47 protein-coding genes, 3 tRNA genes and 1 pseudogene (2 of these 51 running past the window's edge) are annotated in these 57,671 nt (G+C 65.1%); 32 read left to right on the top strand and 19 right to left on the bottom strand.

Annotated elements, in window-relative coordinates; genetic code table 11:
- The 4 genes from QFZ41_RS04345 to cgtA all read left to right on the top strand — a co-directional run.
- On the top strand, positions 1-235 hold the end of the coding sequence (locus QFZ41_RS04345; protein WP_371022065.1) for a DUF2059 domain-containing protein. Its footprint begins 290 nt before the window's first position; 235 of the gene's 525 nt are visible here — the last part of the coding sequence; its start codon lies beyond the left edge, outside the window; it ends in the stop codon at positions 233-235.
- Positions 236-477: 242 nt separating this feature from the next.
- A complete protein-coding gene (gene rplU, locus QFZ41_RS04340) occupies positions 478-792 on the top strand; it encodes a 50S ribosomal protein L21 (RefSeq protein ID WP_371022064.1) in 315 nt (104 codons plus the stop codon).
- Positions 793-812: 20 nt separating this feature from the next.
- A complete protein-coding gene (gene rpmA, locus QFZ41_RS04335; RefSeq protein ID WP_144911162.1) occupies positions 813-1,070 on the top strand; it encodes a 50S ribosomal protein L27 in 258 nt (85 codons plus the stop codon).
- A gap of 88 nt (positions 1,071-1,158) precedes the next feature.
- On the top strand, positions 1,159-2,229 hold the full coding sequence (gene cgtA / locus QFZ41_RS04330; RefSeq protein ID WP_429197617.1) for an Obg family GTPase CgtA: 1,071 nt from the start codon (positions 1,159-1,161) through the stop codon (positions 2,227-2,229).
- Positions 2,230-2,429: 200 nt separating this feature from the next.
- Here the strand turns inward: cgtA and rpsT are convergent, their stop codons facing one another.
- Positions 2,430-2,693 (bottom strand): 30S ribosomal protein S20, encoded by a 264-nt coding sequence (gene rpsT, locus QFZ41_RS04325; protein WP_072321609.1) that lies wholly within the window; start codon positions 2,691-2,693, stop codon positions 2,430-2,432.
- A gap of 202 nt (positions 2,694-2,895) precedes the next feature.
- On the opposite strand from rpsT, the gene murJ reads away from it, so the two are divergent.
- The 6 genes and pseudogenes from murJ (at position 2,896) to QFZ41_RS04295 (ending at position 10,313) form a co-directional block, all read left to right on the top strand.
- Positions 2,896-4,503 carry a murein biosynthesis integral membrane protein MurJ gene (murJ, locus tag QFZ41_RS04320; RefSeq protein WP_429197616.1) on the top strand — a complete coding sequence of 536 codons (1,608 nt, stop codon included), beginning with the start codon at positions 2,896-2,898 and terminating at the stop codon, positions 4,501-4,503.
- An 88-nt stretch (positions 4,504-4,591) separates the two neighbouring features.
- Positions 4,592-5,572: a bifunctional riboflavin kinase/FAD synthetase gene (locus QFZ41_RS04315; RefSeq protein ID WP_429197615.1), complete on the top strand. Its 981-nt coding sequence runs from the start codon at positions 4,592-4,594 to the stop codon at positions 5,570-5,572.
- Positions 5,569-8,427 (top strand): isoleucine--tRNA ligase, encoded by a 2,859-nt coding sequence (gene ileS, locus QFZ41_RS04310; RefSeq protein ID WP_429197614.1) that lies wholly within the window; start codon positions 5,569-5,571, stop codon positions 8,425-8,427. The genes QFZ41_RS04315 and ileS overlap by 4 nt, the downstream gene beginning before the upstream one ends.
- 46 nt (positions 8,428-8,473) lie before the next feature.
- Entirely contained in the window at positions 8,474-8,980 is a 507-nt protein-coding gene (lspA, locus tag QFZ41_RS04305) for a signal peptidase II (protein ID WP_429197613.1), read from the top strand.
- 272 nt (positions 8,981-9,252) lie between these two features.
- Positions 9,253-10,195: pseudogene (ispH, locus tag QFZ41_RS04300) on the top strand (4-hydroxy-3-methylbut-2-enyl diphosphate reductase).
- Positions 10,196-10,237: 42 nt separating this feature from the next.
- Positions 10,238-10,313, top strand: a tRNA-Thr gene (locus tag QFZ41_RS04295).
- A 208-nt stretch (positions 10,314-10,521) separates the two neighbouring features.
- On the opposite strand, the gene QFZ41_RS04290 is transcribed toward QFZ41_RS04295, so the two are convergent.
- On the bottom strand, positions 10,522-11,286 hold the full coding sequence (locus tag QFZ41_RS04290; RefSeq protein ID WP_429197612.1) for an SDR family oxidoreductase: 765 nt from the start codon (positions 11,284-11,286) through the stop codon (positions 10,522-10,524).
- A 110-nt stretch (positions 11,287-11,396) separates the two neighbouring features.
- Between QFZ41_RS04290 and QFZ41_RS04285 the strand changes: the two genes are divergently transcribed.
- The 3 genes from QFZ41_RS04285 to QFZ41_RS04275 are packed head-to-tail and all read left to right on the top strand — an operon-like array spanning position 11,397 to position 12,643.
- Positions 11,397-11,819, top strand: coding sequence for a winged helix-turn-helix transcriptional regulator (locus QFZ41_RS04285; RefSeq protein ID WP_429197611.1), 423 nt, complete (start codon positions 11,397-11,399; stop codon positions 11,817-11,819).
- Between the two features lie 34 nt (positions 11,820-11,853).
- A complete protein-coding gene (locus QFZ41_RS04280) occupies positions 11,854-12,414 on the top strand; it encodes a GNAT family N-acetyltransferase (protein ID WP_429197610.1) in 561 nt (186 codons plus the stop codon).
- A 16-nt stretch (positions 12,415-12,430) separates the two neighbouring features.
- Positions 12,431-12,643, top strand: a complete 213-nt coding sequence (locus QFZ41_RS04275; RefSeq protein ID WP_429197609.1) for a hypothetical protein — start codon at positions 12,431-12,433, stop codon at positions 12,641-12,643.
- Positions 12,644-12,645: 2 nt separating this feature from the next.
- On the opposite strand, the gene QFZ41_RS04270 is transcribed toward QFZ41_RS04275, so the two are convergent.
- A complete protein-coding gene (locus QFZ41_RS04270) occupies positions 12,646-12,906 on the bottom strand; it encodes a hypothetical protein (protein WP_429197608.1) in 261 nt (86 codons plus the stop codon).
- Between the two features lie 112 nt (positions 12,907-13,018).
- Positions 13,019-13,201 (bottom strand): hypothetical protein, encoded by a 183-nt coding sequence (locus tag QFZ41_RS04265; RefSeq protein WP_429197607.1) that lies wholly within the window; start codon positions 13,199-13,201, stop codon positions 13,019-13,021.
- Between the two features lie 175 nt (positions 13,202-13,376).
- On the opposite strand from QFZ41_RS04265, the gene pilV reads away from it, so the two are divergent.
- The 8 genes from pilV to QFZ41_RS04225 all read left to right on the top strand — a co-directional run bounded on the left by pilV (position 13,377) and on the right by QFZ41_RS04225 (position 21,160).
- Complete coding sequence (pilV, locus tag QFZ41_RS04260) at positions 13,377-13,916, top strand: type IV pilus modification protein PilV (protein WP_429197606.1); 540 nt, start codon at positions 13,377-13,379, stop codon at positions 13,914-13,916.
- Positions 13,913-15,232, top strand: coding sequence for a PilW family protein (locus tag QFZ41_RS04255; RefSeq protein WP_429197605.1), 1,320 nt, complete (start codon positions 13,913-13,915; stop codon positions 15,230-15,232). Before pilV ends, QFZ41_RS04255 begins: the two co-directional genes overlap by 4 nt.
- Positions 15,233-15,250: 18 nt before the next feature.
- Positions 15,251-15,880 carry a pilus assembly PilX family protein gene (locus QFZ41_RS04250; RefSeq protein WP_429197604.1) on the top strand — a complete coding sequence of 210 codons (630 nt, stop codon included), beginning with the start codon at positions 15,251-15,253 and terminating at the stop codon, positions 15,878-15,880.
- A 4-nt stretch (positions 15,881-15,884) separates the two neighbouring features.
- Positions 15,885-19,556, top strand: a complete 3,672-nt coding sequence (locus QFZ41_RS04245; protein ID WP_429197603.1) for a pilus assembly protein — start codon at positions 15,885-15,887, stop codon at positions 19,554-19,556.
- Positions 19,546-20,001 (top strand): type IV pilin protein, encoded by a 456-nt coding sequence (locus QFZ41_RS04240; protein WP_429197602.1) that lies wholly within the window; start codon positions 19,546-19,548, stop codon positions 19,999-20,001. Before QFZ41_RS04245 ends, QFZ41_RS04240 begins: the two co-directional genes overlap by 11 nt.
- A gap of 7 nt (positions 20,002-20,008) precedes the next feature.
- Positions 20,009-20,605, top strand: a complete 597-nt coding sequence (locus QFZ41_RS04235; RefSeq protein ID WP_429197601.1) for a GspH/FimT family pseudopilin — start codon at positions 20,009-20,011, stop codon at positions 20,603-20,605.
- A 50-nt stretch (positions 20,606-20,655) separates the two neighbouring features.
- Positions 20,656-20,730 (top strand) — tRNA-Val (locus QFZ41_RS04230).
- 97 nt (positions 20,731-20,827) lie between these two features.
- Positions 20,828-21,160, top strand: a complete 333-nt coding sequence (locus tag QFZ41_RS04225) for a lipid-A-disaccharide synthase N-terminal domain-containing protein (RefSeq protein ID WP_371022045.1) — start codon at positions 20,828-20,830, stop codon at positions 21,158-21,160.
- 118 nt (positions 21,161-21,278) lie between these two features.
- On the opposite strand, the gene metH is transcribed toward QFZ41_RS04225, so the two are convergent.
- Genes metH through QFZ41_RS04210 form a run of 3 tightly spaced genes read right to left on the bottom strand, consistent with a single transcriptional unit; the run spans position 21,279 to position 25,999 of the window.
- Entirely contained in the window at positions 21,279-23,978 is a 2,700-nt protein-coding gene (gene metH, locus QFZ41_RS04220) for a methionine synthase (protein WP_429197600.1), read from the bottom strand.
- The gene (locus QFZ41_RS04215; protein WP_429197599.1) at positions 23,975-25,057 is read right to left on the bottom strand and encodes a homocysteine S-methyltransferase family protein; all 1,083 of its coding nucleotides are present in this window, start codon (positions 25,055-25,057) and stop codon (positions 23,975-23,977) included. The genes metH and QFZ41_RS04215 overlap by 4 nt, the downstream gene beginning before the upstream one ends.
- A 15-nt stretch (positions 25,058-25,072) precedes the next feature.
- Entirely contained in the window at positions 25,073-25,999 is a 927-nt protein-coding gene (locus QFZ41_RS04210) for an ArsR/SmtB family transcription factor (RefSeq protein WP_429197598.1), read from the bottom strand.
- A 167-nt stretch (positions 26,000-26,166) separates the two neighbouring features.
- Here QFZ41_RS04210 and QFZ41_RS04205 point away from each other — a divergent pair, with 167 nt between their 5' ends.
- Complete coding sequence (locus QFZ41_RS04205) at positions 26,167-27,327, top strand: acyl-CoA dehydrogenase family protein (protein ID WP_371022041.1); 1,161 nt, start codon at positions 26,167-26,169, stop codon at positions 27,325-27,327.
- A gap of 30 nt (positions 27,328-27,357) precedes the next feature.
- On the opposite strand, the gene QFZ41_RS04200 is transcribed toward QFZ41_RS04205, so the two are convergent.
- From QFZ41_RS04200 to QFZ41_RS04185, 4 genes are all read right to left on the bottom strand, one after another.
- Entirely contained in the window at positions 27,358-27,741 is a 384-nt protein-coding gene (locus tag QFZ41_RS04200) for a VOC family protein (RefSeq protein WP_429197597.1), read from the bottom strand.
- 265 nt (positions 27,742-28,006) lie between these two features.
- Positions 28,007-31,309: a multidrug efflux RND transporter permease subunit gene (locus QFZ41_RS04195; RefSeq protein WP_429197596.1), complete on the bottom strand. Its 3,303-nt coding sequence runs from the start codon at positions 31,307-31,309 to the stop codon at positions 28,007-28,009.
- A 12-nt stretch (positions 31,310-31,321) separates the two neighbouring features.
- Entirely contained in the window at positions 31,322-32,545 is a 1,224-nt protein-coding gene (locus tag QFZ41_RS04190; protein ID WP_429197595.1) for an efflux RND transporter periplasmic adaptor subunit, read from the bottom strand.
- Entirely contained in the window at positions 32,542-33,198 is a 657-nt protein-coding gene (locus tag QFZ41_RS04185) for a TetR/AcrR family transcriptional regulator (protein ID WP_429197594.1), read from the bottom strand. Before QFZ41_RS04185 ends, QFZ41_RS04190 begins: the two co-directional genes overlap by 4 nt.
- Positions 33,199-33,465: 267 nt before the next feature.
- Here QFZ41_RS04185 and QFZ41_RS04180 point away from each other — a divergent pair, with 267 nt between their 5' ends.
- From QFZ41_RS04180 to QFZ41_RS04170, 3 genes are all read left to right on the top strand, one after another.
- Positions 33,466-38,385 carry an NAD-glutamate dehydrogenase gene (locus QFZ41_RS04180; protein WP_429197593.1) on the top strand — a complete coding sequence of 1,640 codons (4,920 nt, stop codon included), beginning with the start codon at positions 33,466-33,468 and terminating at the stop codon, positions 38,383-38,385.
- A gap of 217 nt (positions 38,386-38,602) precedes the next feature.
- The gene (locus QFZ41_RS04175) at positions 38,603-39,361 is read left to right on the top strand and encodes an NAD kinase (RefSeq protein WP_426287170.1); all 759 of its coding nucleotides are present in this window, start codon (positions 38,603-38,605) and stop codon (positions 39,359-39,361) included.
- Positions 39,362-39,416: 55 nt separating this feature from the next.
- Positions 39,417-40,352 (top strand): 5'-nucleotidase, encoded by a 936-nt coding sequence (locus tag QFZ41_RS04170; protein ID WP_371022261.1) that lies wholly within the window; start codon positions 39,417-39,419, stop codon positions 40,350-40,352.
- Positions 40,353-40,534: 182 nt separating this feature from the next.
- On the opposite strand, the gene QFZ41_RS04165 is transcribed toward QFZ41_RS04170, so the two are convergent.
- The gene (locus tag QFZ41_RS04165; protein ID WP_429197592.1) at positions 40,535-41,410 is read right to left on the bottom strand and encodes a DMT family transporter; all 876 of its coding nucleotides are present in this window, start codon (positions 41,408-41,410) and stop codon (positions 40,535-40,537) included.
- A 157-nt stretch (positions 41,411-41,567) separates the two neighbouring features.
- On the opposite strand from QFZ41_RS04165, the gene QFZ41_RS04160 reads away from it, so the two are divergent.
- The 4 genes from QFZ41_RS04160 to QFZ41_RS04145 are packed head-to-tail and all read left to right on the top strand — an operon-like array spanning position 41,568 to position 46,221.
- The gene (locus tag QFZ41_RS04160; protein WP_429197591.1) at positions 41,568-42,737 is read left to right on the top strand and encodes an acyl-CoA dehydrogenase family protein; all 1,170 of its coding nucleotides are present in this window, start codon (positions 41,568-41,570) and stop codon (positions 42,735-42,737) included.
- 7 nt (positions 42,738-42,744) lie between these two features.
- The gene (locus QFZ41_RS04155; protein ID WP_429197590.1) at positions 42,745-43,281 is read left to right on the top strand and encodes a GNAT family N-acetyltransferase; all 537 of its coding nucleotides are present in this window, start codon (positions 42,745-42,747) and stop codon (positions 43,279-43,281) included.
- A gap of 26 nt (positions 43,282-43,307) precedes the next feature.
- Positions 43,308-43,931 carry a glutathione S-transferase family protein gene (locus tag QFZ41_RS04150; RefSeq protein WP_429197589.1) on the top strand — a complete coding sequence of 208 codons (624 nt, stop codon included), beginning with the start codon at positions 43,308-43,310 and terminating at the stop codon, positions 43,929-43,931.
- A 25-nt stretch (positions 43,932-43,956) separates the two neighbouring features.
- Positions 43,957-46,221, top strand: coding sequence for a thiamine pyrophosphate-dependent enzyme (locus QFZ41_RS04145; RefSeq protein ID WP_429197588.1), 2,265 nt, complete (start codon positions 43,957-43,959; stop codon positions 46,219-46,221).
- Between the two features lie 246 nt (positions 46,222-46,467).
- Here the strand turns inward: QFZ41_RS04145 and QFZ41_RS04140 are convergent, their stop codons facing one another.
- From QFZ41_RS04140 to amaB, 6 genes are all read right to left on the bottom strand, one after another.
- The gene (locus QFZ41_RS04140) at positions 46,468-48,195 is read right to left on the bottom strand and encodes a sensor domain-containing diguanylate cyclase (RefSeq protein WP_429197587.1); all 1,728 of its coding nucleotides are present in this window, start codon (positions 48,193-48,195) and stop codon (positions 46,468-46,470) included.
- Between the two features lie 274 nt (positions 48,196-48,469).
- Positions 48,470-50,629: a polyphosphate kinase 1 gene (ppk1, locus tag QFZ41_RS04135; protein ID WP_429197586.1), complete on the bottom strand. Its 2,160-nt coding sequence runs from the start codon at positions 50,627-50,629 to the stop codon at positions 48,470-48,472.
- Between the two features lie 100 nt (positions 50,630-50,729).
- Positions 50,730-51,749, bottom strand: coding sequence for a UDP-N-acetylmuramate dehydrogenase (gene murB, locus QFZ41_RS04130; protein WP_429200179.1), 1,020 nt, complete (start codon positions 51,747-51,749; stop codon positions 50,730-50,732).
- A 17-nt stretch (positions 51,750-51,766) separates the two neighbouring features.
- Positions 51,767-52,795, bottom strand: coding sequence for a quinone-dependent dihydroorotate dehydrogenase (locus tag QFZ41_RS04125; RefSeq protein ID WP_429197585.1), 1,029 nt, complete (start codon positions 52,793-52,795; stop codon positions 51,767-51,769).
- Positions 52,795-53,562 (bottom strand): class I SAM-dependent methyltransferase, encoded by a 768-nt coding sequence (locus QFZ41_RS04120; RefSeq protein ID WP_429197584.1) that lies wholly within the window; start codon positions 53,560-53,562, stop codon positions 52,795-52,797. Before QFZ41_RS04120 ends, QFZ41_RS04125 begins: the two co-directional genes overlap by 1 nt.
- 16 nt (positions 53,563-53,578) lie before the next feature.
- A complete protein-coding gene (gene amaB / locus QFZ41_RS04115) occupies positions 53,579-55,114 on the bottom strand; it encodes an L-piperidine-6-carboxylate dehydrogenase (RefSeq protein WP_429197583.1) in 1,536 nt (511 codons plus the stop codon).
- Positions 55,115-55,295: 181 nt separating this feature from the next.
- Here amaB and QFZ41_RS04110 point away from each other — a divergent pair, with 181 nt between their 5' ends.
- On the top strand, positions 55,296-55,556 hold the full coding sequence (locus QFZ41_RS04110; protein ID WP_429197582.1) for a hypothetical protein: 261 nt from the start codon (positions 55,296-55,298) through the stop codon (positions 55,554-55,556).
- A gap of 23 nt (positions 55,557-55,579) precedes the next feature.
- Here the strand turns inward: QFZ41_RS04110 and QFZ41_RS04105 are convergent, their stop codons facing one another.
- Positions 55,580-56,728 carry an RHS repeat-associated core domain-containing protein gene (locus tag QFZ41_RS04105; RefSeq protein WP_429197581.1) on the bottom strand — a complete coding sequence of 383 codons (1,149 nt, stop codon included), beginning with the start codon at positions 56,726-56,728 and terminating at the stop codon, positions 55,580-55,582.
- A 183-nt stretch (positions 56,729-56,911) separates the two neighbouring features.
- Between QFZ41_RS04105 and QFZ41_RS04100 the strand changes: the two genes are divergently transcribed.
- Together QFZ41_RS04100 and QFZ41_RS04095 are read left to right on the top strand one after the other, a co-directional pair.
- Positions 56,912-56,988 (top strand) — tRNA-Arg (locus QFZ41_RS04100).
- A gap of 19 nt (positions 56,989-57,007) precedes the next feature.
- Positions 57,008-57,671, top strand: the beginning of a protein-coding gene (locus tag QFZ41_RS04095) for an FAD-containing oxidoreductase (protein WP_429197580.1). It continues 713 nt past the right edge of the window; only the first 664 of its 1,377 coding nucleotides appear in the window; its start codon is at positions 57,008-57,010; its stop codon lies beyond the right edge, outside the window.

Here is a 57,671-nt window from a genome sequence, read left to right as displayed (position 1 = left end):
CCTGCTCAAGTTCTACCGCTCGCCCCTGGGCCAGAAGGTGATCACGCAGATGCCGGCGACCATGGCCGAGGGCATGCAGATCGGCAAGCAATGGGGCCAGGAACGCGGCCAGCAGATGATCGCCCAGCTGCAGAGCCAGGGCACGCTGAACCAGCAGGGCCAGTGCCCGGCGGCCGGCGCGGCGGCCAAACCGGCCCCGGCACCCGCCCCGGCGGCGCCTGCGAAGAAGAAGTAGATCCGGCGGTCGGCTCCCGTGCCCGGTGGGAGCCGACCCTGTCGGCGATGCCAGTTCGCCAGATGTCAGCTAAGGCCATGTTTTCAAACCAATGTCTTCCCAGGGAGCCCGCGAGGACCCCTCCCGGCATTCCGCCCTTAACCAACTGATTGACCTTGCCTTTTAGGCCCCGCTATAATTCGCGATTCGCAACACCCGCAAGACCCTAAAAAGAACTACATAATCAGCAACAGGAAACAACCATGAGCTACGCAGTCATCAAGACCGGTGGCAAGCAGTATCGTGTGATGGCAGGCGAAATCCTGCGCGTCGAGCTGCTCCCCGCCGAAGTCGATTCCACCGTCCAGTTCGACCAGGTCCTCCTGGTGGGTGAAGGTGAGTCGATCACCGTTGGCGCCCCGCTGGTCGCCGGTGCCACCGTCAGCGCGAAGGTTCGCGCCCACGGCCGCGCCGATAAGATCCGCATCGTCAAGTTCCGTCGTCGCAAGCACTACAAGCGCACGCAGGGACACCGTCAGCATTACACCGAAATCGAGATCACGGGCATCAACGCCTGAGTCGCCGGAGGATATAAGTCATGGCACATAAAAAAGGCGTAGGTTCCAGCCGTAACGGCCGCGATTCGAACCCGAAGTACCTCGGCGTGAAGATCTACGGTGGCCAGGCTGTCGAAGCCGGTAACATCATCGTTCGCCAGCGTGGCACCAAGTTCCACGCCGGCGTGGGCGTCGGCCTCGGCCGCGACCACACCTTGTTCGCGCTGGTCGACGGCACCGTGTCGTTCAAGACCCGCGGCGAAAAGGGCCGCAAGTTCGTCGACGTCGTACAGGCGTAAGCCCCGTCCGACGCGATAGCGAAGGCCCCGCCATAGGCGGGGCTTTTCGTTTGTACGGCGGCATCATCTTCTATCCAGGTCATCTCCCATGAAATTCGTCGACGAAGCGCAAATCAGAGTCTCGGCCGGTGACGGCGGCAACGGCTGCGTTAGCTTCCGTCGTGAAAAGTTCATCCCCTTCGGCGGTCCCGATGGCGGCGACGGCGGCAGTGGCGGCTCGGTGTGGCTTGTCGCCGACGAGGGCCTCAACACCCTCGTCGATTTCCGCCACATGCGCTCGTTCAAGGCGCCGCGCGGGCAGGGTGGCATGGGCAGCCAGATGTACGGCAAGGGCGGCGACGACATCGAAGTCCGCGTCCCGGTCGGTACCGTGGTCACCAACGTCGACACCGATGAGGTCATTGGCGACCTCACCATGCACGGCCAGCGCCTCAAGGTGGCGCAGGGCGGACGCGGTGGTCTGGGTAATATCCACTTCAAGAGTTCGGTGAACCGGGCGCCGCGCAAATCCACGCCGGGCACGCCGGGCGAGGTGCGCGACCTGAAGCTCGAGCTTCGCCTGCTCGCCGACGTGGGCCTGCTGGGCTTCCCCAACGCCGGCAAGAGCACCTTCATCCGTGCGGTGTCGGCGGCGACGCCTCGCGTGGCGGACTACCCGTTCACCACCCTGCACCCGAACCTGGGCGTCGTGCGCATCGGGACGGACCAGAGCTTCGTGATCGCCGATATTCCCGGGATCATCGAGGGCGCGGCCGACGGCGCGGGCCTGGGCATCCAGTTTCTGCGACATGTTTCGCGCACCAGCCTGTTGCTGCACGTGGTCGACATCCGTCCGATCGACGGCTCCGATCCGGTGGACCAGGTGCGCGCCATCGAGCACGAACTGCAGCAATTCGACACCGAGCTGGTCGACCGGCCGCGCTGGCTGGTGATCAACAAGTCCGACGTGATCGACGACGAGGACGAGCTGAAGCGCGTGGTCGACGACATCGTGGCGCGCCTGGAATGGACGGCGCCTTGGTTCGTCGTTTCCGCCGCGGGCGAGATCGGCACGTGGGACGTGTGCCTGAAGGTGCAGCAGTTCTTCGATGCCGAGCGTGTCGCGCGCCGTGAGCGTACCGAGGCCGTGGACGATGTCCGCATGCGCGGCGAAGACTGAGCGCTGCCTCCTGAGACCATCGAGATACCGGTCGAGGCTGGGGGTGAACTGCTTTAGGGTGGGAGCCGACCCTGTCGGCGATGGGTGCTTGCGATAACCTTGCCCGCTGTCGCGGGATCGCCGACAGGGTCGGCTCCCACCAGGCAACAAAAAAGCCGGCGTAAGCCGGCTTTTTTGTGAACGGCGATGTCGCGCAGGCTTTACGCCAGGTCGCGGATCTTCGCGTTCAGGCGGCTCTTGTGACGAGCGGCCTTGTTCTTGTGGATGAGGCCGCGGGCAGCGTAGCGATCCATCACCGGCACGGCGACGGCGTACGCGCTGACTGCGCCAGCCTTATCCTTGGCGTCGATCGCTTTGACGACCTTCTTCAGTGCGGAACGCACCATGGAACGCGCGCTGACGTTGCGCAGACGGCGCTGCTCCGACTGACGCGCACGCTTCTTCGCGGACTTGATGTTGGCCAAGGTAAAGCTCCAGAGTTCGGTTGGTTTTAAAAAAGACGCTCATTTTGAAGCCAAAGACGGGTTGCGTCAATAGCTTAGCCCCCGCGCGAGCGGCTCGGCGGACGGGCAGGGCGCGCTGCCCTGGAATTTCCAGATGGCGGACTGTCCTCCGCCCCGGCGCCGCTGTCAAACTAGGGGTTTGCGCCAGGTGTCCCTCGTCCGGATGAAAACCCCCAGTCTCCTTCGCGGCATGCTCAGTTTCAGCGGCATGACCATGGTGTCCCGCGTGCTCGGCCTGGTCCGCGACATGGCGATCAACGCCTCGTTCGGCGCGAATGCCGCAACGGACGCCTTCTGGGTGGCTTTCCGCATCCCGAACTTCATGCGCCGCCTGTTCGCCGAAGGTTCTTTCTCGACCGCCTTCGTGCCCGTCTTCACGGAAGTGAAGGAAACCCGCCCCCACGAGGACCTGAAGCGGCTGATGTCACTGACCGCCGGTACCCTCGGCGGCGTGCTGCTAGTGGTGGTGGCCCTGGGCGTGATCTTCGCGCCGCAGGTGACGGCCTTGTTCTCGCCGGGTGCGGTCGAGACGCCGGAGAAGTTCGGGCTTACCGTGGACCTGCTGCGGCTGACCTTCCCGTTCCTCCTGTTCGTTTCGCTCACGGCCCTCAGCGGCGGCGCGCTGAACAGTTTCCATCGGTTCGGCCTGCCCGCGCTGACGCCGGTGATCCTCAACCTGTGCATGATCGCCGGCGCCTTGTGGCTCGCCCCGAAACTGCATACGCCGATCATGGCCATGGGCTGGGCGATCCTCGTGGCCGGCGCGCTGCAGCTGGTTTTCCAGATTCCCTCGTTGAAGCAACTGGACCTGCTCACGTTGCCGCGCTGGGGCTGGAGTTCGCCCGATGTGCGCCGGATCATGCGGCTGATGGTGCCGACCCTGTTCGGCTCGTCGGTCGCGCAGATCAACCTGCTGCTCGACACGGTGATCGCCTCGTTGCTCATCGCCGGTTCGCAGAGCTGGCTCTCGCAAGCCGATCGCTTCCTGGAACTGCCCCTTGGCGTGTTCGGCGTGGCCCTGGGCACGGTGATCCTGCCCTCGCTGTCGCGGCACCACGTGACCACCGACAAGGACGGGTTCTCGCGTGCGCTGGACTGGGGCCTGCGCACGACACTGCTGATCGCCGTACCGGCGATGTTCGGCCTGATGATTCTCTCGGTACCCCTCGTGGCGACGATCTTCCAGCACGGCCGGTTCACCGCGTTCGACACGAAGATGGCTTCCCTGTCGATTTCGGCACTGAGCTTCGGGCTCCCCGCGTTCGCCCTGGTCAAGGTCGTGCTGCCAGCCTTCTATGCGCGCAAGGACACCAAGACGCCGGTCCGCGCCGGTGTCGCGTCGCTGGTGGCCAACATGGTCTTCAACGTGGCCTTCCTGGCGCTGCTGTTCTTCCTCTGGGCGACGCCGGCGCAGAAGGCCGGATCGTGGATGGAGGCCATCGCCACCATTCCTGGCCTGCACATGGCGCTTGGCATGGCCAGTGCGCTGGCCAGCTATCTCAACCTTCTGCTGCTCTGGCGCTGGCTCGGCAAGGCCGGGGTATATCAGCGCCAGCCGGGCTGGGCTCGCCATCTGCTCCGCCTGGGTGTCGCCTGCGTGGTTATGGTGGCCGTGCTGCTCGCCGGCCTGTATGCCTGGCCGGAATGGAGCGAGGTCGAGAAATGGGAGCGCGTATGGCGTCTGGCGGTGCTCGTCGGCGCCGGTGGTGGCGCCTACGTCGGCACGCTGTTCGCCATGGGTTTCCGTCCGCGCGACCTCCGCGCCCGGTGAGTCGCCCGGCGTCGCATTGTGCGGCGCAACGGGGCGGCTATACTGGCCCGATGTCTTTTATTCCGCATCGATCCAGGGGCACCCGGGCATGACGCTGCGACTCCATCGCGATGTCGACGGCCCGTGCCTCGCACCCGAAGGCAGCGTGGTCGCGATCGGTGCCTTCGACGGACTGCACCTGGGCCACCAGGCGATCCTGTCGGAGGTGTGCCAGCGAGCCGCGGCGCGAGGCCTGGTCCCGGCGGTGATCACGTTCGAACCCTTGCCCCGCGCCTTCTTCTCGAAGGAGCCGGTGCCGCGTCTTTCCGGCGTGCGCGAGAAAGCCGAAGGCATGACGGCCGCGGGCATACGTGAGCTGCTCTCGCTGCGCTTCGACCTCGCCCTGACCGCGATGTCGGCCGAGGATTTCGTCCGCAAGGTGATCGTCGGCCGCCTGGCCGCGCGCGAGGTATGGGTGGGCGAGGATTTTCGTTTCGGCCATCGGCGCGGGGGCGATTTCACCCTCCTGCAGACGATGGGCGCCGAACTCGGTTTCACCGCTCATGCGGTGCCGCCGGTCCTGGTCGATGGCGAGCGCGTGTCGTCGTCCCGGGTGCGCACGCTCCTCGCCGAGGGCCGTTTCGACGAGGCCGCCCGGCTGCTGGGCAGGCCCTTCGTCATCGACGGCCATGTGGAGCACGGGCAGCAACTGGGGCGCACCCTTGGATATCCCACCGCCAACGTCCATCTCAGTGAACGGGTGAGCCCGGTCCATGGCATTTTCGCCGTGCGCATCGGTATCGGTGATGGCCCCTGCAGCTGGCCCGGCGTGGCCAGCCTCGGTTACCGGCCGACGGTGAACGAGGTGCGCGAGCCCTTGCTGGAGGCACACCTTTTCGATTTCTCCGGCGATCTCTACGGCCAGCGCATCGGCGTGGAGTTCGTGCGGAAGTTGCGCGACGAAGAAAAATTCGACGGCCTCGACGCCCTGACCGCGCAGATGCGCCAGGACGAGATCGCCGCCCGGCAGGCCCTTGGGATGAACCCCATACTTGTCGATGCCCCAGAAACCCACGGTTCCCAGCGATGACCCAGGATTACAAGAACACCATCAATCTGCCGCAGACGGCTTTCCCGATGCGTGGCGACCTGCCCAAGCGCGAGCCCGGCTGGCTGGCCACGTGGGAACGCGTGGGCCGGTATGCGCAGATCCAGGAGCACACGGCGGGACGCGACAAGGTGTTCGTGCTGCACGACGGTCCGCCCTACGCCAACGGCATGATCCACCTCGGCCATGCGGTGAACAAGGTGCTCAAGGACGTCGTGGTCAAGTCCAAGCTCATGGCCGGTTACCGCGCGCCTTACGTGCCGGGATGGGATTGCCATGGCCTGCCGATCGAGATCGCGATCGAGAAGAAATTCGGCAAGGCCGGCGACAAGCTCGACGCCGCCGCATTCCGGCAGAAGTGCCGCGAGTATGCGATGGCGCAGATCGACCTGCAGCGCGCCGACTTCAAGCGCCTGGGTGTCCTGGGCGACTGGGAAAAGCCGTATCGCACGCTCGATTTCACCTACGAGGCGGACATGATCCGCGCGCTGGCGCGCATCGTCGCCAACGGCCATGTCGTGCGTGGAGCCAAGCCCGTGTACTGGTGTTTCGATTGCGGTTCGGCGCTGGCCGAAGCCGAGATCGAATACGCCGACAAGACGTCGCCGGCGGTGGACGTCGCCTATGACGCCGTCGATCCCGTGTCGTTCGGCGCGTTGTTCGGCATCGCCACGGGCGACGCGAACATCGCCGTTCCCATCTGGACCACCACGCCGTGGACGCTTCCGTCCAGCCAGGCCGTATCGCTCGGCGGCGAACTCGAATACGCGCTCGTCGAAGGGCCGTCGCGTGATGGCAAGCCGTTGCTGCTGGTGATCGCCTCGGCGCTGGTCGAGAAGGCGCTGGCGCGTTACGGCGTGGAAACCGTGAACGTGCTCGGGCGCGTTCAGGGTGCGGTGCTGGAGAACCAGCCGCTGCGTCATCCGTTCTACGACAAGCACGTGCCGATCATCCTCGGCGACCACGTGTCCGACGAGGACGGTACCGGTGCCGTGCATACCGCGCCCGACCACGGTGCGGAAGATTTCGTCGTCGGCCAGAACTATGGCATCGGCACGCTCAACTATGTCGATGGCCGCGGTGTCTACCGCGCCGACCTGCCCCTGGCGGGCGATGTCTCATTCGCCGGCGTGCATATCTGGAAGGCGAACGACCAGATCGTCGACCTGCTGCGCGACCGTGGCGTGTTGCTCGCCTCGGCGAAGCTCACGCACAGCTACCCGCACTGCTGGCGGCACAAGACGCCGGTGATCTTCCGCGCCACGCCGCAGTGGTTCATCGGCATGGAGCAGGCCGACCTGCGCCGCACCGCGCTCACGTCGATCAAGGCCGTGCGCTGGGTGCCCGGCTGGGGCGAAGAACGCATCGCCGGCATGGTCGAAGGTCGCCCGGACTGGTGCATCTCGCGCCAGCGCACCTGGGGCGTGCCGATCACCCTGTTCGTCGACAAGAACACGCACGACCCGCATCCGGATTCCGTCGAGCTGATGGAGAAGGTCGCGCGGAAGGTCGCGCTGGAAGGCATCGACAGCTGGTTCTCGCTCGATCCGCGCGAACTGCTCGGCGACGATGCGGACACCTACGAGAAAGTCACCGACGTCCTCGATGTCTGGTTCGATTCCGGTGTCAGCCATTTCGCCGTCGTGGGAGCTCGCCCCGAACTGCAGGCCGGCGACGCCAGCGAATACAAGGTGATGTACCTGGAAGGTTCCGACCAGCACCGCGGCTGGTTCCAGTCCTCGCTGCTCACCTCGGCGGCGATCCACGGCCGCGCACCTTACGACCATGTGCTGACCCACGGCTTCACGGTAGACGCGCAGGGCCGCAAGATGTCCAAGTCGCTGGGCAACGGCATCGAGCCGCAGGACATCATGAAGACCCTCGGCGCGGACATCCTGCGCCTGTGGATCTGTTCGACCGACTACCGCAACGAGATGTCGCTTTCGGACGAGATCCTGAAGCGCGTGGCGGACACGTATCGACGCATCCGCAACACCGCGCGCTTCCTGCTCGGCAACCTCGATGGTTTCGACCCGGACAAGCACCTGCTCGCCACCGACGCCTGCCTCGATCTCGATCGGTGGGCGGTGCGCCAGGCGGCGGATACGCAGGCGGCGATCGTGGCTGCGTACGAGCGCTACGATTTTCCCGAGATCGTCCAGCGCGTGCAGAACTTCTGCACCAATGAACTCGGCGCGCTGTACCTCGACATCACGAAGGACCGCCTCTACACGATGCCGACGGACAGCCGCGGCCGGCGCAGCGCGCAGAGCGCGATGTACCGGATCCTCGAGGCGATGGCCCGGTGGCTCGCGCCGATCGTCAGCTTCACCGCTGAAGAAATCTGGGCGCACATGCCGGGTTCGCGCAGCGAGTCGGTGCTGTTCGAGACCTTCTACGAAGGGCTCGACGTCCGCCAGGACGCCGACGCTCGAGGCTGGTGGTCGACCCTGCTGGCGGTCCGCGAGACGGCGTCGCGCGTGTTGGAGGGGATGCGCAAGGAAGGCCAGATCGGTGCCTCGCTCGATGCCACCCTGACGATCCACGCCGACCTCGCCACGCAGACGGCGCTGGCCGAATCGGCATCCGAACTGCGTTTCTTCTTCATCACCTCGGAAGTGACCCTCGCGCCGCTGGAAGGCCGTCCGGCCTCCGCCGAGCGCGTGGAGCTGGACGGCGCCGAGGTGTATGTGTCAACGGCGGTCAGCGAGGCGGTCAAGTGCATCCGCTGCTGGCACCATCGTCCAGATGTCGGTGTCGACCCGTCCCATCCGGAGATCTGCGGCCGCTGCGTGGAGAACGTGACGGGGCAGGGCGAGGACCGCCGCTGGTTCTGACCGGCGGCCCCGCCACCCAACCCCCGACTCGAATGGCTCCCGACGCATGACCGTACGCCCCAAACCCAACGCGCTGTCCTGGCTCTGGCTCGCCGCCGTGATGATCGTGCTCGACCAACTGACCAAGTGGTGGGCGCTGACCGCCTTGCAGCCGGCCGAGACGCCGCACCCGGTGATTCCGGGCATCCTCAACTGGACGCTCACCTTCAATACCGGCGCCGCGTTCAGCTTCCTGGCCGACAGCGCCGGGTGGCAGCGCTGGTTCTTCGTTCTGCTGGCGGCCGTCATCAGCGGCACGCTGGGCGTGTGGCTGTCGCGGACGCCGCGCCACGACTGGCGTACGGCGGCGCCGCTGGCGCTGATCGTGGGCGGCGCGCTGGGCAATGTGATCGACCGCGTGCACGCGGCCAAGGTCACCGACTTCATCCAGGTCTACCTGGGCAGCTACCCGTTCCCGGTGTTCAACGTGGCCGATTCCGCCATCAGCGTGGGTGCCGCGGCCCTGATCGTGTTCAGCCTGTTCAGCGGCTCGCCCAAGCCCGCCCCCCGCTGACGGCGGAATGGGGGGCGCGACAAAGGGGTGGGAAGCGCGCTGGCGCGCGACTGAGCTTGCAGTAGACCCGATCGCGCGCCAGCGCGCTTCCCACCAACACTGTTTCCATCCCGGATCGTTCCCATCTGTGGCTAGGTGGTTCCCCATCGGGAGATGGTTGGATTTCAGCGCGACTTAAGGGACGCGGAGGGCGCTCGTGCGATAATCGCCGGGTTCCGGCGCTTCCTGGCGCCAAAGCCCTATTGCCACGGCCCTATGGCCACGAGGTCCCCTTGGATATCCTCCTCGCCAATCCCCGCGGTTTTTGTGCCGGCGTCGATCGCGCGATCGCCATCGTCGAGCGTGCCCTCGAATCCTACGGCGCGCCCATCTACGTACGCCACGAGGTGGTGCACAACCGTTACGTCGTCGAGCGCCTGCGCGCCGACGGCGCGATTTTCGTCGACGAACTCGACGAGGTGCCCGATGGCTCCACGGTGATCTTCAGTGCCCATGGCGTGCCAAAGGCCGTGCGTGAAGAGGCCGACCGCCGCCACCTCAACGTGTTCGACGCCACCTGCCCGCTGGTGACCAAGGTGCACATGGAAGTGGCGCGCCTGGGGCGCGCCGGCCATGACGTCGTCCTCATCGGCCACGCCGGCCATCCGGAGGTCCAGGGCACGATGGGCCAGTGGAACCGTACCAATGCCGGTCACATCTATCTCGTCGAATCGGTCGAGGATGTCGCCGAACTGGCGCCTTCGCAGCCGGACAAGCTCGCCTTCGTCACCCAGACGACCCTCTCGGTCGACGACACCATCGCCATCATCGGCGCCCTGCGCGCCAAGTTCCCCAGCATCGAGGGGCCGCGCAAGGACGACATCTGCTACGCGACGCAGAACCGCCAGGATGCCGTGCGCCGTCTCGCCGACGCCGTGGATCTCGTCCTGGTGGTGGGTTCGGTCAACAGTTCCAATTCGAACCGCCTGAAGGAACTGGCCGAGAAGCAGGGCGTCACCTCGTACCTGATCGACGGCGCCGAGCACATCCAGCGCGGCTGGCTGGAAGGCAAGACCCGCGTCGGCGTCACCGCGGGTGCCTCGGCCCCGGAAAAAGCTCGTCCAGGAAGTGATCGCCCGCCTGCAATCCTGGGGTTCGGGCAGCGTGCGCGAGCTGGATGGCGAGGCGGAAAACATCACGTTCGCCCTGCCCAAGGAGTTGCGCATGGCCGGCTGAGGCTTGCGCCGACTGCCAAGCTTCCCTAGAATTCCGCTTCTCGCCGGAATAGCTCAGTTGGTAGAGCGCGTCATTCGTAATGATGAGGTCGTAGGTTCGATTCCTATTTCCGGCACCAGCGCCTTTCTCCCGGACTGCCGACGAGCGGTCCCGGAGGACACAAAAAAACCCGCGCCAGCGGGTTTTTTTGTGTCTGTCGTAAAGAGCATCGCCGACAGGGTCGGCTCCCATCAAGCATCGCCGGCAAAGTCGGCTCCACCAGCTTGTGGCTACCTGGCCGGATTGTGGCTACCTGGTGGGAGCCGACCCTGTCGGCGATTCGGCGACTACGGAGCGTGATCCGCCGCGTTATCGTTGAACTGCTTGAAGAGTCCCGCGTAGCTCCCGTTAGCCTCGGCGAAACGCAGCGGTTTCACGCGCTCAACGAGGATCTCCGTCGCGTCCGGCGTGCTCTCGATCAGACGCATCGTCTCTTCGATGAACGCATCCAGCGGCATCGCGTTGGGATCGCTCTTCTGCCGCTCACCCATCAGTTCGGTCTGCACATAGGGCGGCACCAGTTCCAGCACCTGCACCGAGGTGTCCTTCAGCTGGTAGCGCAGCGTTTCCGAATACGAGTGGATCGCCGCCTTGGTCGCGCAATAAGTCGGTGCGACGGCGAACGGAAGGAAGGCCAAGCCGGAAGACACCGTGACGATGCTCGCCTTCGGCTGCGCCAGCAGATGATCGATCAGCGCCGCGTTCAGCCGGATCGGCCCCAGCAGGTTGGTGGTGATGGTGGCTTCGGCGGTATCGGTGGTCCCGTCCGTCAGCCGTTCCGGACGCATGATCCCCGCATTGTGGATCACCACGTTGAGGGCCGGAAAGTCCTTGCGTAGCTGCGCGGCGAAGCGCTGGATCGCCGCGGGGTCCTCGATGTCCAGCACGGCCGACTTCATGCCCGGATTGGCTGAGGTGGTCGCATCGAGCACGCTCTGCCGGCGCCCCGCGATGACGACCTGGTTGCCGCGTGCGTGGAAGGCTTCCGCCAGCGCCCGGCCGATGCCCGAGCCGCCGCCGGTGATGAGGATCGTGTTGCCTGTGATGTTCATGGGAACCTCGTAGGAGAAAGGGTAGGAATAGGCTAGGCCGGACACGATCCTATGGAAAGTAGGCGCCGAAAAGTTCCATACTTACTGACTGGGAAGTATGGAGCGCGGACATGCCCGCCAAGACCAAGAAGATCTACGACGAACCCTGCCGTGTATTGGGCGAGCCTTACACCGATCCGGAACTCGACGTCCTGGTGCGGGGGATCATCGAGCGCGTGGCCGATCGCTGGACCATGCTCACGCTGGAAGTGCTGGCGGAACACGGCCGCCTGCGTTTCGGCCGTCTGGCCGACCTTATCGGCGGAGTCAGCCAGAAAATGCTGACCAAGACCTTGCGCCAGATGGAGGCCGATGGATTGGTCACGCGCACGGTGTATCCGGTGGTACCGCCGCGCGTGGAATACGAACTCACCGAGATCGGCCTGAGCCTCGGCGCCGCCTTTTGCAGCGTGTGGTTGTGGGCGGAAAAGCATCGCGCGGAGATCGAGGCGGCGCGTGCCGCCTATGAGAAGCGCGCCGCCGACGAGGACTAGTTGCGGCGGCGGCCGGATAGGCCGAGGATGCCGCATGGACCATCCCACCGAACCTGTCGTCCTCACCGCGCGCCTTCGCCTCGACCGCCTTCTTCCTGCGGATGCGCCGCATCTGTATGCGTATCGCGGCGACGATGCCGTAGCCCGTTACCAGGGCTGGAAGCCGGCGAGCCTTGATGACGCGGAGGCTTTCATTGCGAAGCAGGCCGTCCAGCCGTTCGCGACACCCGATAGCTGGTTCCAACTCGCCATCAGGGAAAGGGAGTCCTCCGAACTTCTCGGCGACCTCGGCATCCACTTTCCCGTGTCCGCCGCTGAGGCGATCGAGTTCGGCGTTTCGCTCAGGCCCGAACGGCAAGGCCGGGGCTATGCCCGCGAGGCCATGGCCACGGCACTCGGCCTCGCGTTCGGCGGCTGGGGCTACCGGCGGGCCATCGCCTCGGTCGATCCGCGAAACGTCGCCAGTATCGCCTTGTTGCGTTCACTCGGCTTCCGCCAGGAGGCGCACCATGTTGAAAGCTATTTCTTTCGCGGTGAATGGGTCGATGACGTCGTCTTCGCCTTGCTCGCGCGTGAATGGCCGCGTCAGGGCTGAGGAAAGGCTACGAGCGATGCGCTACGTCCGCGTCTACGTCATGCAACCGCCGCAATCCGGTGCCGAATGGGCGGTGCGGGTGGATGCGGAAAAACCGGTGCGTTTCGAACAGGAGCGCGACGCGTTGTCCTATGCGCTGCGCCAGGCGCGGGCGCATAGCGCGGGGGGAGCATCCGTGGAATTGCGCATCGAGGACGACCACGGACACTGGCGCAGCATGGCGCTCTGAGCCTAGACGGCGGCAAGGCGAGCCATGGCCGCCGCGCTGGGTGGCGCAAGGTGGAGCAAGTGCGCATCCGGCAAGTAGCGCCAGTCGCTCAAGCGACGGGGCAGGCGGGCGTCGGGATGATCGGCACGAAGCGCGTGCACCGCTTCTTCGGCACTGTCGTAGCGACCGACTTCGCGATCGCCATGGAGGGCGCGCCAGCGGCGGCCGTGGCGAACGATGCGGAAGGGGACATCCGCCGAGGTGAAAACATACTGCGCGAGCACGGGAGGAACTCCTTTCTTAGCCCGCTCATTCTCACCGCGATTCCGTGACCGCTTCGTTATAGGGATGCGACGCCGGCGTGTCGGCGATTCGCGCGGCGTCGCGTGGGAATGCTTACTTGGGCGCTTTCGCCGGAACGAACGGCGAGACCGGATCGCTGGCCGGGAAGGTCTCTTCCAGGGCATGGTCCTGGTTTTCGTCGGCGTGTTCCTTTCTGGCCTTCTTCTCGCGTTCTGATTCCGGATGCTTCGGCTGGTTGTGGTCGGGGTGTTTGACGTCCTGGCGGTCGTGGTTCATGGCTGGGCCTCCCGTGGTGGGTGGTCACCATGGAGCACTGTCGGCCGTGAATATCGGGTGGCGGGCGAGTGGATGCCGCTTGTCGGAATAATCCGGCCGAATGTCGGCTATCGCTGGCGTTCTGTTCAGTTTTGGTTACTGTTACGCGGTCGGAATGGTTTTTGGGGGAGCCAGCGTGATTCACGTCCCGTCGCCGCGCGTCCAGCGCGGCGTATCGATGATTGAGGTATTGGTCGCAGTGCTGATCTTTACGATCGGCCTGATCGGTCTTGGCGGCCTGTTGATCACGGCAACCAAGTCGAATGTCTCAGCTTACTTCCGCACGCAGGTGACCTTCCTGGCCAACAACATGGCCGATCGCATGCGGGCCAATCCCCTGGGCCTGTGGAACGGCAACTACGATTCCGCGACTTACCCAATCACCGGCACCGCGCCGGTCTGCGATGCGACCGCGGGCTGTACCCCGGCGCAGGTGGCGACCCGCGATCAGATTGTCTGGAGCCAGCAACTTACCGCCTCCCTGCCTGCTGTCGGGCCAACGAGCATCAATTGCGTGAAAGCAGCTAACGATCCCACTGCCCAATACGCCATGCGTCCGCCCTACAGCGGAACCTGCACGATGACCGTCACCTGGGCGGAGCGGGGTCTTACGGGCGGCGACGACAAGGTGACAGCGGGCAACTTGCAATCCTTTACGTGGGTGTTCCAGCCATGAGCGCTTTTCGTCCTTTCCAGCGCAGCCGCGGCGTCACTCTGGTCGAATTGATGGTGGCGATGGTGCTCGGCCTGATCGTGGCCGGGGGTATCGTTACCGTTTTCATGTCCACCTCGTCGAGCAACCGGGCCCAAACCCAGTTGGCGCGCCTGCAGGAGGAGGGCCGTTACGCAGTGACGCGCATTGCTGACGACTTGAAGATGGCAGGTGCGCAGTACTGCAGCAGCACTGGCGGCCTTGCCCAGGTCGCGGCCGCGAGTGGCCTGGCGTTGGACGCTCTGCGTACGCCACGCGTACTCGCCAAAAACCTGACGTTCCCGCAAAACACCACGCCATGGGGTGCTCCGTACCCGGTGACGCCGACCGCTCCGTATAATTTACCCTCCTTCTTCTACATGCGTGGCTTCGAGTGCACGAAGACCGCGTGCACGCCGAGCAGCCCTCCCGTCGCGGCCGACGGCGTGCCCGTCATGGGCGATCAAGTGGGCAACCGTGTGAAAGGCGCGGCCGTTCTCCAACTGCGCTACATCGATGCAGGGCGGGGCTGGGCTATTGGTGGTGCCAGCACCATCGTTTCAGCGAACGGCCTTATCAGTTCCATCCACATCGTGCCCAAGGCTGGCGAGCCATCCTTGTCGGATGTCGTCAACAACGAAATGATGATGTTGGCGGATTGCTCGACAGCGCAGATATTCCAGACCACGGGTAATCCTGACTTCGTGCCCGTAGGCACGGCGGGCAACTTTTCGGCGCCTCGCGCCTTGGTGCCACAGTCGGCACCGCGGTTTTTCCGCTTGAAGACCGATTTTCGCACGATCACTTACTTTCTTCAGGTGGTAAGCGACGACGGTACCGCCACGGGTGCGAAGACCGGCGCCTTGATGCGCTGTGACAGCGGCCAGACACCCGCCTGCCAGGAACTCGTGCGAGGCGCCGAACGGCTCGATTTTACCTACGGTATCGAGGACTCAGGCGGCTTGATGCGTTATCTCACGGCAACGCAAGTCGACTCGCGGGCAGGCAATACCATCCCTTGCCCGGCGGGTCCTCCTGACGCGACCTCTGCGGACCAGGGCTGCTTATGGCGAGCCCTGAAGACGGTGGAGGTCAACATCCTCATGGATGGGCAGCAACCGCTTTACACCTTGCAGACGCCCGAATTGGCTTATGCGTACACGCCCGAAGGAATTCCCACGCCTCAGGCCCCAACCGCACGAGGCACCAATGGGGTCGCGCCTTCGGATCAGGGTTTCGCGGACCAGATGCTACGCCGTCAGTTCGGAACGGTGGTCATGATGCGCAACTACAACCCGTAACAGGCGAGAGCAAACGCCATGAAACGATCCACTCCCTCCGTGCGTTTCCACGCGCCTTACCGCCAGCGTGGCGTGGTGCTCGTCGTGGCGCTCATTTTCCTGTTGCTCGTGACCATGCTTGCCGTCAGCGCATCCGGTACGTCGATGCTGCAGCAACGACTGGCAGGTGGCCAACGCAACGCACAACTCGCACTGTGGAGCGCTGAAACCGCGATTCGCGGTGCGGAATGGCGGCTGTGGCGCGCCAGCTCGGACGCAGCCACGCGCATGCAATGCGGCAACGGCGCGCTTTCCAATTGTTATGACTACGACCCAGATCCGCCGACTACGTCAAAGGCTCTGCTGTTCCGAAACGCCTCTGGCTGGGTCACGGACGGCGCTACGAAGTACGACGCCGTCGACCTGACACAGGCCAGTTCGGACCAGACGTTTGCGCTAGGCAGCAACCCCTACTACATCATCGAAGATCTCGGCCTCGAACTGCCACCGAATTCGGGCCTACAGCATGAATCGGGGTCCACGGGCTCCACGGGCGTGGGATATACGAGCACGAACCGGCACCTCTACCGGATTACCGCTCGTGGCATGGGAAACAACCAGAACGCGATCCGTGTCATTGAAACCACCTTCGCCGCGAAGAGCGACTGACCTCATGAACGCATCTCAACCACTTCGTCGTTTCGGTGCGTTTCTTGGAGCGCTAACCATCTGCGTGCTTGCCGCGCCCATGGCGACGTCACAAGCACAGACAACGACCACGTACTACACGACCGACCTCAGTACGGCCCCGCCGGATCTTACGGTAGCGGTAGCGCCGAACATCGCAGTCACCTTTGATGATTCCGGCTCGATGGGCGCATCGAACCTTCCGGATACGTTGGACGGTTCCACCGGCCAGTATTATTACTATTCTTCCAATTCGAACTCGCAGTACTACAACCCGAATATCACATACACGCCGCCGCTACAGGCGGACGGCCAGACGCCTTTCACCACGTATCCCTATACGGCGGCGCCTCGTGACGGCATATGTGCGACGCTTGGTACCTGCACGGCCAACATCGTGAATCTAAGTACCGCTTTTCGCACGGGCTTCTACACGATTACCTCGTCAGGCGTGGGCGCTAACAGCATGGGCTCCACCGTTAGTAGCGTCATCGCGGGTGGTCAGAGCGGCGGGTTCTACTACGACTGCCCGATAGTCAACAGCAATACGAATTGTGCGATTCGGTTGATGTCGGCCTCCACGGTGACCGACGCACAGAGACAGAACTTCGCCAATTGGTACTCCTACTACAGAACGCGCAATCTGATGACGCGGTCGGCCCTTGCAAACGTCTTCGCAGGCTTGGGCACCAGCATCCGAGTCGCATTCCAGAACTTGAACAATACGAAGTATTGGCTCACGCCGGGTACCACCACGTTCGATGCCTTTAGTGGGACGGCGCGCAGTTCGTTTTTTACGTGGTTGTACCAAATCGGATCGAGCGGTGGCACGCCTAGCCGAGTCGCTATCGAGCGCGCTGGCGCCATCTTCAAGTACGGCCAGGGCGTCACGGGCAACACCAATCCTTACTGGGAACCCAATGTAGGCCCCAATTCTGCAGGCATGGAGTTATCCTGCCGCCTGAACTACAGCCTTCTCGTGACTGACGGTTACTGGAATGGCGACGATCCTGGGAAAAGATCTCCCACAGCGCGCACGGCAGTCACCTTGCCGGATGGTACGTCGTACAGCGGGGCAACCAATGGCGACGCGGTTTCCAAGATTTTCTGGAACGTGCCGGCCACTACATATTCGACCCTGTCGGATCTGGCCTTCTATTACTGGGCGACCAATCTGAGGCCCGATTTCACGAGTGGGGGCAAGCCGAAACTCGATGTGCCGCCGTCCTTTACCGACTATACCGATCAGAATGGCAAGCCCGTCAACTGGGACGGTACCGGCACGCCGCCCGTATCGCTCTTCTTCAACCCGAAGAACGATCCTGCGACGTGGCCGCACGTAGTGCAGTACATGATCGCGTTGGGCATCGACGGCTCGCTCGACTTCGACGGCGATTATGCGGCTTTGCGTGCGGGCACGAAGGGATGGCCGACGCCGACCGGCACAGGTAACGGGGACCTTACCGACATCGACGATACGTGGCACGCCGCCGTCAACAGCCGCGGCCAATACTTCAGCGCTCGTGATCCGGATAGCTTGGCGAAGTCGCTCGTGCAATTGTTGAATCGTATTATCTCGCGTACGAGTTCGGCAGTAGCGGGCGCGTTGAGCAGCTCTGTCCTCACCGGTAATGGCGTCACCTACCTCACCGGCTTTGACAGTTCGAACTGGAGCGGTTCGCTCGTCGCGGCTCTCGTCGACGCCAACGGCACGATTGGCAAGCAGATCTGGAGCGCGGGCGACTTGTTGACGACCCGCGCCAAGGCGGGCGACTCGCGCGTCATTCTTACCAGTACGTCACCCGGTAAGGGCGCGGGCGCCGCGTTCCAATGGACGTCGATCTCGACCGCTCTGAAGGCCATCGATGGAACCAACTTCACCGACGCCAACGGCGCTAGCAAGATCGCTTACTTGCGCGGTGATAGCAGTCTGGAAGGCACAACCTACCGTAGACGGACCTCCACATTGGGCGCGATCGTGAACTCCCAATCCGTCTATGTCGCCTTTCCTGCCAGTGGCTACTCGGATACGTTCGCCACGGGGGCTCCCGAGTCGGCGCGTGATGCGCAGGGAAACCTCTTGTACAGCTACGAAAAATTCGCCAACGATCACGCAAAGCGCGCTCCAACGGTCTACGTTGGCGCCGACGATGGTATGTTGCACGCGTTTGACGCCACGACCGATACCACACCGGCCGACTCTGTCGATGTCACGCCCTCACCCGGTCGCGAGCGCTGGGCCTACGTGCCCTATTCCGTCTATAACAAGCTGAACTATCTGACCCCCGTCAGTAATTTCACTCTCGTTCCGACAGTCGACGCGACGCCAGTGACGCGCGATGTTTTCTTCAGCACCGGGACCAAGGGCTGGCACACGATTCTCGTGGCGGGTCTGCGGCTCGGGGGGCGTGGGGTCTATGCATTGGACATTACCGATGCTTCGGCCAGTGAAGCCGATCCCGGTAGTAAGGTGCTCTGGGAGTTCAGCAATCAGACAGTCGACACGAACGGTAACAAGGTGGGCGCAAATCTTGGCTACACCTATGGCAAGCCAAATGTAGGCCGCCTCGCCAACGGAAAGTGGGTCGTCCTCGTACCGTCGGGATATTTTCCCTCGAGCAACTCGGGCGAACCTTATAAGACAGAGTCCGCGAACGATCCGGCTGCAGCGCGCAAACAGAGCTCGTTGTTCGTGCTCGACGCGCAGACCGGAGCAGTTATCCGCGAGCTCGTCACGCCCACGACAGCCACCGGCGTGTCCGGAAATATCGTGAGCTATGGACTCAGTTCGCCAGTGCTCGGCGATTATAACAACGACCAGATCGATGACGTGGCGTTTGCGGGCGACCTGAACGGCAACCTTTGGCGGTTCGATCTCTCGAATGCCAATCCTTCACAATGGAGTGTGTCCCTGGCGTTCTATTCGTCTTCGCAGGGCAAACGGCCGATTACGGTGATGCCCCGTTTGTTCGCAGATCCCGCTTCTTCTTATTTCATGGTCGTGTTTGGCACGGGCAAGTATCTGGGTGGCAGCGACAATACGATCGATACCTCGACGGTGACGCAATACGTCTACGGTATTCGTGACCGTGGCCCGGGAAGCACGGCCCCTGTCATCGAGGGCTCGACGAAAATGGTGGAGCAGCTGTTAACGGAGGTTGGCGACATCCGCGGCCTTACGCAAAATGCCGTGCCGGCAGTAGATGCAAACAACAATCCCTATGGTGGCTGGTTCATCAAGCTATTCACCGGCAGTTCGACGAACCAGACCAACAAGGGCGAGCGTGTGGTGGTCGATGCCACGGCGCTCTTCGATAGTGGCAGGGCGATTATCACTACGCTGCTGCCAGGTAATACTGACCCGTGCGAGCCTGTGCGCAAAGGTGCCATTCTCGTGATCGATGCTGCAACCGGCGGCGCGGCGAGCGGTGTGAGCGTTGGCGCAGCCAACCTGGGGGCGGGTTATGTGCAGGCCGGCGCGCGCGTGAACAACGTACCTATCTCCGGCTCGCTACCGGCCGCTACCGGCGTCGGCGGCGGGAAGATCGCGCTGCCCGGTCTCACCATCACGGATGCCGCAGGCAACACGTCTACCTTCAACATCGGCGATGCCGTCTGGCGTCGTCGCTCCTGGCGGGAGTTGAACAATGTGCAATGATCGGACTAGGTCGTACTTCAAGCGATGGGACAGCACCGGCCGAGGCTTCACTCTCATCGAATTGATGATCGTGGTCGCCGTCATTGCGGTTCTGGCCCTCATCGCGTTGCCCTCGTATACGCGCTACACGTTTCGCGCCCGGCGCGGAGAGGGACAGGAGTTACTATTGCGATTGGCCAACGCGCAAGAGCGTTATTATGCTACCTACAACAAATACGCCTCCGATCCTGTCACCGACCTGAAATTCGCATCGAACAAGAGCGCTGGCGGGTACTATCAGATTAGTATCGGCCAGCTGGCTGGCACCACCATGGCCACGGGGTACGTCGCTACCGCGACGGCGATTTCAACGCAAGCCAAGGATTCCTGCGGAAATCTGACCATCGACTCGCGAGGGACTAAATCGCAGACCGGCTCAGCGACCACCAATGGACGTTGCTGGTGATGCGGCCATGACGATCCGAAAGATCAAGGGCTTCACGATCCTGGAGTTGATGGTCACGCTGACCGTCCTCGGGGTATTGATGGCTATCGCAGTGCCTTCTTTTCGCGGCACGATGCGGCGCGCACGCGTCAGCAACGCCGTTAACACGATGGTGGGCGACATGCAGTTCTCACGATCGGAAGCCGCGACGCGACGTCAGTTCGTCTCGATCTGTCGAAGCGCGGATGGGAAGACGTGCGCTCTTAGTGGACCAGACTATGACGTTGGCTACCTGATGTACGCTTATGACGCGTCGGCCGCTGGGGCCAACCAGGTGTACGACGCGACAAAACACACTCTACTGCGTACGACGCCAAGCACGACCGATGTTTCGATTCAGGCTACCGACGCGAATATTGTCACGTTCGGACAGACGGGCCTGCCGGTGGCAAACGGCACCAGGACGTCGATGCAGTTCGTGTTTTGCGCGCGAGCGCCTGGGAAGACCAGTGGGGCAGGTTTAAACAACAACGAGAGCCCTGGGTCACGGGTGACCTTGGGAGTGTCTGGCTCCCTGGTGAACACTAAGTTGGCAAGCAGCGCGAACTGCATGCCGACAGGGTGACGCGGGTGATTGACCCGCTTCCAGACAGACATTATGATACCCCGCTCGATGGGCGGTTAGCTCAGCGGTAGAGCACTGCCTTCACACGGCAGGTGTCACAAGTTCGATCCTTGTACCGCCCACCATCGAATCCTGAAGACCCGGCCACGCGCCGGGTTTTCTTTTGGGTCATACCATGGTTTCCGGGGCTAAAATGCGCCGGCTCACCCAGCGGACACCGCCATGCACGAAGCCCTTGCCGACCTCCACCTGTTGACCCTCACGCCCTGGAAGATCATCGGTCTCCTGGGCACGCTGCTCTTCACCGCGCGCTGGTTCGTCCAGTTCTATGCGACCCGGAAGAACAAGAAGGTCACCGTTCCGATGTCCTTCTGGTACCTGTCGGTCAGTGGCAGCGTGCTGACCCTGGCTTACTTCATCTGGGGCAAGAACGATTCCGTTGGCATCATTCAGACGGCTTTTCCGATGATTGTGTCGTTTTACAACGTGTTCGCGCATTTGAAGCATCGCGAGCGCGGGGAGACGGTGAAGCCGGGTGGGCCGGAGGAGACTTGAGCCTGGGATCGGGTGATGGTTCGGCGAGCAGCCGATCGCCGCTTAAGCGGCTTCCCACCCGAAGGTAGGTTCAGGGGCTTCCCAGCAGTGGCGACCTACCCTAAGGCGGGAGCCGTCTTCAGTCGGGGTCGTAGTCGAGGTAGGGGGCTAGCCAGCGCTCGGCTTCGCGGCGTTCCCAGCCCTTGCGACGGGCGTAGTCCTCGACCTGTTCGCGACTGACCCGGCCGACCACGAAATACTGGCTGTCGGGGTGGGAGAAATACCAGCCGGACACGGCGGCCGTGGGGTACATGGCGAAGCTGTCGGTGAGCTGGATCGTCGTGTGTTCGGTGGCTTGCAGCAGGTCGAACAACGTCCGCTTTTCCGAATGCTCCGGACAGGCGGGATAGCCTGGGGCCGGGCGGATGCCGCGGTACCGCTCCGCGACCAGGGCGTCATTATCCAGGGCCTCGTCGGGCTGGTAGCCCCAGAACTCCTTGCGCACGCGTTCGTGCATGCGTTCGGCGAAGGCTTCCGCGAGACGGTCGGCGAGAGCCTTGAGCAGGATCGACGAGTAGTCATCGTGCACCGCCTCGAAGCGCGCCACATGCTCGTCGATGCCGATGCCCGCGGTCACGGCGAAGCCGCCGATCCAGTCCTGTACACCGCTGTCCTTTGGCGCGACGAAATCCGACAGGCAGAAGTCTGGACGATCCGCGGGCTTGTCCACCTGCTGGCGCAAGTGGTGCAGGGTGGCCATCGCCTTGCGCTTGCCGGTGCCCGCGTCGGCGTAGACCTCGATGTCGTCACCCGACTGCGCGGCGGGCCAGAAGCCGATCACGCCCTTGGCCGTGAGCCACTTCCCGGCGATGAGCTTGTCGAGCATCGCTTGCGCATCGTTGTAGAGCTCGGTGGCCTGCGGCCCGACGATCTCGTCGTCGAGGATGGCCGGGAACTTGCCGGCAAGCTCCCATGCGTTGAAGAACGGCGACCAGTCGATATAGCCGCGCAATTCGGCGAGGTCGTAGTCGTCGAACACCGTGATGCCGGGCACGCGTGGCGCGGGCGGCGTGTATGCCTGCCAGTCGCCCGTGTAGCGCTGGGCGCGGGCCTTCGAAAGGGGCACCAGTTGCTTGCCCGCGCCGCGGCTCTTGTGGCGGTCGCGCACCTCCGCGTACTCGGCGCGCACCTTGGTCATGAACTCGTCGACGAGGTCCTTGCTGACCAGCGACTGCGCGACGCCGACGGCTCGTGACGCGTCCTTCACCCACACGGTGGGGGACTTGTAATGCGGCTCGATGCGCAGCGCGGTGTGCGCGCGCGACGTCGTCGCGCCGCCGATCATCAGCGGCACGCGGAAATCCTGCCGCTCCATCTCGCGAGCGACCTGGCTCATTTCTTCCAGCGAAGGCGTGATCAGGCCGGAGAGGCCGATGATGTCGGCGTTCTCGGCGCGCGCGGTATCGAGGATCTTCTGCGTCGGCACCATCACGCCGAGGTCGATTACCTCGAAGTTGTTGCACTGGAGCACCACGCCGACGATGTTCTTGCCGATGTCGTGGACGTCGCCCTTGACCGTGGCGAGCACGATCTTGCCGTTATTCTTGCCGGCATCGCCGGAACGCAGCTTCTCTTCCTCGATATAGGGAATCAGGTGCGCCACGGCTTTCTTCATCACGCGCGCGGATTTCACCACCTGGGGCAGGAACATCTTGCCGGCGCCGAACAGGTCGCCCACCACGTTCATGCCGGCCATCAGAGGCCCCTCGATCACGTCGAGCGGGCGCCGTGCGACCAGGCGTGCCTCTTCCGTGTCCTCCACCACGAACTGGTCGATGCCGTGCACGAGCGCATGCGTCAACCGCTCGACGACGGGCTTGTCGCGCCATGCGGCGGTCTCCACCGCCACCTCGCCCTTGCCGCCCTTGTAGCGATCGGCGATCTCGAGCAGGCGCTCGGTACCATCGGGGCGGCGATTCAGCACGACATCTTCGACGCGCTCTCGCAGTTCTTCCGGCAGGTCGTCGTAGATCGCCAGCGCACCGGCGTTGACGATGCCCATGTCCATGCCCGCGGCGATCGCGTGGTAGAGGAACACGGAATGGATAGCCTCGCGCACCGGGTTGTTGCCGCGGAACGAGAACGATACGTTGGAGACGCCGCCGGACACATGCGACGAAGGGAAACGCTTCTTCAGCTCGCGCGTCGCCTCGATGAAATCCACCGCGTAGTTGTTGTGTTCCTCGATGCCGGTGGCGATGGCGAAGATGTTCGGATCGAAGATGATGTCTTCCGGGGGGAAGTCCAGCTCGTTCACCAGCAGCTCGTAGGCGCGCGAGCAGATCTCGATCTTGCGCTCCTTCGTGTCGGCCTGGCCAGACTCGTCGAAGGCCATCACGACCACGGCGGCGCCATACTGGCGAACCTTGCGCGCATGATCGAGGAAGGCGGCTTCGCCTTCTTTCATCGAGATGGAATTCACGATGCCCTTGCCCTGCATGCAGCGCAGGCCGGCTTCGATCACGCTCCACTTGGAGGAATCCACCATGATCGGCACGCGGGCGATGTCGGGCTCGGACGAGATCAGGTTGATGAAGCGCGTCATCGCCGCTTCGGAATCGATGAGGCCCTCGTCCATGTTCACGTCGAGGATCTGCGCCCCGTTCTCCACCTGCTGGCGCGCGACGTCCACCGCTTCCTCGTAACGGCCTTCCTTGATCAGCTTGCGGAACTGGGCCGAGCCGGTGACGTTGGTACGTTCGCCGACGTTGATGAAATTGAGGTCCGGCGTGAGGACCAGCGGCTCGAGGCCTGACAGGCGCGTGTATCGAATGCTCATGCGGCTTGTGCGGTGTCCTTGGGAACACGTGGCGGGTAGGGCGCCACGGCGGCGGCGATCGCCGCGATATGGGCGGGGGTCGTGCCACAGCAGCCGCCCACGATATTGATCAGGCCGTCGGCGGCGAAGTCGCGGATGGTCGCGGCCATGCTCTCCGGCGTCTCGTCGTATTCGCCGAACGCGTTCGGAAGGCCCGCGTTCGGATGCGTGCTCACGGCGCTGCCGGCGATGCGTGCGAGCATCTGCACGTGCGGCCGCAGGTCATCCGCGCCGAGCGCGCAGTTGAGGCCCACCGACAGTGGCTGGATATGCTCCACGGAATAGAAGAACGCTTCCGCGGTCTGGCCGGACAGCGTGCGCCCCGAGCGGTCGGTGATCGTGCCCGAGATCATCACGGGCACGCGCGCGCCGAGCTCGTTGAACAGTTCGCTCAGCGCGAACAGCGCGGCCTTCGCGTTGAGCGTATCGAAGATGGTCTCGACCATGATCGTATCCGCGCCGCCCTCGATCAGGGCACGCGCGGCTTCGACGTAGTTCGCGGTCAGTTCCTCGAACGTCACGTTGCGGAAGCCGGGATCGTTCACATCGGGCGAAATCGATGCGGTGCGACTGGTCGGGCCGAGCACGCCGATGACGAAGCGCGGCTTGTCCGGCGTGCGCCGGGTCATCTCGTCGCAGGCTTCGCGGGCGATGCGCGCGCCTTCGCGATTCAGCTCGGGCACGAGGTGTTCGAGGTGGTAATCGGCCTGGCTGACGCGCGTGGCGTTGAAGGTGTTCGTCTCGACGAAATCCGCACCGGCTTCGAGGTACGCCATGTGCACGCCGCGGATGATGTCGGGCTGGGTCAGCAGGAGCAGGTCGTTGTTGCCCTTGAGGTCGCCCTCGCCAGGGTGATCGTGACCGTGTTCGTGCGTGCTGTCGTTGCCGCCCGCGAAGCGCTCGCCGCGATAACCAGATTCATCCAGTTGGTGTCCCTGCAGCATGGTGCCCATGCCGCCGTCGAGGATCATGATGCGTTCGGCGAGGCCCTTCTGGATCAGGGCGACGCGATCGGGATGGAGCCAGGGAAGGTTTTTCATGGGGCGTATCTCCGCTCAGGGCTTGCGCGCGAGAAGACTGATGACTTCGAAATGGGGGGCGCGGCGTTCGCGGCTGAGGCGCTCGCAGCTGACCACGTCCAGCCCGGCCTTCCGGGCCATGGCCGTGAGACCGTCGCAGGTGAAACCGAGGTTGCGGTGGTCGAAGGGTTCGACGACGGCGCGGTGGTCGTGTTCACCGAGCGTGGAAGCGAGCAGGCGTCCGCCCGGCTTCAGCACGCGCGTCACTTCATCGAAGACTTTTTGCGGCTGCTCGGAGTAGGTGAGGGCGTGCAGCAGCAGGACAAGATCGAACTGCCGGCCGCCCAGGTCGAGCGCATGCATGTCGCCCGTGCGCACGTCGACATTGGTGAAGCTCGACAGGCGCTGGCGCGCCGCGTCGACGACACGCTCGGAACTGTCGATGCAGACGATCGAATGCGCGTGCGGAGCGAGCAGTTCGGCAGTGACGCCGTCACCCGAAGCGATGTCCAGCACATCGCCGGTGGCGAGCAATTGCAGAAGCGACCGCGCGAGGGTTTCCCACGTGCGGCCGGGGGAATAATGCCGCTCCATGTCGCCGGCGACCGTGTCCGCCCAGCCTTCGGCACGGGCGCGCTGGGCGAGCACGGCGGGCAGGCGTTCGGCATCCTCGCGCAACAGGGCGTCGCTCAGCGTGTCGCGCAGCGAGGCGACAAGGGCGGCGAGGGTGGGATCGGCCTCGGCGTTGGCTCGATAATAGGCGGACACGCCGGCGCGGCGATCGCGCACGAGTTCAGCCTCTTTCAGCTTGGCGAGGTGCGTCGATACGCGCGGCTGGGCCAGGTGCAGCACCGCGGCCAGTTCGGCCACGGTCAGCTCCTCGCGGTCCAGCAGGGCGAGCAGGCGGACGCGGGTGGGATCGGCCAGGAGCCGGAGCACCGTGGAGGCCGTCGACAGATCCATCCAACATCCTTATATCGCGATACAGAGATACGTAGAATGCGGCCTGCGCGGCCGGGCGTCAAGCCATGTTGCAGTGCACGGCGGCGGTAGATCGAACGACCGTTACAATGGTGGGCTTGTCTCCACCCCAAGACTTTGCCGCCCGTCAGGCCGGCGCGAGGAACACCATGGATTTCCGCTTTACCGACGACCAGCTGTCGATCCAGTCCATCGCCCGCGATTTCGCACAGAAACGCATCGCCCCCGTGGCCGCCGAATTCGACGCGAAGGGTGAATTTCCGCTCGAGAACATCCAGGAAATGGGCCAGTTGGGCCTGATGGGCATCGAGGTGCCGGAGGCGTACGGCGGCGCGGGCATGGACCCGGTCTCCTACGTGCTGGCCATGGTCGAGATCGCCGCGGCCGACGCCGCCACCTCCACGATCATGTCGGTGAACAATTCCCTGTTCTGCAACGGCATCCTGAAGAACGGCACCGAAGAGCAGAAGCAGAAGTACGTGCGCGCCATCGCCTCGGGCGAGGCCATCGGCGCCTATGCGCTCACGGAACCGCAGTCCGGTTCGGACGCCTCGAACATGCACACCCGCGCGGTGAAGAACGCCGACGGCGACTGGGTCATCAACGGCAAGAAGAGCTGGATCACCTCCGGCCCCGTGGCGCGCTACATCGTGCTGTTCGCCGTGACCACGCCGGGGATCGGTGCGCGCGGCGTCTCCGCCTTCATCATCGACACCGCGCGGGAAGGCTTCCTCGCCGGCAAGACCGAGCCGAAGCTCGGTATCCGCGCCTCGGCCACCTGCGAAATCGAGTTCCACGACTACGTGTGCCCGAAGGAAGACATGCTGGGCGAAGAGGGCAAGGGCTTCGCCATCGCCATGGGCGTGCTCGATGCGGGCCGTATCGGCATCGCCTCGCAGGCCGTCGGCATCGCGCGTGCGGCCTATGAGGCCACGTTGCAGTGGTCGCGCGATCGCAAGGCGTTCGGGCATCCGATCGGCACGTTCCAGATGACCCAGGCCAAGATCGCCGACATGAAGTGCAAGCTGGACGCGGCCCTGCTGCTGACGCTGCGCGCGGCATGGACCAAGGCGCAGACCGACAAGAATGGCGGCCGCTTCGGCACCGAGGCGTCGATGGCCAAGCTGGTCGCTTCCGAAGCCGCGATGTGGATTACCCACCAGGCCGTGCAGATCCACGGTGGAATGGGTTACTCGAAGGAAATGCCGCTGGAGCGCTATTTCCGCGACGCGAAGATCACCGAGATCTACGAAGGCACCAGCGAGATCCAGCGCCTGGTGATCGCGCGCGCCGAAACCGGGTTGCGTTAACGCCCGGTCCGTCGTCCAGGGATGGACGGCTCAGGCGGAGTGAAAGACCGCCTCGATGTTATGGCCGTCCGGGTCGAGCACGAAGCCACCGTAATATCCCGCGTGATAGTGCGAACGCGGCCCCGGCGGACCATTGTCACGGCCGCCCGCGGCGAGCGCGGCCTCGTGGAAGGCACGCACCAGTTGCATCGACGCGACGCGGAAGGCGACATGTACGGGCGGCTGGTTCGGTTCGCCCTTGTAGATCCAGAAGTCGGGCTTGCCACCTTCGCCAAACCCGGCGACGTCGGTGTGGCCGGTGCTGGACGCCGGGAAGATCGCCAGCAACTCGTAGCCGATCGCACCCAATGCCTTCTGGTAGAACGCCTTGCTGCGCTCGAAGTCGCTGACGGTGACGCCGGTGTGATCGATCATCTGGAACTCCTGATGGGACGGGTGTTGCCGCCCACGCAGCTTATCCGCATTCCCGCTATGACTTCACGTGCGCCTTCATGTATTCGCGGAGCACGCTGTTTGTGGGAGCCAACCTTGTCGGCGAACCCGCGGCAGCGGGCCAGTTCGAGGCAAGCACCCAATCGCCGACAAGGTCGGCTCCCACCAGGGCAGCCGGTTCCCACCTGCGCGCGCCGGCGGTGCGATTCCACAAAGAAGAAGCCCGGCTTTCGCCGGGCTCCTCTTGTTACGGTCGGTCGGTTCCGCGTCGCGGGTCCGAGTCGAAGGCGGTGACGTCGCCTACATTCGGGGCGTGTGGCCCCACGTTCGGCGAGGGGTTGCCGCCATGGGGCCCCTGTCCGTCGGGATCGCCTCCATGGTGGGGCATCTTGCCGGACACCTCGTCCAGCTTGTCGCCCAGCATGCGGCGAACGCTGACGTAGAACACCGGAATCAGCAGAAGGCCGAGGAAGGTGGCGAACAGCATGCCGCCGATGACGCCCGTACCGATCGCGTGGCGGGAGTTGGCACCCGCGCCAGTGGAGATCGCCAGCGGGAACACGCCGAGGATGAAGGCCAGCGACGTCATCAGGATGGGGCGCAGTCGCAGTCTCGCGGCTTCGATCACGCCTTCGCGCAGCGTCTTGCCTTCCTGTTGCTGTTCCACCGCGAACTCGACGATCAGGATCGCGTTCTTCGCCGCCAAGCCGATGACGGTGATCATGCCGATCTTGAAGTAGATGTCGTTCGGCAGGCCACGAAGCATCGAGAAGACCACGGTGCCGAGGATGCCCAGCGGCACCACCAACAGCACGGACACCGGGATCGACCAACTCTCGTACAGCGCGGCGAGGCAGAGGAACACGATCACGACCGACAGCGCCAGCAGCAGCGTCGACGAGTTGCCGGAGAGGATTTCCTGGTACGACTGGCCTGTCCAGTCATAACCGAAGCCCTTGGGCAGTTTGTCGTTGACGATGCCTTCGACGATGGCCATCGCCTGGCCGGTGGAGTAACCCGGGGCCTGGTTGCCGACGATTTCCACGGCCGAGTAACCGTTGTAGCGGTTGAGTGTCGGTGCGGCCAGCGTCCACTTCGAGCTGACCACGCTCGACAGCGGGATCATGGCGTTGTCCAGCGCCGTGGAGGCACTGGCGACCGTCGACGAGGTGCTCGTGCCGGTCGACGACGAGGCCAGCGTGCTCGGCGTGAAGATGTGCTGGAAGGCGTCGGTGCCCATGCGATACGGCGCGTCCGCCTGCAGCATCACGCGCTTCACGCGTCCGCCGTAGGAGAAGTCGTTGACGTACACCGGAGCCAGCGTGAGCTGGATCGCGGTATAGATGTCGCTGACCGAGAGACCCATCGTCTGTGCCTGCGTACGGTCCACCTGCAACTGCAGCAGCGGTGCGTCCTCGAGCGTGTTCGGGCGCACACCCACCAGGGCGGAGTTCTGCGCGGCCGCGCCGAGGAGCATGTTGCGGGCCTGGGTCAGCTCGTCGCGCGACTGGCCGGCACGTGCCTGCAGGTACATGTCGATACCGCCGAACTGCGAGAGGCCGCGGATCGTCGGCAGGTTGACGACGAAGATCGTGGCATCGCGCACGGCCTGCATCTTGCCGTTCGCCTGCTGGATGAACTCGGTGGCCGTGAGGTCACGGTCGCCCCAGTCCTTCAGGCGGATGAAGGTCATGCCGACGTTTTCGCCCTGACCCACGAAGCTGAAGCCGGAGATCTGGAAGATGCCGTCGACCGCGGCGTCCTTTAGCAGGATGCCGCGCATGTCGCCCATGACCTTTTCGGTACGGGCCAGGCTGGAGCCCGGCGGCAGCTGCACGATCGCCAATGCGTAGCCCTGGTCCTCGTCCGGCACGAAGCTGGTCGGCAGGCGCGTGAACAGGAAGCCGCACAGCACGGCGATCAGCACGAACACCAGCATCCACCGGGGAGCGTGGCGCACCGCACCGCCGACGTGGCCGGAGTAGGTGTGCTGCACCCAGTCGAACAGCTGGTTGAACTTGCGATAGACGACGTTCTTCTTCTCGCCGTGCTCATGCCGCAGGATCGTGGCGCAAAGGGCCGGCGTGAACGACAGCGCGAGGAAGGCCGAGAAGCCCATCGACACGGCGATGGTCAGCGCGAACTGCTTGTAGATGATGCCCGACGCGCCCGGCTGCAGCGCCGAGGGCACGAACACGGCCGCCAGCACCACGGTGATCGCGATCACGGCGCCGGTGATCTGGCCCATCGCCTTGCGTGTCGCTTCCTTCGGCGAGAGTCCTTCCTCGGACATGATGCGCTCGACGTTCTCGATCACGACGATCGCGTCGTCGACCACGATACCGATCGCCAGCACCATGCCGAACAGGGTCAGCTGGTTCACCGTGAAGCCGAGTGGCGACAGGCCCAGGAAGGTGCCGAGCAGGGCCACCGGGATGACCAGGGTGGGGATGATCGTGGCGCGGAAGTTCTGCAGGAACAGCAGCATCACCAGGAAGACCAGGATCACCGCCTCGACGAGGGTGTGCACCACTTCCTCGATCGAGATCGTCACGAACTTGGTCGTGTCGTACGGAGCGAACCAGGTCACTCCTTCGGGGAAGCTGCGGGACAGCTCGTCCATCTTGGCGCGCACGGCATTGGCCACGTCCAGCGCGTTGGCGCCGGGCAGCAGCTGCACACCGAACGAACCGGTGGGCGTGCCGTTCCACTGCGCGTTGAAGCCGTAGGTCTGCGGACCCAGCTCCACGCGGGCCACGTCCTTCAGGCGCACGACGGTACCGTCGTTGTTGGCACGCAGGATGATGTCCGAGAATTCCTCGGGCGTGGTGAAGCGTCCTTCCGCCGACACCGTGGCACTGAAACCCTGGCCGTTCACGGCCGGGTCGGTACCGATCGAACCGGCGGCGAACTGGACGTTCTGCGTGCTGAGCGCGTTACGCAGGTCGCTGGCCGAGAGGCCGTAACCACGCAGCTTGTCCGGATTCAGCCACACGCGCATGCCGTATTCGGCACCGAGCTGGCGCGTACTGCCGACGCCCGGGATACGGGCGATCTGGTCGAGCACCTGCGAGGAGACGATGTCGGTCAGGCGATTGCCGTCGATGGCGGGGTTGGTGGAGGTCAACGCGATGAACATCAGGAAGTCGGGATTCGACTTCGCCACCACGACGCCCTGCTGGGTCACTTCCGCCGGAAGGCGCGGCGTCGCGAGCGACACCTTGTTCTGCACCTGCACCTGGGCGATGTCGGGATCCGTACCCGTCTCGAAGGTGAGCGTCACGGTGGCCGTGCCGCTGGAGCTCGACGCGGAACTGAAGTAGAGCAGGTGGTCGATACCGGTCAGCTGCTGCTCGATCACCTGGGTCACGGTCTTTTCGGTCGTGTCCGCGCTCGCGCCCGGGTAGGTCGCCGTGACGACGACCTGCGGCGGGGCGATGTTCGGATACGACTCGATACCCATGTTCAGCAGGGAGATCGTGCCGCAAAGGCTGATCAGGATCGCCACGACCCACGCGAAGATGGGGCGGTCGATGAAGAAACTCGGCATGAGAGAACTCCCTTACTGCTTGCCGGCGGGGGCGGCGGCAGGACCGCCCTCGGCCGGAGCCGGGGTTGCCTGCGCGGGCGATGCCTTCACCGGAGCGTTGTCGCGCGCCTTCGGCAGGCCCTGGACGATGATCTGGTCGCCTGGCTTCAGACCGCCCGTGACCACCCAATTGGCGCCGCTGAGACGATCGGTCTTGACAGGGCGGCGCACGGCGGCCGAAGGCACGGTGACGTCCTTGCCGGTCTGCGGGTCCTTCGCGTGGCCTTCGCCGACGACCATCACGTAGGCATCGTTGGCGTCGCGCAGCACCGCGGCCTGGGGTACCAGGAACACGTTGTGCAGGTCGCCCAGGGTGGCCTTCACGGTCACGAACTGGCCGGGCAGCAGGCGCAGGTCGGGATTGGCGAGCTGCGCGCGCAGGTTCACCGTGCCGGTCTGCGGATTCACCGTGGCCGAGGAGAAGTCGAGCACCCCCTGCTCGCCGAAGTCGGAACCGTCCGGCAGCTGGATGCGCACGGTGGCCTTGTCCGTCGGCGAGAGCGTCGCGGCGCCGTTGGCGGCGGCGCGGCGCATGGCGTCGAGATCGGCCACCGACACGCTGAAGTTCACGTACACCTTGTCGATCTCGTCCACCTGGGTGAGCAGGGTGGTATCGCTCTGACCGACCAGGGCGCCCTCGGTCACCTGCTGCTGGCCGGCGCGGCCATCGATCGGCGAGACCACGTCGGTGAAGCCGAGGTTGATCCGCGCGGACTGGACGTTGGCTTCGGCCTGCTTCACCGAGGCGAGCGCCGTGCGCTCGTTGGCTTCCGCCGTGTCGAGGTCCTGGCGGGATACGTAGTTCTTGCCGATAAGGCCGCGTGCGCGGTCGGCCTGGGCCTTGCTGTTGACCGCCGTGGCGCGAGCGGAGGCGAGCACGGCCAGCTGCGAGTCCAGTTCGGCCTTGAGCGGCTGCGGATCGATCTGGAACAGCTTCTGCCCGGCCTTGACGTCCGTACCTTCCTCGTAGAGGCGGTGCAGGAGGATGCCGGGCACGCGTGCGCGCACATCGGCGGTGCGGAATGCCGAGACGCGGCCGACCTGGTCCTGGACCAGCGGAGTGTCCTGGGGCTGGGCGGTGATGACGCCGACTTCCGGCGGAGGCGGCTGCTGGGGAGCTTCCTGCTTGTGGCAGGCGGCAAGCGCCGCGGCGAGGCCGAGGGCCAGCAGGGACGAGCGCAGGGGCAGGGGATTCATGAGAACTCCGTTCCTTTTCCAGGTTTCTTGTTCGTTCGCGCCGGCTCATCCGGGAGGATGTCGTACGCGTGCATAAATACTGTTACCGCGTGTTGGGCCCAGTCGTCCTGTGCCTTCCGGCCTCTTGCGCGGATACCGAAGAGGCGTCGATCCCCTTCCAGCCCGTGCAACATGGACAGGAACAACTCCGCGGCCACTTCCGGGTCCTCGCGGCGCATGCGGCCGTGGTCCATCGCCTCGGCCATGCAGCGCGCGAGCCGCACCGCGACCGTGTCGATCGCAGTGCGGAAGAACGTCCTCGCCGCCGCCGGAAAGCGCGGCGCCTCCGCGATCAACATGCGGCCCAGCGCCACGTGCGCGTGGTCCATCACGTAGGTCTGGTGCGCCTGGGCCAGGGCATGGAGCGTCGAGGCCAGGCCGCGGCTCTCAGGGGCAAGGCTCGCGTGGAGGGGCAAGACGAGTTGTTCGACGGCGGCGTGGAACAGGTTGTCCTTATTATCGAAGTGCGCATACACGGTTTGCTTGGACACACCCGCCTCGCGTGCCACGGCTCCCATGCTTACGCGGTAACCATCGCGCAGGAACAACGAACACGCCGCCTGTAGCACCCGCTGCTGGTGGTCCGATGCCGGGCGGGTCTCCAGGTGCGACATTAGCTGAACCTGCTGGACTATACCGTCCAGTTTAGAATTACCTCTCCCCAGCGTCAACGGGCATCGCGCACATTCGCGTCCGAATTGTTGCGATGCACGGAACGGCCGGAGGTGCCCGCCAAGCCTGCTTTCTCGAAACGAGGCCACGAGGATGCCGCAACGCGGTGAAAAAACGGCAACAGCCGATGTGATCCAGTGTGGCTACATGACATCGGTGAGAGCTATGCTTTCACGGATTTTCCGACTCCCCACATCGACAATCCGCCCATGAATGCGATTCGCGCTGCCGAAAACGGCCCGTTCCATGCCGTTGTCTTCGATGAACTGAAAAAGCTGGACCACCCCGCGGAGCGCCTCGACGAGGCGCGCTTTTTTATCGAGGCCTTCTTCGACCGGATCGCCCCCGCCGACCACGCCTTGCATGCGCCGGCACGCTGGGCCGCGCTGATCGCCGACCTGCTGGCCTTCGCCCGTGAGCGTCCGCCCGGCAAGGCCAAGGTCAGGGTCTACAACCCCGGCGTGTCCGGCAGTCGTGCCGTGGTCGAGGTCGTCACCGACGACATGCCCTTCCTGGTCGACACGGTGTCCATGGTGGCCGCCGCGCACGCCGACATCCACGCGATCATCCACCCGGTGGTGCCCGTGGTGCGTTCGCCGGCCGGCCTGCTCGAATCGATGGGGGCGGGGGAGAAGACCGAGTCGATCATGCGTTTCGAGATCGACCGCATCGACGACACCGAACTCGACACCCTCAGGGCGAACGTCGAGACCGCGCTGTCCGATGTCCGCGAGGCCGTGGACGACTGGCGCGCGATGCGCGGGAAGATGGTCCAGATCGCCGACGAACTCGGCCAGCGCTCGCTGCCGTACACCGCCGAGGAGATCCGCGAGGCGAGCGAGTTCCTGCGCTGGGTCGCCGACGACCATTTCACCTTCATGGGTTACCGCGAGTATGAAGTGTCGGCCGATGCGGGCGACGAGGTGCTGAAGACCGTCGAAGGGTCGGGGCTGGGCATCCTGCGCGCAGCGGAGCGTTCGCTCGCGCCGCGTTCGTTGCGCACCCTGGTCGCCAGCGAGTTGCCACGCTCGGGCTCCACGGACGCGATCATCCTGACCAAGACCAACGCCCGGTCCCCCATGCATCGCGCGGGTTACATGGATTACGTCGGCGTCCTCAAGTTCGACGACAAGGGCCGGCCCGTCGCGGAGCAGCGCTTCCTCGGCCTGTTCTCGTCCAACGCGTACATGGCTCATCCGCAGCACGTGCCGCTGGTGCGCGAGAAGTGCGAGGCGGTGATGAACCGCTCGGGGCTCAAGCGCGATTCGCATTCGGGCAAGGCCCTGCGCCACATCCTCGACACGCTGCCGCGCGAAGAACTGTTCCAGTGCAGCACCGACGAACTCTACGCCCTCTCGATGGGCTTGCTCGAACTGGCCCAGCGCACGCGCACGCGCCTGTTCATCCGCCGCGACAGCTACGGCCGGTTCTTCTCCTGCCTTGTCTACATTCCGCGCGACCGCTTCAACACGTCCGTGCGCGAGCGCGTGGAAAACGTGCTGCGCGACGCCTTCCACGGCGAGCACGTCGATTCCGCGGTGCTGATGGGCGAAGCCGCCCTGGTGCGCCTGCACGTCGTGGTCCGTCCGCGCATCGGCGACCATCCCGTGTACGACGCGGCGGGCATCGAAGCGCAGATCGTCTCGATCGCGCGCAACTGGTACGACGAACTGCGTGACCGGCTCATCGAAACCTCGGGCGAGCAGCAGGGCATCATCCTTGCCAATCGCTACGGCAAGAGCTTGCCCGCCGGCTACGTCGACGAAGTATCGCCCCAGGTCGCCGCCGCCGACGTGCGCGCGCTGGCCGGCCTCGATGGCCCCGATGCCATCAGCATGTCGTTCTACCACCCGCCGCACCGGCCGGAGGAACTGCGCTTCAAGGTCTACCGTTCCGGTTCCGACATCGCCCTTTCCGAGGTGCTGCCGCAGTTGGAGAACCTCGGCCTGCGCGTGCTCACCGAGCACATGTACGAAGTGAAGCAGGCGGACGGCTTGCTCTACATCCAGGATTTCGAGGTGCAGCCGGTCGGCCGCCTCGCCTTCGAGGTGGAGCAGGTCGGCGCGATCTTCGAAGACGCTTTCGAGCAGATCTGGCGTGGCAACGCGGAAAACGACGGCTTCAACCGCCTCGTCCTCGGTGCCAAGCTCGGCTGGCGCCAGGTGGCCGTGTTGCGCAGCTATTGCAAGTACCTGTTGCAGACGGGCGTTGCGTTCTCCCAGGCGTACATGGAAGACGCGCTCAACCGTTATCCCGCCATCGCCGGCCTGATCGTAGAGTTGTTCAACGTGCGCTTCGATCCTCGCCGGGAAAGTCTCGGCGGTGCCGAACGCGAACGTGCGGAAAGCCTGCTTTCCCACGAAATGCATGCGCTGATGGACCCGGACACGCTCGCCGCGCAGCCCGGGCTCATCGGCAACCTCGTCGCTTCGCTCAGCCGCCCGCGCGCCGAACAGATGACAGCGGTGGAAGAGGCGATCAACGCGCTGCTCGACAACGTGTCGAGCCTCGACGAAGACCGCATCCTGCGCAGCTTCATTTCGCTCGTGCACGCCACGCTGCGCACGAATTTCTTCCAGGCCTGGGACGGCGCGTTCCGTCCTTACATCAGCTTCAAATTCGATTCGCACAAGGTGCCGGACCTGGCCAAGCCGGTGCCGTTCCGCGAGATCTTCGTCTATGCACCGCGCGTGGAAGGCATCCACCTGCGCTTCGGTTCCGTCGCCCGCGGCGGCCTGCGCTGGTCCGATCGCCGCGAGGATTTCCGTACCGAGGTGCTCGGCCTGGTCAAGGCGCAGATGGTGAAGAACACCGTCATCGTGCCGGTGGGCTCGAAGGGTGGCTTCTTCGTGAAGCGGCCGCCGACGGGCGGTGATCGCGATGCGCAGCTTGCCGAGGGCATCGCCTGCTATCGCATGTTCATCAACGGACTGCTCGACATCACCGACAACCTCGTCGAGGGCAAGGTGGTGCCGCCACACGATGTCGTGCGCCACGACGACGACGACCCGTACCTGGTGGTCGCGGCCGACAAGGGCACCGCGACGTTCTCCGACATCGCCAACGCGATTTCCAGCGAGCACGGCTTCTGGCTGGACGACGCCTTCGCCTCGGGCGGATCGAACGGTTACGACCACAAGGGCATGGGCATCACGGCCAAGGGTGCCTGGGAATCGGTAAAGCGTCATTTCCGCGCGCTGGGCCGCGATTGCCAGACCGGGGAATTCACCGTGGTCGGCGTGGGCGACATGTCCGGCGACGTCTTCGGCAACGGCATGCTGCTGTCGGAGAAGATCCGCCTGCTGGCCGCTTTCGACCATCGCCACATCTTCCTCGATCCGAACCCGGACGCGGCGAAGTCGTTCGCCGAGCGCCAGCGCATGTTCGCCTTGCCGCGCTCTTCGTGGGACGACTACGACAAGTCGCTGATCTCGGCGGGTGGCGGCGTTTACCCGCGCAGTGCCAAATCGATCCCCGTGTCACCGGAGGTCCGTGCCGCGCTGGGCATTCGTTCCGACGCCACGCACATGGCGCCGACCGATCTGCTTTCGGCGATCCTCAAGGCGCCGGTCGACCTGCTCTGGAACGGCGGTATCGGTACCTACGTCAAAGCCACCAGCGAAACGCATGCCGATGTCGGCGATCGTGCCAACAACGCCCTGCGCGTCAACGGTAGCGAGCTGCGTTGCAAGATCGTGGGCGAGGGCGGCAACCTGGGCATGACCCAGAAGGGCCGCATCGAAGCCGCGCAGTCCGGGGTGCTGTTGAATACGGACTTCATCGACAATTCGGCCGGCGTGGACACCTCCGATCACGAGGTGAACATCAAGATCCTGCTGAACGACGCCGTGCAGCGCGGCGAGCTGAGCTTCGAGGGCCGCAACAAGCAGCTGGCCGAGATGACCGATGAGGTCGCCCGCCTTGTCCTGTGGGACAACTACCGGCAGAACCAGGCGATCACCGTGATGGAGCACCAGTCGGTGCGCCGCCTCGGCTCGATGGCCCACTTCATCAGCACGCTGGAAGCCGAAGGCATGCTCGACCGCCAGGTCGAATCGCTGCCGACGGCCGCCGAACTGGCGGAGCGCAAGCAGCGTGGCCAGGGCCTCACCCGGCCTGAACTGTCGGTGCTGCTGTCCTACGACAAGATCCGCCTGTTCCAGCAGCTGCTGGATTCCGACGTGCCGGAAGACCCGTACCTCTCGCGCGAGCTGGTCCGTTACTTCCCCGTGCCGCTGCACGAGAAGTACGCCGAGCACATGCAGCGCCATCGCCTGAAGCGCGAGATCATCGCCACGGCGGTCACCAACTCGACGATCAACCGCATGGGCGCGACGTTCATGATGCGCATGCAGGAGGATACCGGTCACGGCCCGGCCTCCATCGCGAAGGCCTATACGGCGGCGCGCGAGATCCTCGATGCCCGCGACCTGTGGGCTGAGATCGAGGCGCTGGACGGCAAGGTCGCGGAAGACACGCAGATCGACGCCATCCTGCATATCTGGTCGTTGCTGCGCCATCTCACCCGTTGGCTGCTGAACCGGCCGGGTGGTTCGCTCGACATCGCGGCGAACGTCGACCGTTACGCGAGCGAGGTCACCACGTTGCGCAAGGCCTTGCCGGATGCCCTCACCGATACGGGTCGCGGCGACTTCGCCGCCAGCCAGGAAAAATGGGAAGGCCTCGGCGTGCCGAACGAGCTGTCGATCCGCCTGGCCCGGGTGCCAGTGCTGCGTGCTGCTCTTGACATGGTCGAGGTGTCGAAGCAGAGCGGCAAGGACATCGCGAGCGTCGCCAAGGTGTTCTACGAACTGGCCGAGGCGCTCGACCTGGAATGGCTGCGTGGCCAGATCGAGGCCCTGCCCGTGGAAGGTGCGTGGCATGCGCAGGCACGTGGCTCGCTGTTGGACGAACTCAACGCCCAGCATCGCGCGCTGGCCTTGCAGGTGCTCGGCGTCGCCGGCGACCGTACGGACGTCAGCCCGGTCAAGGCGTGGCTGGAGCGCGACGACGCCACGCTGAAGTACACCCGGGCGATGCTGGCGGAGATCCTCACCCAGAACGCGGATTATCCGATCGCCTCGGTTGCCGTCCGCCGTCTGGCGCAGCTGGCGCAGATTCCGGTCTGAGGCGAGATCCATCGCCGACAGGGTCGGCTCCCACATGGTCCCCCTGACCCTGGTGGGAGCCGATCCGGATTGCCTGGTGGGGCCGGTCCGGATGGCTGGTGGGAGCCGACCCTGTCGGCGATACCCGTTGGCGAATACCTCCCGTCATCGCACCGGCCTATCCGACCGGCAGTCTTAAGGACTAAGCTCCCGGCTGGATCCATCAAGCCATCCTTATATGCGCCTAGCCTTCGTCGCCAGCGAAACCGAAGTCGCCCAACGCGCCCGCGCGGCGCTTGTCGCTCGTTACAAGGGTGTCGAGCCCGGCGACGCCGACATCATCGTGTCGCTCGGTGGCGACGGCTTCATGCTGCGTACCTTGCACGCGCACCGTACGCTCGGCGTGCCGTTCTACGGCATGAAGCTGGGCCGGCTGGGTTTTCTGATGAACCAGCACGAGGTCGACAACCTTCCGGAGCGGATCGAAAAAGCCCACCCGGCCGTGCTGCACCCCCTGGAGATGCACAGCATCTGCTGCGATGGCGTGGAGCATCGTGCCTTGGCCTTCAACGAAGTGGCCCTGCTGCGGCAGACCAATCAGGCCGCGCATCTGCAGGTCAGTCTCAACGGTGAGGTGAAGCTCGAGGAACTGGTATGCGACGGCATCCTCGTCTGCACGCCCGCCGGGTCCACCGCCTATAATCTGTCCGCCCACGGTCCCATCCTGCCCCTGGACGCGAACGTGCTGGCGCTCACCCCGATCAGCCCGTTCCGGCCGCGCCGCTGGCGGGGCGCGATCCTGCCGCATGCCACCCGGGTCGGCTTCGCCACGCGGGACCCGAACAAGCGCCCGATCAGCGCCACGGCCGACTTCCACGAGGTGCGCGACGTGCGCAGCGTGGAGATCAAGCAGTCGCGGCGAAACGCGGTACGACTGTTGTTCGATCCGGAACACAATTTGCAGCAGCGCATCCTCGACGAGCAGTTCGCGCCGTAGGTTTGGCGCCCTGGGTGCATTAGGATGGGACCCGGAACGCCGGATACTCATGCTCATGACGACCCACGACGATACGCAGAACGCTCACGACGCATCCTCCGTGCGCGACAACCGCCTGGTCGTCGCGATTTCCTCGCGGGCGCTGTTCGACATGGAGGACAGCCACGATCTGTTCGAGCGCGAAGGCCTGGATGCCTACCGGGCCTTCCAGATCGAGCACGAGGACGACCTGCTGAAGCCGGGCGTCGCGTTTCCCCTGGTGCAGAAGCTGCTTGGCCTCAATGCGCTGTCCGGCGATGTGCCGCCCGTCGAGGTGATCCTGCTTTCGCGTAATTCCGGCGACACCGGGCTGCGCATCTTCAACGCGATCCAGCACTACAAGCTCGGCATATCGCGTGCGGCGTTCACCAGTGGCGCACCGACGTCGGACTATATCGCACCATTTCGCGCGGACCTGTTCCTCTCCGCCAACGCCGAGGACGTGGGCCGCGCGTTGCGTGCCGGCGTGGCGGCGGCCACGATCCTCCCTTCGACCGCACCCCAGCGATCCAGCGAGCAACTGCGCATCGCCTTCGACGGCGACGCGGTGATCTTCGGCGACGAAGGCGAGCGCGTGTCGAAGGAGCAGGGCCTCGAGGCCTTCCATCTCAATGAATCCGAGCGCTGGGCCGAGCCACTCTCCGGCGGTCCGTTCCGCGGGTTTCTCGCGGCGCTGCACCGGTTGCAGGCGGCGTTCCCCGCGGAAACCTCGCCCATCCGCACGGCACTCGTCACCGCTCGCTCCGCCCCGGCCCACAAGCGCGTGATTCTCACGCTGCGCCGCTGGGGCGTGCGCATCGACGAGGCGCTATTCCTCGGCGGCCGCGACAAGGGGCCGTTCCTCGAAGCCTTCGGCGCTGACATCTTCTTCGACGATTCCCCGGCCAACGTGGAATCGGCCAGGCGTCATGTGGCGACCGGGCATGTGCCGCACGGGGTCAGCAACACCTAGCGGGACCAGCAATACCTGGCATTGTGGGAGCCGCTTCAGCGGCGATGGGGGCTGGCCGCTGTCTAGCCGGCTGCCGCCGGATCGCCGACAAGGTCGGCTCCCACCAGTCCGCGAGAGGCCGGGCCCCCACCGGTCCGCGAGAAGTCGGTGGGAGCCGACCCTGTCGGCGATTCCAGTCCGCCTCAGACGATATTCGTCCAGCGCCACCAGTCGGTCTTCTTCTCTTCGCGCACGAAGGTGAACAGGCCCGCGCCCAGGATCATCACGATGCCGACCAGCATCGGCCAGTCGAGGTGATCGTGGAACAGCAGGTAGCCGAACAGGATGGCCCACAGCATCTGGCTGTACTGGGTCGGCGCCACGCGGTTGGCCGGCGCGTTCTGCGTGGCGAGCATCAACAGGACCGCACCGGCCGCCGCCAGCAGGCCGTACCCCAGCACGAGGAACCACTGGTGCGCGTTCGGCCAGACGAAGTGCGGCAACATCATGATGAAGCCGGCGATCATCGGGCCGATCACGCCGGCGCCGTACAACGTGATGCGCTTTTCGGTCGCGCCGGCCATGCGCAGGGCGATGATGGACAAGGCGCCGGTGATCCCGCAGATGATCGCCGCGACGTGCCCGGTGCCCAGGTGGCGGAATCCCGGCCTCAACACGACCAGCACGCCGAGGAAGCCCACGATCACCGCCGACCAGCGCCGCCAGCCCACGTGCTCGCGCAGGAAGACCACCGAAAGGATGGTCACGAAAATGGGCAGCAGGAAGATCAGTGAGAAAGCCTCGGCCATCGGCAGGGCGGTGAAGGCCATCACCGCGGTCACGTTGCCGATGGCGCCCGCCATGGCGCGCAGCAGCCACAGGCCAGGCATCTTCGATATGACGATTTCGCTCCAGCGGTCGCCCGGTTTTTTCAGGAAGGGGAACGCGGCCATCGCCAGTACGGCGCCGAAGAACACGGCCTCGTAGGCGGGGAGACTGCCTTCCAGCGACTTGACGAAGGCGTCGCTCCACGCATAGGCGGCGTAACAGGCGAAACCGAGCAGCACACCTTTGAACATGACGGTCCATCAGGGAGCGGGCAGGGTGGACATTATGGCGCCTGATGCGTCGAGATTCCGGCAACCGGCCCGGACGATTGCTGCGGCCCGCCATGACCACGCCATCGGCCATGGCTACAATCACGGGCTTTCCGGCTGCCCACGCAAGAGTCCCCGTATGGCCCACCGTCTCGACCCGCTCGACCTCTACGATGTCCGTTCGCTGCTCACCGACGAGGAGCGCATGGTTCAGGACACCGTCGGCCGCTTCGTCGACGAGAAGGTGCTTCCGATCATCGGCGACTGCTTCGACCAGGGCCGGTTCCCCGCCGAGCTGGTTCCGGAGATCGCGTCGCTGGGCCTCCTGGGCGCGACGCTGCCCGAGGAATACGGCTGCGCCGGCATGAACGGGGTGAGCTACGGCCTGATCTGCCAGGAACTGGAGCGCGGCGATTCCGGCCTGCGCAGCTTCGCCTCCGTGCAGAGCTCGCTGTGCATGTACCCGATCTTCGCCTACGGTTCCGAAGACCAGAAGCGCGAGTACCTGCCGCGGATGGCCGCGGGCGAGGTCATCGGCTGTTTCGGCCTGACCGAGCCGCACGGTGGTTCCGATCCGGCCAACATGAAGACGGTCGCGCGCAAGGATGGCGGCGACTGGGTGATCAACGGGGCCAAGATGTGGATCACCAATGGCAACCTCGCCCACATCGCGATCGTCTGGGCGCAGACCGACGAAGGTATCCAGGGCTTCATCGTTCCCACGGACACCAAGGGCTTCGCCGCGCAGGAAGTGCACAAGAAGATGAGCCTGCGCGCCTCGGTCACGTCGGGCCTGTTCTTCGACGACGTGCGCGTGCCGGACAGCGCGCGGCTGCCCAACGTGAAGGGCCTCAAGGGGCCGCTGGGTTGCCTCAACCAGGCGCGCTACGGCATCACCTGGGGACCGATCGGGGCCGCGCAGGCCTGCCTGAAGGAAGTGCTCGACTACACGGCGCAGCGCGTGCTGTTCAATCGTCCGCTGGCGGCGAACCAGGCGGTACAGATCCGCGTGGCCGACATGGCGCGGCGGATCACGACGGCGCAGTTGCTTTCCCTCCAGCTGGGCCGCCTGAAGGACGCCGGCCGCCTGCAGCCCACCCAGGTGTCGCTGGCGAAGTGGAACAACGTGCGCATGGCCCTGGACATCGCCCGGGATTGCCGCGACATCCTCGGCGGCGCGGGCATCACCACCGAGCATTCCGCGATACGCCATGCGCTGAACCTGGAATCGGTCATCACGTACGAGGGTACCGAGACCGTCCACCAGCTGGTGGTCGGCCGCGAACTCACCGGTATCAACGCGTTCTGACGCCCGCATGCACGGGCCCGTCATCGAAACCGACCGGTTGATCCTCCGGCCCCCGGCGGCGGAGGACTTCGACGCCTGGGCCGTGTGCATGGCCGATCCGGACGTCAGCCGGTTCCTCGGCGGTCCACAGCCGCGCGCTATCGCCTGGCGCAATTTCATGACGATGGCCGGCTGCTGGAGCATCGACGGCTTCGGCATGTTCTCGGTGATCGAACGCGCCAGCGGCCGTTGGATGGGACGCCTCGGCCCCTGGCAGCCGGAAGGTTGGCCCGGCCACGAGATCGGCTGGGCCTTGCTGCGCGAGACCTGGGGCAAGGGATATGCGACGGAAGGCGCTGCCGCCTCGATGGACTGGGCATTCGCCAACCTCGGCTGGAGCCAGGTGATCCACTCGATCAGCCCACAGAACCTCGCCTCGATCGGTGTCGCGAAGAAGCTCGGTTCCACCTGGCAAGGACCGGGTGCCTTGCCGCCACCGTTCGAGGACGACATCGTCGATCTATGGGGGCAGACCCGCGAACAGTGGATCGCCCGCCGTCGTTGATTCCTTCCCTGGCCAAAGGACGTCCCTTGAACCGTTCCGACTCTCCCGTGCCCACCGTCTACGGTCTGCGTTCATCGGGCAATTGCTACAAGCTGCAACACCTGCTGGATACGCTCGGCCGCCCCTACCGCTGGATCGAGACCGATAGCACCGCCGGCGCTACGCGTACGGCGGAGTTCCTCACGTTGAACCCGAACGGCAAGGTGCCCCTGCTCGTGCTGGAAGACGGCCGCCGTCTCGCCGAATCCAACGCCATCCTCTGCTATCTCGCCGAGGGCACGCCCTTCCTGCCACCGGACCCATGGGAGCGTGCGCGCACGCTGCAATGGATGTTCTTCGAGCAGTACAGCCACGAGCCTTACGTGGCCGTGGCGCGCTTCATCTGCAAGTGGCTGCCGGAAGATCACCCTCGTCGCGCGGAGTTGCCGCAGCTGCTCGATCGCGGTGCGCGGGCGCTGGACGTGATGGAAGACCATCTCGCCAATGAATCGTTTTTCAGCGGAGGCGGCTTCGGCGTCGCCGATATCGCGCTGTTCGCCTATACGCATTGCGCCGCCGACGGTGGCTTCGACCTTTCCCGTTGGCCGAACGTCACCGGTTGGCTGGCGCGCGTTCGTGCGCAGCCCGGTTTCTCGCCGATGCACGCCTGATCCTCACTTTCCCGAGTCTTCCCCAATGTCCGTCCCGCAACCCATCGCCGCCCGCCACAAGGGCTTCAACCGCGCCGAGATCGTCGACCATAACTTTGTCGAGTTCGTGCAGTCGTGGCAAGGCGACACCGCCCGTGCGCCTCGCGACGACGAGCCGGTGCTACCCGGCAGCGCGCTGGATGTACGTGGTTTCCGCGAGTTGCTCGAGTCGCAACTGATCAGTCGCCACCTCGACCTGATGGCGCGCGTGTTGCGCGTGCAGAACAAGGTGTTCTACACGATCGGCTCGTCGGGGCACGAAGGCAACGCGATGATCGCGCGGCTCACGCGGCATACCGACCCTGCGTTCCTGCATTACCGTAGCGGCGGCTTCATGGCCGAACGCTTCCGCAAGCTCCCCGGCATGGATCCGGTGATGGACTCTGCCTTGTCCTTCGCCGCGAGCAGCGAAGACCCCGCATCCGGTGGCCGTCACAAGGTATGGGGAAGCAAGCCGTTGTGGGTGTTGCCGCAGACCTCGACCATCGCGTCGCATCTGCCCAAGGCGCTCGGGACGGCCATCGCGATCGAGCAGGCGAAGCGTATAGGACACGTCTTGCCGGTGCCCGACGATGCGATCGCCATCTGTTCGTTCGGCGACGCCTCGTCCAACCATGCCACCGCGCAAACGGCGTTCAATGCGGCGGCGTGGACGGCCTACCAGAAGCTGCCCGCGCCCGTGCTTTTCGTGTGCGAGGACAACGGCATCGGCATTTCGGTGAAGACACCGAACGACTGGGTCGCCAACAACTTCCGCCACCGTGCGGCCCTCGACTATTTCTATGCCGACGGCCTCGACCTCGCCGCTGGATACGCGGATGTCGAGCGCGCCGTCGCCCATTGCCGCGACACGCGCCGCCCCACCTTCCTCCACCTGGGCACGACCCGCATCATGGGCCACGCCGGAACCGACTTCGAGATCGAATGGCGTTCGGTGGAAGAGCTGGTGGCGCTGGAAGCGACCGATCCATTGTTGCGCAGCGCGGCCATCGCGCTGGCGTCGGGCCTGTACGATCGCGAGAGCCTGCTCGGGCTCTACGAGGGCATCCGCAAGCGCTGCTTCGAGGCGGCCGACGCGGCGGATCGCACGCCCAAGATACAGAGCCTCGACCACGTGATGGCGCCCCTCGCGCCATACACGCCCGAGGCCGTTCGTGCCGAGGCGGCGCGCATGGCGGAGGGGGCGGAGCGCGAGCGCGTCTTCGGCGGTGCGGACAAGCTCCCGGAGAAACAGCCGCCGCGCCATCTGGCCATCCAGATCGGCCAGGCCCTGCACGACCTCATGGCGAAGTACCCGGAGAGCTTGCTGTTCGGCGAGGACGTGGCGCAGAAGGGTGGCGTGTACACGGTGACGAAGGGCCTGCACAAGACGTTCCGCAACGCACGCGTGTTCAACACCCTGCTCGACGAGACGATGATCCTCGGCCTCGCGCAGGGCTACGCCAACATGGGCATGCTGCCCTTGCCGGAGATCCAGTACCTCGCGTATTTCCACAACGCTTGCGATCAGATCCGCGGTGAAGCGGCCTCGTTGCAGTTCTTCTCCAACGGCCAGTACCGCAACCCGATGCTGATGCGCGTGGCATCGCTGGGCTACCAGCGCGGCTTCGGAGGTCATTTCCACAACGACAACTCGATCGCCGCGTTGCGCGATATTCCCGGGTTCGTGGTCGGTTGCCCCAGTCGCGGTGACGACGCCGCCACGATGCTGCGCACGCTTGCCGCCCTGGCGAAAGTCGACGGCCGGGTCACCGCTTTCCTCGAACCGATCGCGCTGTACATGACCAAGGACCTCTACGAGGCTGGCGATGGCCAGTGGCAGTTCGCGTATCCGGGGCCGGGCGAGGCGATGCCGCTGGGCGAGGGGCGGGTGTACGGGGAAGGCGCGAACGATCTCGTCGTGTTCACCTTCGGCAACGGTGTTCCGATGAGCCTGCGCGCGGCGCGGCGGATCGAGGCGGAACATGGCTGGAAAGTGCGCGTGGTGGATCTGCGCTGGCTCGTGCCGCTCAACGATGCCTTCATCGCCACGCAGGCGAAGGACGCGAAACGCATCCTGGTGGTGGACGAGGGGCGCAAGAGTGCCGGTGTGGGCGAGGGTGTGATCACCGCCATCGTGGAAGCGGGACTGGGGCACGTGCCGCTGCGCCGTGTCGTGGGCGCGGATACGTTCACGCCGCTGGCCGGCGCGGCGTTCCTGGTATTGCCGGGCGACGACGATATCGTGGCCGCGGCGGCCGGGCTGGCCTGAGGCGGTCCCGATCGCCGCTCAAGCGGCTTCCCACCAGGGAAAGGGGCCGGCTAAACATACAAGCTGTCCTGCAGGCCAACAGCAGGAAAGGACGGCAGGGGCTGTTCCTGCAGGCCAACGGCAGGATAGGGTAGGGGCTGTTCCTGCAGGCCAATAACAGGGACAGTTTGGGAGCTGTTTCTGCAGGCCAATAGCGGAGAGGGGCTTATGGTGGGAAGCCGCTTCAGCGGCGATAGCCGACTGGCCTCATTTCACGGCCTTGCTCACGTCGTTGTTCCGGACCAGCACCGGTCCGGCATGCCCGGCGCATATCGCCTGGTTGCGGCCCGCCAGCTTCGCCGCGTACATCGCCTTGTCGGCCCGCTCCACGAGCGATTGCACGGTGTCCGCGGGGGTGCGCATGGCCACGCCGATCGAGACCGTCAGCAGCGAACCGGGCGAGCCCACGTGCACGTCGAGCCGGTGCACGCGCCGGCACAGGCGCGTGGCGACCTGCATGGCGTTCTCTTTCTCGACGCCCTGCAGCAAGGCCACGAATTCCTCGCCACCGTAGCGGCCAAGCAGGTCGGAAGGCCTGAGTTCGTGGCGCAGGGCGGCGGCCACCGCGACGAGGGCACGATCGCCGGCGGCGTGGCCGTGCCGGTCGTTCAGTTCCTTGAAGTGGTCCAGGTCGAAGAACAGCACGGCGATGGGACGTGAAGAACCCTGTTCCAGTACCTCCGTCGCGGCGTCGGTCCAGGCGCGGCGGTTGAGCAGGCCCGTCAACGGGTCGCTGTCGGCGAGCTGGCGGGCACGGTCGCGATCGTGACGAATGGTGAGCGCACGATCGGACAGGCCGATCGACAAAACGATGGCTTCGAAGGCACCCACGGCGATCGCCGCATCGGGCAACCACGGCGCGCCCGCGAACATGCCCTGCTGCTGCGCGCCGCATAGCGCGGTGAGGATGAGTAGCGGCGTCCAGCCCGCGAGGAAGAACCAGGCGTGGCGCGACCCCCGCGCGGCGGCGATGGCTCCCGCCACGAGCAAGAGCAACGCGCCGAGCAACAGCAAGGGTTGCAGCAGCAACTGGGCCATGCCGACCAGCATTCTCACGCCGGAGGCGCGAAGCACGATCAGCAAGGGCATCACCACCGCGAAGGCCAGCACGGGTGTCCGCAGCATGGGCACGTAGTCGTCGACCTTGGCGAAGCGCAGCATGAAGAGGGCCGCGAAGGTCACCGACAGCGCCGTCACGGCGGCGCCCAGGGTATCGGCCATGCCCGCCAGCGACTGCAATTCGAGCGGATGGAAGACGAAGCCCGAACGCAGGCCCTGGATCAGCGCGTAACAGAGCAGGTAAGCCGCGTACCAGCCGAAGGTCATGTCGCGCAGGATGAGCGTGAAGCATAACGCCATCAACGCCATGGTCAGCATCACGGCGAAGCAGCCCGTGGCGAAAACCATCCAGCTGCCGTCGTCCCGGAGGTAGTCCGGCCACGAGTCGATCGAGATCGTCACGGCCCCGGGCGGCTGTGCCGTGGGTTCGAATTTCAGCAGGAGTGGCCGCGATGCCGGAATCGAGGCGGGCACGTTGAAAATCAGCCGGCCATGGCCGTGCAGGGGCGGGCCGAAGTCATCCAGCGAGGTGGTCGCCACGAGGGTGTCGCCATCATAGAGGGACACGGCGCCCATGCCTGGATGGCCGATGCTGAGTACGCGTTCGCCCGTCGTCCAGGGCGGCAGGGTATGCACGATCACCCATGTGCCCGTCGGCGCGTTGGGCAGGATCTGCATTCGTGACGGATCGAAGGCGGGCAGGGGCCGCTGCTCGGCCTCCCGGAGGATGTCGCCCGGCGTGTCTCCCGGGCGCACTTCTCGCCAGTTGGCCGTCACCGTGGTCGCGCCGGCTACCCCGGCCCATAGCAGGCCGCACAGCACCGTCGCCTGGAAGAAGCGATAGATCCACCGGTGCTGGCGGTTGCTGGTGCGCATATACGGCTCCATTCTGCCGTGGTCCAGGGCCGCTGTCGCGTTGGCCGTTGGGCGTATCCGTTGTGGGTGCGCTGGTGGGGAGGAACCGGCAGTTGGGAGCCCCGGCGGTTGAGAAGCCCTGGTGGGAGCCGACCTTGTCGGCGATCCCGCGGCAGCGGGCCGGGGTGAGGCAAGCACCCATCGCCGACAGGGTCGGCTCCCACCAAAGGCCGGTTCCCACCGGGGTGGGTTTGCCACCCTGGGCTGTTTCCGGGAGCGGTTTCCGGGAGCGGCTTCAGCTGGGCTGGGGTGCCGCCATGCCGCCGAAGCGTTCCAGCAGCTGGGTCTGCGCGTCGCGGGCCGGTTGGCCGGGGGACGGTTGAAGGAGGGCATAGGTCCCATCGGGCTGCTGGACCCAGGCCGAGTGGTTGTCGGCGAGATAGAACTCCAGTTCCCGGCGCACCCGCTGGCGCAATTTTTTGCCTTCGATGGGGAAGCAGGTCTCGACACGGCGGTCCAGGTTGCGTTCCATCAGGTCCGCGCTCGCCAGGTAGAGGTCCGGCTCGCCGTCGTTATGGAACCAGTACACGCGGCTGTGCTCGAGGAACCGCCCCACGACGGAGCGTACCCGGATGTTCTGCGAAACGCCGGGAATGCCCGCGCGCAGGCAGCACATGCCGCGCACGATCAGCTCGATCTTCACGCCCGCCTGGCTGGCACGGTAGAGCGCACGGATCAGCTTAGGGTCGGTGATCGCGTTGATCTTGCAGACGATCTCGGCCTTCTTGCCCGCGGCGGCATGCGTGGCCTCCCGGGCGATCAGGTCGAGCAGGCCCTTCTTGAGCGTGAACGGCGCATAGAGCATGCGCTTCATCTTCAACGCCTTGCCCATGCCCGTAAGCAGGCGGAACAGGCGATGCACGTCGTCGCAAAGTGCCTCGTCGGACGTGAGCAGGCTGTAGTCGGTGTAGAGCCGCGCATTGCCGGAGTGATAGTTGCCGGTGCCGAGATGGGCATAGCTCACGAGCTTGCCGTTCTCGCGGCGTTGCACCAGCATCAGCTTCGCGTGCGTCTTCACGCCCACCACGCCGTAGGTGACCACGGCACCCGCCTGCTGCAGGCGGGAGGCAAGGGTCAGATTGGATTCTTCGTCGAAACGCGCGCGCAGTTCGACTACGGCGGTGACTTCCTTGCCCGAACGCGCGGCCTCCACCAGCGCATCCACGATCTCCGAGTTGGCGCCACTGCGATAGAGCGTCTGCTTGATCGTCAGCACCTGCGGATCCTTCGCCGCCTGGCGCAGGAAATCGACCACGGGAGAGAACGATTCGAACGGGTGGTGGAGCAGGATGTCCTGCTTGCCGATCACCGAGAACATGTCTTCCGCGTCGGCCAGCGCCTTCGGCAAGGCGGGTACGAACACGGGGAATTGCAGGCGCGCGTAGGCCGGTTGCAAGGTCATCTCGAACAGGCGCGCGAGGTTCACCGGGCCGTTCACCTCGTAGAGCGAATCGGTGTCCAGCGAGTACTGCTTGAGCAGGTAATCCACCAGCGGCTTGGGACAATTGTCCGCCACCTCCAGGCGTACGGCGTCACCGTAGCGGCGCGAGAACAGTTCGCCGCGCAACGTGCGCGCGAGGTCTTCCACGTCTTCCGGATCGATGGTCAGGTCCGCATTGCGGGTAAGACGGAACTGGTAGGAGCCCAGCACGCGCATCCCGGGGAAAAGGTCGTCGGCGTGCGCGTGGATGATCGAGGAAAGCAGCACGTAGTTGTCGCCGCCCTCGCAGACTTCCTGGGGCAGGCGGATGAGGCGGGGCAGGATGCGAGGCGCCGGCACGATCGCGAGGCCCGAATCGCGGCCGAAGGCGTCGGTGCCTTCGAGTTGCACGATGAAGTTCAGGCTCTTGTTCACCAGGCGGGGGAACGGATGCGTGGGGTCCAGGCCGATCGGCGTGACCAGCGGCGCCACCTCGTGACGGAAGTAACGGCGCACCCAGAGCTTCTGCTTGTGTGTCCATTGGTTGCGGCGGACGATGCGGATGCCTTCGTCGGCCAGCGCGGGGAGGATCTTCTCGTTGAGGATCGCGTATTGCCGCTCGATCTGGCGGTGCGCCACTTCCGAGATCTCGGCCAGCACGCGGCGCGGAGGGATGCCGTCGGCGCCGATCACCTCGTGGTCGAACGCGATCTGCTGCTTCAGGCCCGCCACGCGGATCTCGAAGAACTCGTCCATGTTCGACGAGAAGATCAGCAGGAACTTCAGCCGTTCGATGAGCGGCTTGGATTCGTCCAGCGCCTGGTCGAGCACGCGGATGTTGAACTGCAACTGCGACAGTTCGCGGTGGACGTAAAGGCTCGAGTCGTTGAGGTCGACCTCCGGGATGTCCGCGGGCGGTACCGTCCGGGCGGTAGCGGTCTTCGCGGGGGCGATCGACTCGTTGGGCGGTGTCATCGTGTCCAGGGTGGCGTCCTCGTCGCGGATCGCGACGCCCTCATGGTACGCCGCCTGCGCGAGGGTATGACGGAGCTCTTACATCCCGATGACACGCGGCTCAGACGACCAGCGGTTCGGGTTCCAGTGTCACGCCGAACATGGACTCGACTCCTGCGATCACTTTCTGCGCGAAGGCCCACAACTGCGGACCCGTGGCCTTGCCGTGATTCACCAGCACCAGCGCGTGGCGGTTCGACATGCCAGCGTCACCATCGCGCTCACCCTTGAAGCCGGCGGCCTCGATGAGCCAGCCTGCGGAGATCTTCGCGGTGCCGCCGGCGTGTGGCCATACGGGCAACCCGGGGTGGGCGAGTGCGAGCGCTTCGGCCTTCGCCGCGCCGACGATCGGGTTCTTGAAGAAGCTGCCGGCGTTTCCGATCACCGCCGGATCGGGCAGCTTGCGCGACCGCAGGCGCACGACCGCCTCGGCCACGTGATACGGCGTGGCGCGCTCGATGCCCATCTTCGCCACTTCCTCGCGGATGCCCGCGTAGTCGAGCGAGAGCGGGCGTTCACGCGGAAGGGAGAAGGTCACCGCCACGACGATCCACCGGCCCGGTTGCTGCTTGAAGCTGGAATCGCGGTACGAGAAGGCGCATGCGGCCTTGTCGAGCACGACGAACTCGCCGGCGTGCGTGTCCCAGGCTTCCACGGTGTCGATGAATTCCGCGACCTCGACACCATAGGCGCCGATGTTCTGGATGGGAGAGGCGCCGACCGTGCCGGGAATGAGGATCAGGTTTTCCAGGCCCGCGTAGCCCTGGCCGAGCGACCAGCGCACGAAGTCGTCCCAGCGCTCGCCCGCCGCCACGCGGATCAGCACGCGGTCGTCACGCTGGAACGTTTCCACGCCGCGCGTCGCCATGGCCAGCACGGTGCCGTCGAAGTCGCCCTTGATGAGCAGGTTGCTGCCTTCGCCGAGCACGAGCAGCTTGCCCGCCTTCACCGCCGGGTACGCGAGCAACTCGGGGATCTTCGCCGGGTCGCGCACCTCGGCGAGAAGTTTCGCGCGAGCGTCCACGCGCAGCGTGTTGCGGCCGCCGAGCGGTGCATCGCTGGCGAGGCTGAATCCACCCATGTCGACGGGTGCGTTGTTCATGCCGCGAGCCCCCGCCGGCGGATCTCGGCGACGGCCTCGGCGATCAGCCCGGGCCCGCGATAGACCAGGCCGGAATAAACCTGCACCAGCGATGCCCCGGCCTCGATCTTGCCGGCCGCGGTGTCGCCGTCGAGGATGCCGCCCACGCCGACGATCGGCACCTTGCCGCCGAGGCGCGCGTGCATCCCGCGCAGGACCGCGGTGGATTTAGCAAACAGTGGCCGCCCGGAAAGGCCGCCGGTTTCGTGCGCAACGGGATCGCCCGCGACATCGGCGCGGTCGATCGTCGTGTTGGTGCAGATCACGCCGTCGATGCCCGAAGCCAGGAGCACCTCAGCGATGGCATCCAGTTCGTTATCGGACAGGTCGGGCGCGATCTTCAGCAGCATCGGCTTGCGCTCGCCGTGCTGGCTGGCCAGCCGCTCCTGAGCCTCGCGCAGCGTGCCGATGAAGCGGCGCAGGGTCTCCTCTTCCTGGAGGTCGCGCAGGCCTTGCGTGTTCGGCGAGGAGATGTTCACCGTGACATAGCTGGCCAACGGATAGGCCCGCTCGAGACAGAGAAGATAGTCGTCGATGGCCCGCTCGTTCGGGGTGTCCTTGTTCTTGCCGATGTTGATGCCGAGCACGCCGCGATACGAAGACTTCCGCACGTTGCGCAGCAGGGCGTCGATGCCCCCGTTGTTGAAGCCCAGCCGGTTGATGATCGCTTCGTGGCGCGGGAGGCGGAACATGCGCGGCTTGTCGTTACCCGCTTGCGGGCGTGGCGTGACCGTGCCGATCTCGACGAAGCCGAAGCCCAGGGCGGCCAGGCCGTCGAGGTGCTCGCCGTTCTTGTCCAGGCCGGCGGCCAGGCCCACGGGATTGGGAAAGTCGATACCGAACGCACGCACCGGCAGGTTCGCCGGCGGTTTCGCGATCCAGCCCGATAAACCGCTGCGCTGCGCCACGTCGCTGGCGTAGAGGGTCAGGCCATGCGCGGTCTCGGCATCCAGCGCGAACAGCAGGGGGCGGATCAGTTCGTACATCAGGCGTCCGGGTGGCCCGCGAAGACGCGGGTGTCGTAGTCGAAAGCGACCGTGCCGTTTTCCTGCGTCGCGTCGAACAACGAACGCAGGGCGGCCAGCATCGGCTCATGGTTGGGATGGCCGGGCTTGGGCGCGTACGAAGACGACATCAGGCGGCCCAGCAGAGCGTCGTGGTCGAGCTGCTGCCCATGCGGAAACGATGCCATGCCGCGGTAGCCGTGGCCGAACCAGTGCGCCATGGTCTCGTCGTCGGTATACCGTTCGGCGACGCCGAGGTAATCGATCCCGTATTCGTGAAGCAGCCGCTCGTATCCTTCCAGGAAGGGCGTGCCGACCAGGCGGCGACTGTTCCAGAACACGGCGACCAGCCCGCGTGACGGCAGGATGCGCGCGAACTCCGTGCGCACGCGTTCCTTGTCGAACCAATGGAACGCCTGTGCGGCGATGACGAGGTCGACGGAACCCTCCGGAAGGCCCGTAGCCTCGGCCGTGCCGTCCACGGCGTGGAAGCGTCCGTCGCCGCCAAGCCAGCGCTCGGCCGCGGCGCGCATCGCCGCGTTCGGTTCCACGGCGGTCACGCGGTGGCCGGCATCGAGAAACAGTTTGCTCGAGATGCCGGTGCCCGCGCCGACGTCGGCGACGGTCCAGTCGGTGCGGACGCCGAGGCCGTGCAGCCACTCGACCACGGCCGGTGGATAGTCCGGGCGATAGCGGACGTAATCCTCGACGCGGTCGGAAAAACGTTCCGTGGAGCGCAAGTCGGTCATGGCCTCGTCCGTTCGGTCAGAACTCGAACTTGATGCCCTGGGCCAGCGGCAACGCGTCCGAATAGTTGATGGTGTTGGTCTGGCGGCGCATGTAGACCTTCCATGCATCCGAACCCGATTCGCGGCCGCCGCCGGTTTCCTTCTCGCCGCCGAAGGCGCCGCCGATTTCCGCGCCCGAGGTGCCGATGTTGACGTTGGCGATGCCGCAGTCCGATCCCGATGCCGAAAGATACTGTTCGGCCGACTTCAGGTCCTGCGTGAAGATTGCCGAGGACAGCCCCTGTGGCACGGCGTTCTGCTCGGCGATGGCTTCGTCGAGCGTCTCGAAGGGCATGACGTAGAGAATCGGTGCGAAGGTCTCCGTCTGCACGACCTCGTCGGAGTTCTTCAGGCCCGTGACGATCGTCGGCAGCACGAAGTTGCCCTTGCGGTCGGTGAGGGCCTTGCCGCCCGTGCGCACCGTGCCGCCGGCCGCCTTGGCCCGTTCGATGGCGCCCAGGTATGCCTGCACGGCTTCGGGGCTGTTGAGCGGGCCCATCAGCGTGGTCGGCAGGGTGGGGTCGCCGATCTTCTGCTCGACCTGCCCGTAGGCCTTGACCAGCGCATCCACCACGGTGTCGTGGATCGATGCGTGCACCAGGACGCGGCGCGTGCTTGTGCAGCGCTGACCGGCCGTGCCGACGGCGCCGAACACGATCGCGGGGATGGCGAGCTTCAGGTCGGCCGACTTGTCCAGGATGATGGCGTTGTTGCCACCCAGTTCGAGCAGGCTGCGGCCCATGCGCTTCGCGACGCGCTCCCCGACGATGCGGCCCACCTTGGTCGAACCGGTGAAGCTGATCAGCGGAATGCGCTTGTCGTCGACGAACGCCTGTGCCAGGTCGGTGCCGGCGTCGTTGAAGAGGAAGAAGAGGTCCGGGAAACCGGCGTCCTTCAACGCCTCGTTGCAGATCTTCATCGTGGCGATGGCCGAGAGCGGCGTTTTCGGCGAGGGCTTCCAGATGCAGATGTCGCCGCAGACGGCGGCGAGGAAGGCGTTCCAGGCCCATACGGCGACGGGGAAGTTGAACGCGCTGACGATGCCCACCAGGCCGATCGGGTGCCACTGCTCGTACATGCGGTGGCCCGGGCGCTCGGAGTGCATGGTGTTGCCATAGAGCATGCGGCTCTGGCCCACCGCGAAGTCGGCGATGTCGATCATCTCCTGCACTTCGCCGTCACCTTCGGGCTTGATCTTGCCCATCTCCAGCGCGACCAGCGAACCCAGGGCGTCCTTGTGCTTGCGCAGCGCCTCGCCGCACAGCCGCACGGCTTCGCCACGGCGCGGGGCCGGCGTGTTGCGCCACACCGTGAAGGCTTCCTGCGCGCGCTGGACGATCGTCTCGTAGTCGGCCGCGCTGGAGGCCTGCACCGTCGCGATCACGTCGCCCGTGGCCGGATTGGTCGGCGACAGCGTGCCGGCGCCCGTGGTGGCAGCCCATTCGCCGCGGCCGAGGTAGGTACCGGATTCGTTGGCGGCGAGGCCGAGCGCTGCGAGGATCTTGCCGGACATGAGGCTCTCCATGGAAGACGGGTAAAACGGGGATTCTAGCAAACGCGACCTTCACCTCCCGTTGTGCGGCGCGGGAAGGATGTCTGCGGGCCGTCGTTGTCCCCCGGCGTTATGAAGACCCTACGGTCACTGGCGCAAGTCCATGCTGGCCTTGAGTTTCTTTATGGGCGGGAGGCGCCGCATGTCCCGAATCTACGAGATTCCCTACAAGCCCGACGAAAACCACTCCTGGACGGTATGTCTCGACGGCAAGGTGCTGTCCCGCTTCGATAGCCGTTTCGACGCCCTGCTCTCGGCCGTGAACCGGGCGGCTGCCGAAGGTGGCGACGCCACCATAGGGATCGAGGGTGCCGACGGTGTCTGGCGTCCTTTCGGGAGCGATGCGAAGCGGCCGGCGCGTTTGCCGCCCATGCCGGGCCGGACGTTGAGAGCGGTGCGCTAGATCATCGCCATCGACGACTAGGATCAGCGCCTGAGATAAACGGGAACGGGATTGGCACCGAGCACGGCGAGCATCAGGCTGTCGACCGCCCCGAAACAATAGGCGTGTACGTGCACGCCAGGCCGGGACATCTTTTCGATCATTTCATCGGTACTGACGCCCGCGATGTTCTCGACGGAGAGATTTCTTCCCGGAAGGTGAGCCGCGAGACGGCGCCGGGAGCGGCGGTCGCGCCAGTAGAACGCATACTCGCCGAGTCGCCGGCTGCCGTTCTCCCAGTTGTCACCGTATCTGCTGCCATGCACGCCACTGTAGAGATAGACGCTGTCGTTTCCGTCGGCGATGGGCATGCGTCCGATTCTTTTCAACGGGTGGGCGATCTTCCGGCCGGAGATCGTCGTATCAGGAGCCCAATGGGATACGCGCGCATCGAGTGGATCGGTTCGCCGAACCCACCGCGTATTCAGCGTGAGCGCTCCTTTGCGCGTGGAGTACCGGAACTTCCAGGCGGGGATCTGATCACTCGGGACGACATCGATGTTGTAGCGAGGCGCGTCGGTGTCCATGGCGTCCCATCGATGGCCGAGAAATCCCGCGCTACGTGCGCGCGCCTTGGGTGACAGTGACGATCCAATGGAGGGAGTTCCGGAACCCATCGCCATCCAACCGAACATACCCCCCGCGTTCTTGTCGCCCGCCGCCGATGCGACCGATCGTGCCTCCGAGGTGACGACGACCGCATCGAGGACGGCGGCCGCCGTTATCGTCACCGTGGTGGGGGTGACGACGGCGGCGGCCTGGCGTGCGAGGGCGGTGCCCCCAGCCGCTGCACCCAGGGCGCCCGCGTTGCCCGCCGCGCCCAGACCGATGCGGGTCGGGCCTTGACCCGCGATCAACCAGTTCGACCATGCGTTGCCGCCCGGATCGATCCGGTTGACCGGGTCGCCGCCGCAATAGGCGTAGCGATTCAATCCCCCATCGTCGAAGGGGCTGACGGGATCGGGGTTGAGAAAACGCCGCAGGGCCGGAGAAAACAGCCGGTCGCCGAGCAGGTAACAGCGGGTGCCTGATTCGACGGACCCTCCGGCGTACGCGGTGCGTGCAACCTGTGCCGCAATCGCGATTTCTCCGTAGGCGCCATAGACATGACTAGCAGGCGCGACCTTGTTCACCCGACGCTCCTTCCTGTTGGAGTGTCGAGATTTAATGCACAGGATGGCATCCACTCCCATAGCGCCAACGGTGTAGGCGCATTCCGGATTCCGGCGATCCGTCATGGCCTTGGGCATCAGGGCGCCGGAATTCGCCGGCCTTGTCTTTTGTCTCCCGACCGCGTCCGGTATCCTCACTCCCTTGGCCCCGTAGCTCAGCTGGATAGAGCGTCCCCCTCCTAAGGGGAAGGTCGCCCGTTCGAATCGGGCCGGGGTCACCATTCAGGGCCGGAGCCCCCCATGACCCATACCTTCGACGCCATCATCGTAGGAGCCGGGCAAGCCGGACCGGCGCTGGCCAACCGCCTAACGAGCGCGGGAAAGACCGTCGCCATCATCGAGCGGCACCTCGTCGGCGGCACGTGCGTCAATACCGGCTGCAAGCCGACCAAGACACTCGTCGCCAGCGCCTATGCGGCCCGTCTTGCGCAGCGAGGTGCGGAATACGGCGTCCGTACCGGCCCTCTGTCCATCGACATGCCGACCATCGCCGCACGGGCCCGCAAGGTGATCCTCGACTCGCGCAAGGGCAACGAGGACTGGCTGGCATCCATGCCGGGCCTCACGCTCATTCGTGGGCATGCGCGATTCACCGGCCCGCGAAGGATCGAGGTGAATGGCGAGACGATCGAAGCACCTCAGATCTTCCTCAATGTCGGAGGCCGCGCGATTGTGCCGGACTTCCCTGGCCTCGACCAGGTCGATTACCTCACCAACAGCACCATCATTCCACTGCAAGCCGTCCCCGAACATCTGGTAGTGGTCGGCGGCAGTTATATCGGCCTCGAGTTCGCCCAGATGTTCCGGCGCTTCGGCGCGGAGGTCACCATCGTGGAGAAGGGCGCACGGTTGATCAGCCATGAAGACGAAGACGTCTCGGACGAGATCCGTGCGTTCCTTGAAG

This window comes from Luteibacter sp. W1I16 (assembly GCF_050434905.1).
In the GTDB taxonomy this organism is placed as follows: Bacteria; Pseudomonadota; Gammaproteobacteria; order Xanthomonadales; family Rhodanobacteraceae; genus Luteibacter.
The sequence above is the reverse complement of the archived record's forward strand: the minus strand, read 5'-3'. Positions and strand labels throughout refer to the sequence as shown.

Coding starts and splice junctions, on each gene's coding strand:
- rplU (WP_371022064.1), top strand. CDS start 478: ATGAGCTACGCAGTCATCAAGACCGGTGGCAAGCAGTATCGTGTGATG.
- rpmA (WP_144911162.1), top strand. CDS start 813: ATGGCACATAAAAAAGGCGTAGGTTCCAGCCGTAACGGCCGCGATTCG.
- cgtA (WP_429197617.1), top strand. CDS start 1,159: ATGAAATTCGTCGACGAAGCGCAAATCAGAGTCTCGGCCGGTGACGGC.
- murJ (WP_429197616.1), top strand. CDS start 2,896: ATGAAAACCCCCAGTCTCCTTCGCGGCATGCTCAGTTTCAGCGGCATG.
- QFZ41_RS04315 (WP_429197615.1), top strand. CDS start 4,592: ATGACGCTGCGACTCCATCGCGATGTCGACGGCCCGTGCCTCGCACCC.
- ileS (WP_429197614.1), top strand. CDS start 5,569: ATGACCCAGGATTACAAGAACACCATCAATCTGCCGCAGACGGCTTTC.
- lspA (WP_429197613.1), top strand. CDS start 8,474: ATGACCGTACGCCCCAAACCCAACGCGCTGTCCTGGCTCTGGCTCGCC.
- QFZ41_RS04290 (WP_429197612.1), bottom strand. CDS start 11,286: ATGAACATCACAGGCAACACGATCCTCATCACCGGCGGCGGCTCGGGC.
- QFZ41_RS04285 (WP_429197611.1), top strand. CDS start 11,397: ATGCCCGCCAAGACCAAGAAGATCTACGACGAACCCTGCCGTGTATTG.
- QFZ41_RS04280 (WP_429197610.1), top strand. CDS start 11,854: ATGGACCATCCCACCGAACCTGTCGTCCTCACCGCGCGCCTTCGCCTC.
- QFZ41_RS04275 (WP_429197609.1), top strand. CDS start 12,431: ATGCGCTACGTCCGCGTCTACGTCATGCAACCGCCGCAATCCGGTGCC.
- QFZ41_RS04265 (WP_429197607.1), bottom strand. CDS start 13,201: ATGAACCACGACCGCCAGGACGTCAAACACCCCGACCACAACCAGCCG.
- QFZ41_RS04255 (WP_429197605.1), top strand. CDS start 13,913: ATGAGCGCTTTTCGTCCTTTCCAGCGCAGCCGCGGCGTCACTCTGGTC.
- QFZ41_RS04250 (WP_429197604.1), top strand. CDS start 15,251: ATGAAACGATCCACTCCCTCCGTGCGTTTCCACGCGCCTTACCGCCAG.
- QFZ41_RS04245 (WP_429197603.1), top strand. CDS start 15,885: ATGAACGCATCTCAACCACTTCGTCGTTTCGGTGCGTTTCTTGGAGCG.
- QFZ41_RS04240 (WP_429197602.1), top strand. CDS start 19,546: ATGTGCAATGATCGGACTAGGTCGTACTTCAAGCGATGGGACAGCACC.
- QFZ41_RS04235 (WP_429197601.1), top strand. CDS start 20,009: ATGACGATCCGAAAGATCAAGGGCTTCACGATCCTGGAGTTGATGGTC.
- QFZ41_RS04225 (WP_371022045.1), top strand. CDS start 20,828: ATGCACGAAGCCCTTGCCGACCTCCACCTGTTGACCCTCACGCCCTGG.
- metH (WP_429197600.1), bottom strand. CDS start 23,978: ATGAGCATTCGATACACGCGCCTGTCAGGCCTCGAGCCGCTGGTCCTC.
- QFZ41_RS04215 (WP_429197599.1), bottom strand. CDS start 25,057: ATGAAAAACCTTCCCTGGCTCCATCCCGATCGCGTCGCCCTGATCCAG.
- QFZ41_RS04210 (WP_429197598.1), bottom strand. CDS start 25,999: ATGGATCTGTCGACGGCCTCCACGGTGCTCCGGCTCCTGGCCGATCCC.
- QFZ41_RS04205 (WP_371022041.1), top strand. CDS start 26,167: ATGGATTTCCGCTTTACCGACGACCAGCTGTCGATCCAGTCCATCGCC.
- QFZ41_RS04200 (WP_429197597.1), bottom strand. CDS start 27,741: ATGATCGATCACACCGGCGTCACCGTCAGCGACTTCGAGCGCAGCAAG.
- QFZ41_RS04195 (WP_429197596.1), bottom strand. CDS start 31,309: ATGCCGAGTTTCTTCATCGACCGCCCCATCTTCGCGTGGGTCGTGGCG.
- QFZ41_RS04190 (WP_429197595.1), bottom strand. CDS start 32,545: ATGAATCCCCTGCCCCTGCGCTCGTCCCTGCTGGCCCTCGGCCTCGCC.
- QFZ41_RS04185 (WP_429197594.1), bottom strand. CDS start 33,198: ATGTCGCACCTGGAGACCCGCCCGGCATCGGACCACCAGCAGCGGGTG.
- QFZ41_RS04180 (WP_429197593.1), top strand. CDS start 33,466: ATGAATGCGATTCGCGCTGCCGAAAACGGCCCGTTCCATGCCGTTGTC.
- QFZ41_RS04175 (WP_426287170.1), top strand. CDS start 38,603: ATGCGCCTAGCCTTCGTCGCCAGCGAAACCGAAGTCGCCCAACGCGCC.
- QFZ41_RS04170 (WP_371022261.1), top strand. CDS start 39,417: ATGACGACCCACGACGATACGCAGAACGCTCACGACGCATCCTCCGTG.
- QFZ41_RS04165 (WP_429197592.1), bottom strand. CDS start 41,410: ATGTTCAAAGGTGTGCTGCTCGGTTTCGCCTGTTACGCCGCCTATGCG.
- QFZ41_RS04160 (WP_429197591.1), top strand. CDS start 41,568: ATGGCCCACCGTCTCGACCCGCTCGACCTCTACGATGTCCGTTCGCTG.
- QFZ41_RS04155 (WP_429197590.1), top strand. CDS start 42,745: ATGCACGGGCCCGTCATCGAAACCGACCGGTTGATCCTCCGGCCCCCG.
- QFZ41_RS04145 (WP_429197588.1), top strand. CDS start 43,957: ATGTCCGTCCCGCAACCCATCGCCGCCCGCCACAAGGGCTTCAACCGC.
- QFZ41_RS04140 (WP_429197587.1), bottom strand. CDS start 48,195: ATGCGCACCAGCAACCGCCAGCACCGGTGGATCTATCGCTTCTTCCAG.
- ppk1 (WP_429197586.1), bottom strand. CDS start 50,629: ATGACACCGCCCAACGAGTCGATCGCCCCCGCGAAGACCGCTACCGCC.
- murB (WP_429200179.1), bottom strand. CDS start 51,749: ATGGGTGGATTCAGCCTCGCCAGCGATGCACCGCTCGGCGGCCGCAAC.
- QFZ41_RS04125 (WP_429197585.1), bottom strand. CDS start 52,795: ATGTACGAACTGATCCGCCCCCTGCTGTTCGCGCTGGATGCCGAGACC.
- QFZ41_RS04120 (WP_429197584.1), bottom strand. CDS start 53,562: ATGACCGACTTGCGCTCCACGGAACGTTTTTCCGACCGCGTCGAGGAT.
- amaB (WP_429197583.1), bottom strand. CDS start 55,114: ATGTCCGGCAAGATCCTCGCAGCGCTCGGCCTCGCCGCCAACGAATCC.
- QFZ41_RS04110 (WP_429197582.1), top strand. CDS start 55,296: ATGTCCCGAATCTACGAGATTCCCTACAAGCCCGACGAAAACCACTCC.